This is a genomic window from Mesorhizobium sp. f-mel (assembly GCF_053850215.1).
The window spans coordinates 1-56,353 of sequence record NZ_JBSPTO010000032.1 but is presented as its reverse complement, the minus strand read 5'-3'; the positions used below and the strand labels follow the sequence as shown (position 1 = coordinate 56,353).

At 62.9% G+C, this 56,353-nt stretch carries 52 protein-coding genes and 1 pseudogene (1 of these 53 cut by a window edge); 27 read left to right on the top strand and 26 right to left on the bottom strand.

Annotation, left to right across the window (positions count from 1 at the left end):
* Positions 1–565 carry the 3' portion of a methylated-DNA--[protein]-cysteine S-methyltransferase gene (locus tag ACWUKX_RS26990; protein ID WP_128345800.1) on the top strand. 5 nt of this gene lie to the left of the window's left edge, so 565 of the gene's 570 nt are visible here — the last part of the coding sequence; its start codon lies beyond the left edge, outside the window; the stop codon is at positions 563–565.
* Between the two features lie 12 nt (positions 566–577).
* Here the strand turns inward: ACWUKX_RS26990 and ACWUKX_RS26985 are convergent, their stop codons facing one another.
* On the bottom strand, positions 578–904 hold the full coding sequence (locus tag ACWUKX_RS26985; protein WP_455837881.1) for a hypothetical protein: 327 nt from the start codon (positions 902–904) through the stop codon (positions 578–580).
* Positions 905–1,234: 330 nt separating this feature from the next.
* On the opposite strand from ACWUKX_RS26985, the gene ACWUKX_RS26980 reads away from it, so the two are divergent.
* On the top strand, positions 1,235–1,447 hold the full coding sequence (locus ACWUKX_RS26980; RefSeq protein WP_023678332.1) for a cold-shock protein: 213 nt from the start codon (positions 1,235–1,237) through the stop codon (positions 1,445–1,447).
* Between the two features lie 319 nt (positions 1,448–1,766).
* Here the strand turns inward: ACWUKX_RS26980 and ACWUKX_RS26975 are convergent, their stop codons facing one another.
* From ACWUKX_RS26975 to ACWUKX_RS26965, 3 genes are all read right to left on the bottom strand, one after another.
* Positions 1,767–2,378, bottom strand: coding sequence for a glutathione S-transferase family protein (locus tag ACWUKX_RS26975; protein WP_456009769.1), 612 nt, complete (start codon positions 2,376–2,378; stop codon positions 1,767–1,769).
* Positions 2,379–2,490: 112 nt separating this feature from the next.
* Positions 2,491–3,345 (bottom strand): EAL domain-containing protein, encoded by an 855-nt coding sequence (locus tag ACWUKX_RS26970; protein ID WP_029350093.1) that lies wholly within the window; start codon positions 3,343–3,345, stop codon positions 2,491–2,493.
* Positions 3,342–4,235 (bottom strand): EAL domain-containing protein, encoded by an 894-nt coding sequence (locus ACWUKX_RS26965; protein ID WP_455837884.1) that lies wholly within the window; start codon positions 4,233–4,235, stop codon positions 3,342–3,344. Before ACWUKX_RS26965 ends, ACWUKX_RS26970 begins: the two co-directional genes overlap by 4 nt.
* A gap of 206 nt (positions 4,236–4,441) precedes the next feature.
* On the opposite strand from ACWUKX_RS26965, the gene ACWUKX_RS26960 reads away from it, so the two are divergent.
* Complete coding sequence (locus tag ACWUKX_RS26960; protein ID WP_456009768.1) at positions 4,442–5,644, top strand: pyridoxal phosphate-dependent aminotransferase; 1,203 nt, start codon at positions 4,442–4,444, stop codon at positions 5,642–5,644.
* Between the two features lie 51 nt (positions 5,645–5,695).
* Here the strand turns inward: ACWUKX_RS26960 and ACWUKX_RS26955 are convergent, their stop codons facing one another.
* On the bottom strand, positions 5,696–6,091 hold the full coding sequence (locus ACWUKX_RS26955) for a (R)-mandelonitrile lyase (RefSeq protein ID WP_456009767.1): 396 nt from the start codon (positions 6,089–6,091) through the stop codon (positions 5,696–5,698).
* 344 nt (positions 6,092–6,435) lie between these two features.
* Here ACWUKX_RS26955 and ACWUKX_RS26950 point away from each other — a divergent pair, with 344 nt between their 5' ends.
* The gene (locus ACWUKX_RS26950) at positions 6,436–8,487 is read left to right on the top strand and encodes an elongation factor G (protein WP_456009766.1); all 2,052 of its coding nucleotides are present in this window, start codon (positions 6,436–6,438) and stop codon (positions 8,485–8,487) included.
* A gap of 824 nt (positions 8,488–9,311) precedes the next feature.
* Positions 9,312–9,812 (top strand): methyltransferase family protein, encoded by a 501-nt coding sequence (locus tag ACWUKX_RS26945; protein ID WP_065012014.1) that lies wholly within the window; start codon positions 9,312–9,314, stop codon positions 9,810–9,812.
* Between the two features lie 44 nt (positions 9,813–9,856).
* Here ACWUKX_RS26945 and ACWUKX_RS26940 read toward each other — a convergent pair whose 3' ends face one another.
* Positions 9,857–10,753 (bottom strand): LysR family transcriptional regulator, encoded by an 897-nt coding sequence (locus ACWUKX_RS26940; protein WP_456009765.1) that lies wholly within the window; start codon positions 10,751–10,753, stop codon positions 9,857–9,859.
* A gap of 74 nt (positions 10,754–10,827) precedes the next feature.
* The gene (gene trxB, locus ACWUKX_RS26935; RefSeq protein ID WP_065012013.1) at positions 10,828–11,802 is read right to left on the bottom strand and encodes a thioredoxin-disulfide reductase; all 975 of its coding nucleotides are present in this window, start codon (positions 11,800–11,802) and stop codon (positions 10,828–10,830) included.
* A 260-nt stretch (positions 11,803–12,062) separates the two neighbouring features.
* On the opposite strand from trxB, the gene ACWUKX_RS26930 reads away from it, so the two are divergent.
* Positions 12,063–12,548 (top strand): Lrp/AsnC family transcriptional regulator, encoded by a 486-nt coding sequence (locus ACWUKX_RS26930; RefSeq protein WP_029350080.1) that lies wholly within the window; start codon positions 12,063–12,065, stop codon positions 12,546–12,548.
* On the opposite strand, the gene ACWUKX_RS26925 is transcribed toward ACWUKX_RS26930, so the two are convergent.
* The 4 genes from ACWUKX_RS26925 to ACWUKX_RS26910 all read right to left on the bottom strand — a co-directional run bounded on the left by ACWUKX_RS26925 (position 12,545) and on the right by ACWUKX_RS26910 (position 16,056).
* Positions 12,545–13,210 (bottom strand): D-glycero-alpha-D-manno-heptose-1,7-bisphosphate 7-phosphatase, encoded by a 666-nt coding sequence (locus tag ACWUKX_RS26925; RefSeq protein ID WP_456009764.1) that lies wholly within the window; start codon positions 13,208–13,210, stop codon positions 12,545–12,547. The genes ACWUKX_RS26930 and ACWUKX_RS26925 overlap by 4 nt on opposite strands.
* Positions 13,203–13,775, bottom strand: coding sequence for a D-sedoheptulose-7-phosphate isomerase (locus ACWUKX_RS26920; protein WP_456009763.1), 573 nt, complete (start codon positions 13,773–13,775; stop codon positions 13,203–13,205). The genes ACWUKX_RS26925 and ACWUKX_RS26920 overlap by 8 nt, the downstream gene beginning before the upstream one ends.
* Before the next feature lie 7 nt (positions 13,776–13,782).
* Complete coding sequence (gene rfaE1 / locus ACWUKX_RS26915; protein ID WP_456009762.1) at positions 13,783–15,273, bottom strand: D-glycero-beta-D-manno-heptose-7-phosphate kinase; 1,491 nt, start codon at positions 15,271–15,273, stop codon at positions 13,783–13,785.
* Positions 15,274–15,423: 150 nt separating this feature from the next.
* Positions 15,424–16,056 carry a LysE family translocator gene (locus ACWUKX_RS26910; protein WP_287336864.1) on the bottom strand — a complete coding sequence of 211 codons (633 nt, stop codon included), beginning with the start codon at positions 16,054–16,056 and terminating at the stop codon, positions 15,424–15,426.
* A gap of 166 nt (positions 16,057–16,222) precedes the next feature.
* Between ACWUKX_RS26910 and rfaD the strand changes: the two genes are divergently transcribed.
* The 3 genes from rfaD to waaC are packed head-to-tail and all read left to right on the top strand — an operon-like array spanning position 16,223 to position 19,136.
* Complete coding sequence (gene rfaD / locus ACWUKX_RS26905; protein ID WP_455846747.1) at positions 16,223–17,173, top strand: ADP-glyceromanno-heptose 6-epimerase; 951 nt, start codon at positions 16,223–16,225, stop codon at positions 17,171–17,173.
* Positions 17,146–18,153 carry a lipopolysaccharide heptosyltransferase II gene (gene waaF, locus ACWUKX_RS26900; RefSeq protein WP_456009761.1) on the top strand — a complete coding sequence of 336 codons (1,008 nt, stop codon included), beginning with the start codon at positions 17,146–17,148 and terminating at the stop codon, positions 18,151–18,153. Before rfaD ends, waaF begins: the two co-directional genes overlap by 28 nt.
* Positions 18,150–19,136 (top strand): lipopolysaccharide heptosyltransferase I, encoded by a 987-nt coding sequence (waaC, locus tag ACWUKX_RS26895; protein ID WP_456009760.1) that lies wholly within the window; start codon positions 18,150–18,152, stop codon positions 19,134–19,136. The genes waaF and waaC overlap by 4 nt, the downstream gene beginning before the upstream one ends.
* A gap of 264 nt (positions 19,137–19,400) precedes the next feature.
* Here waaC and greA read toward each other — a convergent pair whose 3' ends face one another.
* Together greA and ACWUKX_RS26885 are read right to left on the bottom strand one after the other, a co-directional pair.
* Positions 19,401–19,874, bottom strand: a complete 474-nt coding sequence (gene greA / locus ACWUKX_RS26890; RefSeq protein ID WP_023799806.1) for a transcription elongation factor GreA — start codon at positions 19,872–19,874, stop codon at positions 19,401–19,403.
* Between the two features lie 286 nt (positions 19,875–20,160).
* Entirely contained in the window at positions 20,161–20,700 is a 540-nt protein-coding gene (locus ACWUKX_RS26885; RefSeq protein WP_065012063.1) for a tetratricopeptide repeat protein, read from the bottom strand.
* Between the two features lie 197 nt (positions 20,701–20,897).
* On the opposite strand from ACWUKX_RS26885, the gene ACWUKX_RS26880 reads away from it, so the two are divergent.
* Positions 20,898–21,323: a DUF3775 domain-containing protein gene (locus tag ACWUKX_RS26880; RefSeq protein WP_029350061.1), complete on the top strand. Its 426-nt coding sequence runs from the start codon at positions 20,898–20,900 to the stop codon at positions 21,321–21,323.
* Positions 21,324–21,388: 65 nt separating this feature from the next.
* Here ACWUKX_RS26880 and ACWUKX_RS26875 read toward each other — a convergent pair whose 3' ends face one another.
* A complete protein-coding gene (locus ACWUKX_RS26875; protein ID WP_456009774.1) occupies positions 21,389–21,580 on the bottom strand; it encodes a hypothetical protein in 192 nt (63 codons plus the stop codon).
* On the opposite strand from ACWUKX_RS26875, the gene ACWUKX_RS26870 reads away from it, so the two are divergent.
* The 4 genes from ACWUKX_RS26870 to ACWUKX_RS26855 all read left to right on the top strand — a co-directional run bounded on the left by ACWUKX_RS26870 (position 21,510) and on the right by ACWUKX_RS26855 (position 25,676).
* Positions 21,510–22,418, top strand: a complete 909-nt coding sequence (locus ACWUKX_RS26870; RefSeq protein WP_456009773.1) for an extensin family protein — start codon at positions 21,510–21,512, stop codon at positions 22,416–22,418. The genes ACWUKX_RS26875 and ACWUKX_RS26870 overlap by 71 nt on opposite strands.
* A gap of 194 nt (positions 22,419–22,612) precedes the next feature.
* Positions 22,613–23,413, top strand: a complete 801-nt coding sequence (locus ACWUKX_RS26865) for an extensin-like domain-containing protein (protein ID WP_065012005.1) — start codon at positions 22,613–22,615, stop codon at positions 23,411–23,413.
* Between the two features lie 88 nt (positions 23,414–23,501).
* Positions 23,502–24,209, top strand: a complete 708-nt coding sequence (locus ACWUKX_RS26860; RefSeq protein ID WP_287114815.1) for an LssY C-terminal domain-containing protein — start codon at positions 23,502–23,504, stop codon at positions 24,207–24,209.
* A 156-nt stretch (positions 24,210–24,365) separates the two neighbouring features.
* Complete coding sequence (locus tag ACWUKX_RS26855) at positions 24,366–25,676, top strand: hemolysin family protein (RefSeq protein WP_456009759.1); 1,311 nt, start codon at positions 24,366–24,368, stop codon at positions 25,674–25,676.
* Between the two features lie 62 nt (positions 25,677–25,738).
* Here the strand turns inward: ACWUKX_RS26855 and otnC are convergent, their stop codons facing one another.
* Both otnC and ACWUKX_RS26845 read right to left on the bottom strand, forming a co-directional pair.
* Complete coding sequence (gene otnC, locus ACWUKX_RS26850) at positions 25,739–26,404, bottom strand: 3-oxo-tetronate 4-phosphate decarboxylase (protein ID WP_127317522.1); 666 nt, start codon at positions 26,402–26,404, stop codon at positions 25,739–25,741.
* Positions 26,401–27,417, bottom strand: coding sequence for a LacI family DNA-binding transcriptional regulator (locus ACWUKX_RS26845; protein WP_095519157.1), 1,017 nt, complete (start codon positions 27,415–27,417; stop codon positions 26,401–26,403). The genes otnC and ACWUKX_RS26845 overlap by 4 nt, the downstream gene beginning before the upstream one ends.
* 204 nt (positions 27,418–27,621) lie before the next feature.
* On the opposite strand from ACWUKX_RS26845, the gene ACWUKX_RS26840 reads away from it, so the two are divergent.
* From ACWUKX_RS26840 to otnK, 4 genes are read left to right on the top strand one after another with little or no spacing between them, the layout of a single operon-like run.
* Positions 27,622–28,935, top strand: coding sequence for an MFS transporter (locus ACWUKX_RS26840; protein ID WP_456009772.1), 1,314 nt, complete (start codon positions 27,622–27,624; stop codon positions 28,933–28,935).
* Between the two features lie 30 nt (positions 28,936–28,965).
* A complete protein-coding gene (gene ltnD / locus ACWUKX_RS26835) occupies positions 28,966–29,910 on the top strand; it encodes an L-threonate dehydrogenase (protein ID WP_456009758.1) in 945 nt (314 codons plus the stop codon).
* Between the two features lie 18 nt (positions 29,911–29,928).
* On the top strand, positions 29,929–30,747 hold the full coding sequence (otnI, locus tag ACWUKX_RS26830) for a 2-oxo-tetronate isomerase (protein ID WP_456009757.1): 819 nt from the start codon (positions 29,929–29,931) through the stop codon (positions 30,745–30,747).
* The gene (gene otnK, locus ACWUKX_RS26825; RefSeq protein WP_456009756.1) at positions 30,744–32,021 is read left to right on the top strand and encodes a 3-oxo-tetronate kinase; all 1,278 of its coding nucleotides are present in this window, start codon (positions 30,744–30,746) and stop codon (positions 32,019–32,021) included. The genes otnI and otnK overlap by 4 nt, the downstream gene beginning before the upstream one ends.
* 205 nt (positions 32,022–32,226) lie before the next feature.
* Here the strand turns inward: otnK and ACWUKX_RS26820 are convergent.
* The 4 genes and pseudogenes from ACWUKX_RS26820 to ACWUKX_RS26805 all read right to left on the bottom strand — a co-directional run.
* Positions 32,227–32,421: pseudogene (locus ACWUKX_RS26820) on the bottom strand (DUF1857 domain-containing protein); the annotation flags it as partial.
* 129 nt (positions 32,422–32,550) lie between these two features.
* A complete protein-coding gene (locus ACWUKX_RS26815) occupies positions 32,551–34,395 on the bottom strand; it encodes a CHASE2 domain-containing protein (RefSeq protein ID WP_456009755.1) in 1,845 nt (614 codons plus the stop codon).
* On the bottom strand, positions 34,395–38,045 hold the full coding sequence (locus ACWUKX_RS26810) for a tetratricopeptide repeat protein (RefSeq protein WP_456009754.1): 3,651 nt from the start codon (positions 38,043–38,045) through the stop codon (positions 34,395–34,397). Before ACWUKX_RS26810 ends, ACWUKX_RS26815 begins: the two co-directional genes overlap by 1 nt.
* A gap of 604 nt (positions 38,046–38,649) precedes the next feature.
* Positions 38,650–39,630: a quinone oxidoreductase family protein gene (locus tag ACWUKX_RS26805; RefSeq protein ID WP_456009753.1), complete on the bottom strand. Its 981-nt coding sequence runs from the start codon at positions 39,628–39,630 to the stop codon at positions 38,650–38,652.
* 97 nt (positions 39,631–39,727) lie between these two features.
* Here ACWUKX_RS26805 and ACWUKX_RS26800 point away from each other — a divergent pair, with 97 nt between their 5' ends.
* Positions 39,728–40,135, top strand: coding sequence for a winged helix-turn-helix transcriptional regulator (locus tag ACWUKX_RS26800; protein WP_456009752.1), 408 nt, complete (start codon positions 39,728–39,730; stop codon positions 40,133–40,135).
* 61 nt (positions 40,136–40,196) lie between these two features.
* Here the strand turns inward: ACWUKX_RS26800 and ACWUKX_RS26795 are convergent, their stop codons facing one another.
* On the bottom strand, positions 40,197–40,802 hold the full coding sequence (locus tag ACWUKX_RS26795) for an NADPH-dependent FMN reductase (protein WP_456009751.1): 606 nt from the start codon (positions 40,800–40,802) through the stop codon (positions 40,197–40,199).
* Positions 40,803–40,894: 92 nt separating this feature from the next.
* Between ACWUKX_RS26795 and ACWUKX_RS26790 the strand changes: the two genes are divergently transcribed.
* Positions 40,895–41,263 carry a winged helix-turn-helix transcriptional regulator gene (locus ACWUKX_RS26790; RefSeq protein WP_029350030.1) on the top strand — a complete coding sequence of 123 codons (369 nt, stop codon included), beginning with the start codon at positions 40,895–40,897 and terminating at the stop codon, positions 41,261–41,263.
* Between the two features lie 38 nt (positions 41,264–41,301).
* On the opposite strand, the gene ACWUKX_RS26785 is transcribed toward ACWUKX_RS26790, so the two are convergent.
* Positions 41,302–41,625 (bottom strand): hypothetical protein, encoded by a 324-nt coding sequence (locus ACWUKX_RS26785; protein WP_456009750.1) that lies wholly within the window; start codon positions 41,623–41,625, stop codon positions 41,302–41,304.
* A gap of 147 nt (positions 41,626–41,772) precedes the next feature.
* Entirely contained in the window at positions 41,773–42,168 is a 396-nt protein-coding gene (locus tag ACWUKX_RS26780; protein ID WP_287336882.1) for an acyl-CoA thioesterase, read from the bottom strand.
* Positions 42,169–42,360: 192 nt separating this feature from the next.
* Between ACWUKX_RS26780 and ACWUKX_RS26775 the strand changes: the two genes are divergently transcribed.
* From ACWUKX_RS26775 to ACWUKX_RS26760, 4 genes are all read left to right on the top strand, one after another.
* On the top strand, positions 42,361–42,948 hold the full coding sequence (locus ACWUKX_RS26775; protein ID WP_456009749.1) for a YybH family protein: 588 nt from the start codon (positions 42,361–42,363) through the stop codon (positions 42,946–42,948).
* Between the two features lie 280 nt (positions 42,949–43,228).
* Positions 43,229–43,801 (top strand): GNAT family N-acetyltransferase, encoded by a 573-nt coding sequence (locus tag ACWUKX_RS26770; protein ID WP_456009748.1) that lies wholly within the window; start codon positions 43,229–43,231, stop codon positions 43,799–43,801.
* Between the two features lie 162 nt (positions 43,802–43,963).
* Positions 43,964–45,580 (top strand): GMC family oxidoreductase, encoded by a 1,617-nt coding sequence (locus ACWUKX_RS26765; RefSeq protein WP_456009771.1) that lies wholly within the window; start codon positions 43,964–43,966, stop codon positions 45,578–45,580.
* Entirely contained in the window at positions 45,577–46,788 is a 1,212-nt protein-coding gene (locus ACWUKX_RS26760; protein ID WP_456009747.1) for a mandelate racemase/muconate lactonizing enzyme family protein, read from the top strand. Before ACWUKX_RS26765 ends, ACWUKX_RS26760 begins: the two co-directional genes overlap by 4 nt.
* Before the next feature lie 188 nt (positions 46,789–46,976).
* Here the strand turns inward: ACWUKX_RS26760 and ACWUKX_RS26755 are convergent, their stop codons facing one another.
* Positions 46,977–47,915: a diacylglycerol/lipid kinase family protein gene (locus tag ACWUKX_RS26755; RefSeq protein WP_456009746.1), complete on the bottom strand. Its 939-nt coding sequence runs from the start codon at positions 47,913–47,915 to the stop codon at positions 46,977–46,979.
* 964 nt (positions 47,916–48,879) lie between these two features.
* Here ACWUKX_RS26755 and ACWUKX_RS26750 point away from each other — a divergent pair.
* The gene (locus tag ACWUKX_RS26750; RefSeq protein ID WP_456009745.1) at positions 48,880–49,389 is read left to right on the top strand and encodes a hypothetical protein; all 510 of its coding nucleotides are present in this window, start codon (positions 48,880–48,882) and stop codon (positions 49,387–49,389) included.
* A gap of 62 nt (positions 49,390–49,451) precedes the next feature.
* On the opposite strand, the gene ACWUKX_RS26745 is transcribed toward ACWUKX_RS26750, so the two are convergent.
* Together ACWUKX_RS26745 and ACWUKX_RS26740 are read right to left on the bottom strand one after the other, a co-directional pair.
* Positions 49,452–50,423, bottom strand: a complete 972-nt coding sequence (locus ACWUKX_RS26745) for a hypothetical protein (protein WP_456009744.1) — start codon at positions 50,421–50,423, stop codon at positions 49,452–49,454.
* Positions 50,424–50,554: 131 nt separating this feature from the next.
* Positions 50,555–51,595 carry a CapA family protein gene (locus ACWUKX_RS26740; RefSeq protein WP_456009743.1) on the bottom strand — a complete coding sequence of 347 codons (1,041 nt, stop codon included), beginning with the start codon at positions 51,593–51,595 and terminating at the stop codon, positions 50,555–50,557.
* Between the two features lie 155 nt (positions 51,596–51,750).
* Between ACWUKX_RS26740 and ACWUKX_RS26735 the strand changes: the two genes are divergently transcribed.
* Both ACWUKX_RS26735 and uvrB read left to right on the top strand, forming a co-directional pair.
* Entirely contained in the window at positions 51,751–53,001 is a 1,251-nt protein-coding gene (locus ACWUKX_RS26735) for a hypothetical protein (RefSeq protein WP_456009742.1), read from the top strand.
* 112 nt (positions 53,002–53,113) lie between these two features.
* Positions 53,114–56,263 (top strand): excinuclease ABC subunit UvrB, encoded by a 3,150-nt coding sequence (gene uvrB / locus ACWUKX_RS26730; protein WP_456009741.1) that lies wholly within the window; start codon positions 53,114–53,116, stop codon positions 56,261–56,263.
* Positions 56,264–56,353: the final 90 nt, after the last annotated feature.

The following is a 56,353-nucleotide window of genomic DNA, read 5'->3' as shown; positions in this document are numbered from 1 at the left end:
AAGCACCTCTCAGGCCACCGCCGGCCACGCGGTCTTCGAAACCGTGATCGGCTTCATGGGGATCGCCTGGAGCGAGGCCGGACTGACGAGGCTTTGCCTGCCCCAGCGCAACCGCGACGCGGTGGAACGCCGGCTGCTGCGCCATGCCGGCAGCGCCGGTTCGAGCGCCCAACCGCAATGGGTTACCGAGCTGATCGGGTCGATACAGGCCTATGCAGCCGGCGAAGATATCGATTTCTCCGGTGTGCCGGTCGATCTCACCGGCGTCGACGATTTCCGGCTCGCCATCTACGACGCGGCGCGCAAGCTCGCCTTCGGCGAGACCACCACCTATGGCGAACTGGCCAAGCGCGCCGGCCATGCTGGGCTGGCGCGTGAGACGGGTGCGGCGCTCGGCGCCAACCCGGTGCCGCTGGTCATCCCTTGCCACCGCATTCTTGCGGCCGGCGGCAAGATCGGCGGTTTTTCTGCGCCGGGCGGCTCGACCACCAAGGAAAAGATGCTGGCGATGGAAGGCGTGCGGGTCGGCCCGCCGCCGCCGGCGCAGGTATCATTCGGATTCTGAGACCGGACGTAGCTAGTCCGGAAAGATGCGCCGGCGGAAACGCCGGTCTGTGTCCACCCGCTTGCATTTGTAGACGATGCAGGACGTCGTATCGGCGCTTGGCACTGACGCCCGTGCCCTGACCTCCCCCATGTTGCAGAAACGCTGGCTCCGCACATAGCGGTCGTAGAGCGGCAGCCCCGGCGTGCGCGTCGACTGGTAACGCAGGATGACGGCGCCCTCTCGCGCGATCGTCGCCCGCACTCTGCCGCAGCTCATGCGGCTCGGATCGTAGCGCGAGATCGCCTGCGCCTCGGCGGCCACCAGCGTCAGGCAGGCGGCAAGCAGAACAGTTTTCATGGTCCTCTCCCAAAACAGGACCTGACGCCCGCAGGCAGCACGATCCTTCCCCGCAACGTGCACGACAGGCGATGCGAACCCTCCGCAACGCGCGACGTTGCAAGGCTTTCACGCGATTGGGGCGGCCGTTGGGCAGCGCCGCATCAGCGCCTTTTCGTGCCGTCTTGTTTTTTGCGGAGAAGCGGACTATATGAGGTCCATTGATATTTCGGCCGATCGATCCGGGCCTCGCGATATTCGCGTTTGCTGACGTCTATCTCCAAAATCTCGATACAAACCGGCTGGACTTCGGTTCGGTCAAGCTAAAGCAAACGTATAAGGACTATCGAAATGGCAACAGGTACGGTCAAGTGGTTTAATTCCACCAAGGGTTTCGGCTTCATCCAGCCTGACAGCGGCGGCGCGGACGTTTTCGTCCACATCTCCGCAGTCGAGCGCGCTGGGCTGTCGACCCTGGTCGAAGGCCAGAAGATCAACTTCGAGATCGAGCAGGACCGCCGCACTGGCAAGTCGTCCGCTGGATCTCTGAGCAAGGCAGCCTGATTTTGCGAATGGCGCGCGCCGGGCGATAGCTCGGGGCGCGCGGCAAGTCACGGATGTACTGACGGTCGCGCGAGAAGCGCACCGGAGCCAAAAACCCCGACAAGCCGAAGCAGCAGATTGCTGCCGGCCCGGAGCAAAGGCTCCCGATCAGGCTACCAAGCATGGAAGGCGGGATTTTGTCCCGCCTTTTTGCTGTTCGGATTCCATCTCTGTTCGGTTTTCGTGTCCCGGCCGAAGGCCGCAAGCCCCGCCGGGCGTTGCGCCTTTTGGTGCGTCCTGGCCGGAGCGAGCCGCGAAGCGGCGACGAGTGAGGACAGTACTACCCCAGCCACTCCATGGGCACATGCCCCGGATCGGCCTCCACTCGTTTCAGCCAGGCCGCCACCGCCGGATAGGCGTCGAGCTGAAAACCGCCCATCTCGGCCGTATGCGTATAGGCGTAGAGCGCGATGTCGGCGACGCTCAATGCCTCACCGGCAAAGAACGCACTGCCCGCCAGATGCTTGTTCATTACGCCGAGCGCCTTGTTGCCGCGCTCCAGCGTCACCGCCAGCCGTTCCGGCGTCGCATCCTTGGCCCGTTCGGGAAAGGTGAGCAGCGCCTTGCGCACCGCGATATAGGGTTCGTGGCTGTACTGCTCGAAGAACAGCCACTGATAGGCCAGAGCCCGCTCGTATCTGTCGGCCGGCAGGAACCGCGTGCCTTCGGCGAGGTAAAGCAGGATGGCGTTGGATTCGGCAAGCCGCCTGCCGTCGTCGAGCTCGAGCAGCGGCACCATGGCGTTCGGGTTCTTGGCGACATAGTCGGGCTTGCGCGTGTCGCCGGTGTGCGAGCTCACCTCGACATTGGTGAAAGGGATGCCGAGCTTGGCCATCAACAGCCGCGGCTTGTAGCAATTGCCGCTGTCGATCATTCCATAGAGTGTGGTCATTTTTGCTCCCATCGCCGCTCCCCTCGGGAGCCGCCTTTACCGGCAATTATCCTGGCAGCGAGGGCTTATTCCAGTGATTTGTTTTGGCGCAACCATCAGCGCCGCTGATAGATCACCCAAACAACGGCACGACGTTGTTGTCCCTGCCAAGCAGCCTGTCGATGGGCAGCGGCTCCTCGTCGAAGTTCGTACCGGCCAGCGCCGGCCGGGCAAGGTAAAAACCCTGCATCAGGTCGACGCCGCCGTCGAGTGCCACGCGCAGATGCGTGGATTGCTCGATGCCTTCTACCAGCACCTTGGTGCCGCGGTCGTGCAACGCGGAGACCAGCGGCCGGAAAAACCGTTCGGCGGCGGCATGGCGACAGAATTCCGCGAACCAGGTGCCGTCGATCTTGACGATGTCGGGCCGGACAAGCGCAACCCGCTCTTCCGTCGAATGCCCGGTACCGAAATCGTCGATGGCGATGCGGATGCCGTCACGCCGCATCTCGCGCGCCAGGCTGACAAGCACCTTGTCGTCGGCCGCCTGCTCGGTGATTTCGCAGACCAGCATGCCGGGGTACAGATCGAACTCGGCGAGATGCCTGGTCATCAGCCTGATCTCAGCCAGCGCTCGCCCGGGGTCATCGTTGATCAGCGGATTGTAGTTGAAGAATAGGTCGAGCCCGTCGACGCCGATGTTGCGGAAGTTCCGAAGATGCAGCACCCGGCACATCGTCTCGACGAACAGGCGATCCGCCACGGGTACGCCCTCGAAAAATACGCGTGGCGCGACCGACCTGCCGGCGCGGTGCGGCTCAATGAGGCCTTCGACTGCGACGGCCTTCAAAAACCTGCCGCGCGGCGCGAAGATCGGCTGGTAGGCGCTCCTCAGCCGGAACGCGCCATAGACGCCGTATTCGATACCGACCTCGTCGGCAAAGATTGCCTCGCCGACATTGCGCCGCCTGTCGGGCCGCCCGGTCATGGCACCACCTTGCGTCCGAAAGCCCGTTTCGGCCTCGGCGAAGGCGAGACAGTCGCAGGCGCCTCGTCGGCATCGGCCACTGCCACCGGCATCTGCCTGTCCTTGCCGAAGACGTGAAAGCTGGTCGGCGCAAGCTCCGGGCGCGCCAGCGCGAATCCCTGCACCATCGAGGCTCCCGATTTTTCAGCCAGTTCAAGCTGCCAGCTCTCCTCGATGCCCTCGAACACGGTGCGGATGCCTTGCTGTTCGAAACTTGCCACCATGGCGGTCAGCAGTGCGAAACCGGCGCCGGACTCCATCAGTTGCATGATCCAGTGGGCATCGAATTTGACGATGTCCGGCCTGAGCTCCTTGATGCGGTTGATGTCGGACTCGTCGGCGCCGTAGTCGTCGACCGCTATGCGAAATCCGTTGGCCCTGAGTGCTTCGACGAAATTGTAGAGCGTTTCCTGCGACGCCGATTTCTGCTCGGTCACCTCGCAGACGACCCGGTTCGCATCGATCTCAGCCTCATGCAGCACCAGCCGCATGTCGCGCAGCGCCTTGTCGGCGATGCTGCGATCGGTGAACACCGACGGATCGAAGTTAATGAAAATGAATGCCTCTTGCGGCAGGCAGGCGCCGGCGTTCAAAAGATGCAGCGTCCTTGTCAGCGCCTCGATATGCAGGCGGTCGACCGTTGGACAGGTGTTGAAAAAGCTCACCGGCGACTGCGGCTCGCCGTCGCGGAACGGCCGGATCAGCCCCTCGAATCCGGTGACGGACAATTTGCCGTTGCTGAAGGCGAAGATCGGCTGGAAAGCGCTCTGCAGCGTATAGATGCCCCAGACACCGCTGGCGGTGCCGTCGTCATGACGGACGATATGGACATGCCCGATGCTGCGCGACACGGTTCCTCGCTCTGCGAGACTGGCGGAATGGGTCGTGATCCAGCCACTCGGGGTTTTACCGCCTGTAGGTGAATTTATTGTTGCCGAATTTGCCGGGGATTTGAGATCTGGCTCATCCGTCAGTGCTTGCGCTTGGCGGAATGATGCGACATGAGAAGCGCCGCGGTTAGATGGACCGCCTGCATCCCCAAGGAGATAACATCGTCATGGCCTTTCTTGCTGACGTCCTTTCCCGCGTAAAGCCTTCCGCGACCATCGCGGTGACGCAGAAAGCACGCGAGCTGAAAAACGCCGGCCGAGACGTGATCGGGTTGGGTGCCGGCGAACCGGACTTCGACACGCCGGACAACATCAAGAACGCTGCGATCGAGGCTATCCGCCGCGGCGAAACGAAATATCCTCCGGTTTCCGGCATCGTGCCGCTGCGCGAGGCGATCGTCAAAAAATTCAAGCGCGAGAACAATCTCGACTACCGGCCGGAGCAGACCATCGTCGGCACCGGCGGCAAGCAGATCCTATTCAATGCCTTTATGGCGACGCTGAATCCCGGCGACGAGGTCATCATTCCGAGGCCGTACTGGGTCAGCTATCCCGAGATGGTAGCGATCTGCGGCGGCACCCCGGCATTTGCCGACACCTCCATCGACAACGGCTTCAAGCTGACGGCGGCGGCGTTGGAAAAGGCGATTACGCCGCGCACCAAATGGCTGTTGATGAACTCACCGTCGAACCCGTCGGGCGCTGCCTACACCGAGGCTGAATTGCGCGCTCTGGCCAACGTGCTGTTGAAGCATCCCGATGTCTGGGTGCTGACCGACGACATGTACGAGCACCTGATCTATGGTGACTTCGTCTTCAAGACCATCGCCGAGGTCGAGCCGAAGCTTTATGAGCGCACGCTGACGATGAACGGCGTCTCGAAGGCCTATGCCATGACTGGCTGGCGCATCGGCTATGCGGCCGGGCCCGTGGCGCTGATCAAGGCAATGGATATGATACAGGGCCAGCAGACCTCCGGCGCCTGCACCATCGCCCAGTGGGCATCGGTGGAGGCGCTGAACGGTCCGCAGGATTTCATTGCGAAAAACAAGGCGATCTTCCAGGCTCGGCGCGATCTCGTCGTGTCGATGCTCAATCAGGCGCGCGGCATCACATGTCCGTCACCCGAAGGTGCTTTCTACGTCTATCCGTCCTGCGCTCAGTTGATCGGCAAGAAGACCAAAGCCGGCAAGGTGATCGACAGCGACGAAGCCTTCTGCTCGGAGCTGCTCGAGGCCGAGGGCGTAGCGGTCGTGTTCGGTTCGGCCTTCGGCCTCGGCCCCAACTTCCGCATCTCCTATGCCACGTCGGAGGCGTTGCTCGAAGAGGCCTGCACGCGCATCCAGCGCTTCGCCGCCTCGCTGACCTGATCAGGCGCATCTCGAACACCAAACCCGGCTCGCGGTCGGGTTTGGAAAGCCTCAGCCGCCATACTGCTCGTCTGTCACCATTTCCAGCCAGTCGGCATGGACGTCGTCGAGCGCCTCCTGCATGGCGATATGCGCCATCGCCGATTTTGGACCGGCGCCGTGCCAATGCTTTTCATCAGGAGCGAACGAAATGACGTCGCCGGCCCTGATCGCCTGAACCGGCTCGCCCCAGCTTTGCGCGAGGCCGGCGCCTGACATGACATAGAGCGTCTGGCCCAGCGGATGCGTATGCCAGTGGGTACGGGCGCCGGGCTCGAAACTGACCATGATGGCGCGCAGCCGCGCTGGCGCTTCCTTCTCGATGATTGGCGTCTGCCACACGCGGCCGGTGAAATACTTTTCCGGCGCAATGGCGGTCGGCACGCTGCCGCAGGCAGTGATCTTCATCGTCGCGAGTCCTCAAGCTGATGGCGGATCGGTCGGCGACGGCCGTTCCTTTTTGTCGCAAGAAGCGGGCACTTTCGTCCGATAACCATCACGGCGCAACCGCTTTTGCGGCTGTTCGGCGACGGGCTTTGTCGCGGGATTTGATGGGAGGCTGGCCTCGCATCCAAGGGCTTCGCCGATCACGGCTCAACATCTACGACATCAGGCGATCCTCAAATCCCTTGCCCTCCCGGCTAACCCGTGGGACGATGCCTTTGGGTAGGTGGCAAACTGAAAAAGCCCCGCCCGCGACGGTCGACAGGCCGGCCGCCGCTCCCAGGGAAACGCCTGAGTGGAGGTCAGTCATGGGAACTCGCGCCGGAGGACGACGCACGGGACCGAAATGCATTGCCATAGTCGGTCCCTTTGCAAGCGGTAAGACGACACTTCTCGAAGCCATATTGGCCCGCACGGGCGCCATTCCCCGCCAGAATCCCGTTTCCTCGGGAAACACCGTTTCCGATCATTCGCCCGAGGCACGCGCCCACGCCATGAGCGTCGAGGCGACGTTTGCGACCACCGAATTCATGGGCGAGCAACTCACTTTCGTCGATTGTCCCGGCTCCATCGAATTCTCCTTCGAGGCAGAGCCGGTCCTCGCCGCCTGCGACATCGCCGTGGTCGTCGCCGAAGCCGACGAGAAGAAGATCCCTGCCCTGCAGCTGATCATGCGCAAGCTCGACGATCTGGGCGTGCCGCGCATCATGTTCCTCAACAAGGTCGATAAGGCGATATCAGGCGTGCGCGACACGCTGAAGTTGCTGCAGCCGGCAAGCTCGGTGCCGTTGCTGCTTCGCCAGATTCCGCTGCGCAAGAACGGCGTCGTCATCGGCTCGATCGATCTCGCTCTGGAGCGCGCCTACATCTATCGCGAATATGCCGAAAGCGAGGTCACCCAGATTCCCAGCGACGACAAGGCGCGCGAACTGGAGGCGCGCTTTTCCATGCTGGAGACGCTCGCCGATCATGACGACCAGTTGATGGAGCAGCTTCTCGAAGAGATTGAGCCGCCGAAGGACGCGATTTTCGACGACCTCGCCGCCGATCTGCGTGACGGCGCCGTGACGCCGGTGCTGATCGGCACCGCCGAGAAGGGCAATGGCGTGCTGCGCCTGTTGAAGACGATCCGCCACGACGCGCCCGACATCGAGGCGACCCGCAAGCGCCTTGGTGCACCTGATGGCAATGCGACCGTGGTCCAGGTGATGAAGACCATTCACACCGCCCATGGCGGCAAGCTGTCGGTCTCGCGCATCCTGTCCGGCCAGCTTGCCGACGCCTCCGAGCTCTTCCTTTCGAATGGCACCACGGCAAAAGTCTCCGGCATCTACAAAATGCTCGGCAAGGACCAGACCAAGCTCACCTCGGCCAGGGCCGGCGACACGGTCGCGCTCGGCAAGCTGGACGACGTCACGACCGGTCAGACCTTGAGCTCGGCAAAGGGCGGCATCAAGCCACTGGTCACGCTGATGCCGCCGCAGCCGGTCTTTGCGTTCGCGCTGCGCCCGAAGGAACGCAAAGACGAAGTGAAGATGTCGGCAGCCATCCAGCGACTTGCCGAAGAAGACCCCTCGCTCAGCCTGCGCCACAATCAAGATTCAGCCGAAACCGTGCTGTCGGGCCATGGCGAGATGCATCTGCGTGTCGTGCGCGAGCGGCTGGAGGGCAAGAACCAGATCCCGGTCGAAGGCCATGCGCCGGCCGTGCCTTATCGCGAGACGATCCGCAAAACGGCGCAGCAGCGCGGCCGCCACAAGAAGCAGTCGGGCGGCCATGGCCAGTTCGGCGACGTGGTAATCGAGATCAAGCCGCTGCCGCGCGGCTCCGGCTTCCAGTTCACCGACACCATCACCGGCGGCGCCGTGCCGAAGACCTACATCCAGTCGGTCGAGACCGGCGTGCGCGACTATTTGAAATCCGGCCCGCTCGGCTTTCCGGTGGTCGATGTCGCAGTCAACCTGTCCGACGGCTCCTATCACGCTGTCGATTCGTCGGATATGGCCTTCCAGATGGCGGCGAAGCTGGCGATGAAGGAAGGCATGGCGGCCTGCTCGCCGGTGCTGCTCGAACCGATCATGAAGGTCGAGATCGTCACGCCGTCCGATGCGACGTCGAAGATCATCGCCCTGATCCCGCAACGGCGGGGCCAGATCCTCCGTTATGACGCGCGGCCCGGCTGGCCGGGATGGGATATCGTCGAGGCGACCATGCCGCAGGCCGAGATCGGCGATCTGATCATCGAGCTGCGTTCGGCTACCGCCGGCGTGGCCAGCTATCGCGCGACCTTCGACCATATGGCCGAACTCACCGGCCGCTTGGCCGACGAGGCGATGAACGCCAACGGCAAGGCCGCCTGACACTGGATTTTGGCGCCAGTATCGCAGGCTGCAGAACACAAGGAAACGGCGTCCGGAATGATCCGGACGCCGCTCTCTTGCGGACCGTCTTCGTGGGAGGCGAAACGGCAGGTCCGCCGCACATGCCGCCAGCGCCTGACGGCCTCAGCGGAAGAATGGTTCGGACGCGGTAGCCGCCTGAGCCCGGATCGCCCGAGTGATGCCCCCATCTCCCGCACGAACCACACCGCGTCCTATGATCTGCTTAGTCGATGCTGGGCGCCTGTGACAGGTTACCTGAGGTTACATGTCACTGTTACGTGACAATTGCGGTCGACTTTCCCGCAGCGTCAGCAGGTTTCGGGCAACAAAAAAGCCGGATCAATGAAGATCCGGCTGAGTTTGATTGGAAGTGCCTGTTAGGGCTAACCTCCAGAGGGGAACACTCGAGGGCGCTAATGGGAGGAGAACGCGCCCAGGAGATGATCTATATATGTGCTCATCATGCTCAAGAAACAAGCATCTATTTTGCAACACACGCATGCAAAATGACACAGGCTGTGGTCTAACCCATTCCTTGGCCTCATAGGACCAGCAGAATCGTCGAAATGCGGTGCACGGCCAGGCAAAGATCATTGGGAAATAGCGAATCAGAGCCAATTTCTCGGCCGGAAACGCAAAAACAACGAATGACGTCGAATCAGGCAATACGCGTTTATTTTTGCAGCAGCCGCATCGGCCCGAGATAGGAATCGCTTTTCGGAAAGCACGATGCGTAGATTTCAAGTGCTAGACCGTATTTTGTGCGTCCAAGTGGACGCACGTCGCTCTAGAAGGAAGCCTCGATGAGGACACGTCAGGCGATCGCCGGCAGCGCGCTATTCTTCATCGCAGCGCCCGGCATGGTCGCGGGATTGCTGCCCTGGCTGTTGACCGATCGCTATCGTCTGCCATGGTCGACCCAGCCCGGCTTGGTCCCGGTCGGCTGGGTCCTGATTGTGGTCGCAGCGGCCTTGCTGCTTCATGCCTTCGCCCGTTTTGCTTTCGAAGGCCTTGGCACGCCCGCCCCGGTTGCGCCGACCGAGCAACTGGTTGTCGGTGGTATCTACCGCCATGTCCGCAACCCGATGTATGTGGCGGTGCTGTCGATCATCCTTGGCCAGGCACTGCTGTTTTCGAGCTGGGCTCTCGTCGCCTATGCCACTATCGCCGCCATTGCCATGGTCTCGTTCGTGAAGTTCTACGAGGAACCGACGCTCGCCCGCCGCTATGGCGCCGGCTACGAGGCCTACCGCCGCGCCGTCCCAGGCTGGCTGCCCCGCCTGACCCCATGGCGCTGCCAGTAAGAGTTGATCGTCGGCGGTGCAAGGCGGAAGCGATTTTCTGAAGGTTAGAACGACCAGCTTCGGGCCTTGGCGATAATGAAATCGCGGAAGACGTGCAGTTTCGCCTGGTTCTTCATCGCATCGGGATAAGCGAAATAGGTGTCGAAGGACGGCACTTCGGTCTCCGGCAGCAATTGCACCAGCCCTGAGTCCTTGCTGACAACATAGTCGGGCAGCATGGCGATGCCGGCGCCACCCTGTACCGCGCGCTTTATCGACAATATGTCGTTGATCTGCAGCGTCGGCACCCTTTGCCCGCCTTCGAAATCGCCGATCGTTTCCAGCCAATTCAATTCCGACAAATGCGCCGGCACCGGCACGCCGAAGGTGACGATGCGATGGCTCTTCAACTCGGCGATCGACGCCGGCTTGCCATACTTGTTGACATAAGAAGGAGCGGCGTAGAGATGGAAATGCACGGTGAACAGGCGGCGCTGGATGAGATCAGGCTGCTGCGGCTGGCGCAGCCGGATCGCGCAGTCCGCCCGGCGCATGGTGAGGTCGAGTTCCTCGTTCGCCAGGATCAACTGCAGGCTGATCTCGGGATAGAGCTCGATGAATTCCTGCACGCGCTCGGTCAGCCAGCCGGCACCGAGCCCGACCGTGGTCGTCACCCTGAGCACGCCGGAGGGCCGATCCTTGGCCTCGGTCAGCCGCGACTTGATCGTCTCCAGCTTCATCAGCACGTCATGCGCCGTGCGGAACAGCATCTCACCCTGCTCGGTCAGCACCAGGCCGCGGGCATGGCGATTGAACAGCGGCACGCCGACGTCATGTTCGAGCGCGCTGACCTGCCGCGAGATCGCCGATTGCGACAGATGCAGTGTCTCGGCGGCATGGGTGAACGACCCAGCTTCCGCCGCAGCGTGAAACACGCGTAGCTTGTCCCAGTCCAACGCCATGATGCCCCTCGCTCTGTTTTTTTGGCGTTTGAATGAAAAATCAGGCTTTTGCGCGGCTTTTCTCGGCCGCTTCCTTACTCCGCCGCTTCGCGGTGAACTTCGATCCCGGCGAGGTACTTTTCCGCCTCGAGCGCGGCCATGCAGCCGAGCCCCGCCGCCGTCACTGCCTGGCGGTAGATGTCGTCGGTCACGTCGCCGGCGGCGAACACGCCCGGCACGTCGGTGCAGGTCGAATCCGGCGCCGTCCACAGATAGCCGTTCGGCTTCTGCTTTAGCTTGCCAGCGAACAGCTCAACCGCCGGCGCATGGCCGATCGCCACGAATACGCCGTCGACCGTCAGATGCATCTCCTGGCCGCTCACCAGATTGCGCAGCTTCAGTCCCTCCACCGACGGCGGCAGCGGCATCTTGCCGGACTGACCGGTGATCTCGTCAACGACGGTGTCCCAGATGACGCGGACATTGTCCTTCTTGAACAGCCGCTCGCTCAGGATGCGCTCAGCGCGGAAGTCGCTGCGCCGGTGGATGACCGTCACGCTCTTTGCCAGATTGGAAAGATAGAGCGCCTCCTCCACCGCCGAATTGCCGCCGCCGATCACGGCGACATCCTTGCCGCGATAGAAGAAGCCGTCGCAGGTGGCGCAGGCCGATACGCCGAAGCCCATGAAGGTCTGTTCGCTCGGGATACCCAGCCATTTCGCCTGCGCGCCGGTGGCGATGATCAGCGCGTCAGCCGTATAGGTGGTGCCGGAATCGCCCTTGGCGCGGAACGGCCGCACATTGAGGTCGACCTCAGTGATGATGTCGTTGATGACGTCGGTGCCGACATGCTCGGCCTGCTTCAGCATTTGTTCCATCAGCCACGGACCCTGGATCGGATCGGCGAAGCCCGGATAGTTTTCGACATCGGTGGTGATCATCAACTGACCGCCCTGCTGCAGGCCGGCGACGAGCATCGGCTTCAGCATGGCGCGGGCGGCGTAGATTGCCGCCGTATAGCCAGCGGGACCGGAGCCGATGATGAGAACAGGCGCGTGCTTGGTGGTCATGGACGGGCTTTCACAACAACCGGACGCGAATGAAGCGTCCGGCACAAGGATCGATATCGGCCCCTAATCTAGGTGTTGCAGGCGACGCCAGCAAGACGACCGCGCCGTCGTCCCCGGAAAGCTTCCGCACAAACAGACGATCCATGAACATCTTGCGCGGTGACTGTCCGAAAATCACCGACTGAAGGGATGGAATGGACACCGAAGTCGTTTAATTACAAGATCACGAAAGATTCTTGCGTGAAGCGCCGAAGGTGTCCATGCCGCTCAAAGCCGATCTCGACGCCATCGACTGGAAGATCCTGCGCGAGCTTCAGCACGACGGGCGCATGACCAATGTCGAGCTGTCCGGCCGCGTCGGCATTTCGGCGCCGCCATGCCTGCGCCGTGTCAGGCGGCTGGAAGAGACCGGCATCATCCGCGGCTATCGCGCCCTGCTCAATGCGCCGGCGCTCGGCCTGGATGTCGTCGCCTTCTGCCTCATCGGCCTGCATCACCAGGCCGATGCGGAGCTGAAAACCTTCGCCGAACGCACCCGCGGTTGGCCGATCGTGCGCGACGCCTGGATGGTTTCGGGCGAATCCGACTTTTTGCTGCATTGCGTGGCGAGCGACCTCGGCGCCTTTCAGACCTTCGTCATCGAGGAACTGGCCTCGGCGCCGAATGTCGACACGGTGCGCACTGCACTGACCATCCGGCGCGTCAAGGACGAAGGCCTGGTGGCTTTCAGCGAAATGAGAACCTAATCCCTGCCGAGTTCGGCGATGGTCTCGCAGAGTTTGCTGTGGTCGTTGCTGGTCGTCAGTTTGCGCGTCGCGAACATACCATCGCCAGAAGTCCGATTGGATCTGCCGTGCACCAGCCAGCCTTCGCATAGCCCGGCTCGCCGTCCGGCTTCCATATCATCAGCCTTGTCGCCGACGATGATCGATCGGCTGATATCCACGCCCAGCAGATCGCGGGCGCGCAGAAGCATGCCCGGATTGGGCTTGCGCATCGGATGGTCACCTACTGCGAGTTCACCCGTCCCGCTCGAATGGTATGCGCAGGCGAGTACCAGGTCGATCCGGCAATTCTGCGCTTCGAGAAGCGCTAGCAGCCAGGCATTGACTGCGCCGAAAACCGGCCAGCCGAAATAGCCGCGGGCAATGCCTGACTGGTTGGAGACTACGATCGCAGGAAGGCCGACGATGTTGGCCCTTCGGATCACCGGCAGCATCTCCGGCCGCAGCACTATGTCAGCCGGATCGCTGGGATAGCCGCTATCGACGTTGATGGTGCCGTCGCGGTCGAGGAACAGCGCCGGCGTGCCAGTTGGAAAGGCCGCAGTACCGATCCGTTCGACCCAGAGCCCCGGCTCTTCGAGCGGATACGGCTGCGAGGTCGTGACAGCGTCCCTGTCAGCCATCACAGAGGCGCGCTTCGACCATTTCGCACAGATGATGATAGAGACAAAGATGCCCCTGCTGGATGATCGGTGTCGAGGTCGAAGGCACGTTGAGCAGGATGTCGGAGAGCGGCTTGAGCTTGCCGCCGGTGTCGCCGGTCAGGCTGATCACCGTCATGTCCATCATGCGCGCCTGTTCGGCGGCGGCAAGGATGCTGGCCGAGTTGCCGCTGGTCGAGATGGCGAGCAGCACAGCACCCGCCGCGCCATGAGCCTCGACCTGGCGTGAAAACACCGTGTCGAAGCCGTAATCATTGCCCCAGGCGGTCAGTACCGCCGCATTGGCCGGCAGTGCGATGACGTTGTAGGCCTTGCGCTCCTTCAGGAAGCGGCCGACCAGTTCGCCGGCGATGTGGATGGCGTCGCTGGCCGAACCGCCATTGCCGCAGATCAGCAGCGCCTTGCCTTGCGAAAGCGCCGCGACGACGGCGGTCACCGCCCGCTCCATCTCGCTGGTGAGGTCGCGCTCGACCATCGCGGTGATCGCGGCCGCCGAGCGGACCAGGTATTCGTTCAGTTCGGACATGAAAACCTCAGTTTGTATTGCCGGCGCGCAACTTGCCGATGGTGCCGGTCGTGCTCTTGCCGACGACGAGATCGACCAGCACGACGCGGCCGCCCGCCTTCCGCACGATTTCGGCACCGACCACCTGATCGATCGTATAGTCGGCGCCCTTGACCAGTATGTCGGGCTTGAGCGCCTCGATCAGCGCGAGCGGCGTGTCCTCCTCGAAGACGACGACCGCGTCGACCGAGGCAAGCGCCGCAAGCACGCAGGCGCGGTCATGCTCGTCGTTGACCGGGCGTCCCGGCCCTTTCAGCCGGCGCACCGAGGCATCGCTGTTGAGGCCCAGAACCAGCCGGTCGCATTGGCTGCGTGCCGCGTGCAAAAGGCTGACATGGCCGGCGTGAAGGATATCGAAGCAGCCATTGGTGAAACCGACACTCAGGCCTTCGTCCTTCCACGTCGCCACCAGCCTTGCAGCGGCAGCGGCATCGAGGATTGCGTCCTTATGGGCAATCGGGCCGTGCGAGCGAAACAGCGCGCCGGTAAGCTCTTCGACCGTCAGCCGCGCGGTGCCGCGCTTTCCAACCACCACGCCACCCGCCGCGTTGGCAATGGCGGCGGCAATGACGCGGTCGGCGCCCGCAGCCAGAGCCAGCGCAAACGTCGCAATGACAGTATCACCGGCGCCTGAAACGTCGAACACTTCCCGCGCCTGCGTGGCGATGTGGCGGGCATCGTCCGAGCCGACGACGCTCATGCCCTTTTCGCTGCGCGTCGCGACCACGAAATCGAAGCCGTGTGCCGAGATCAGCTCACGTGCCGCGGCCACGATCTCGTCATCGCCAAACACCGCGCGTCCGACCGCTTCGCCGAGTTCCTTGCGATTGGGCGTGATCGCCGTCGCCCCGGCATAGCACGCATAATCGCGGCCCTTTGGGTCGACGAGCACCGGTTTTCCCGCCTGGCGGCAGATCGAGATCAGCTCGCCGGCGACGCCGTCGAGCAACATGCCCTTGCCGTAGTCGGACAGGATAACGATGTCGGCTTGCGCGAGCGCGGCGCGGAAATGCCGGACCAGCGTTGCTCGCTCGGCGTCGCCCAGCGGCTTGATTTCCTCTTCGTCGAAGCGCAGCACCTGCTGGTTGAGCGCGCTGAAGCGGCTTTTCGACGAGGTCATCCGGTTCGCGTCCTGCGCGAGGCCGCCAGTGTCGACGCCAAACTCGGCGAGAATGCGCATCAGATTGACGCCGGCCTGATCGGCGCCGATCACCGAGACCGGTATCGCGGCGGCCCCAAGCGAGACGATGTTGGCGACGACATTGCCGGCGCCGCCCATCGCCGACGTTTCGCCACGCCCGCGCAGCACCGGAATGGGCGCTTCAGGCGAAATCCGCTCGATGACGCCGTTGACGAAACGGTCGAGAATGAAGTCGCCGACCACCAGCACGGTGACGTTGCCGAATCGCGAGATGGCGCGGTGAAGGGGTTCGGGAGAAGGCAGGTATTGCTCGCTCATGTCATCCGCGACGTGCAATGAGAGCCGGTCCCCAAGCTGTGAAAGCGCTGGACTGGCGGGCTGGTCGTTCATGGCGAAGCCGATATACCGCAATTCGGTCCAGCGCAACGGCAGGCATCGAACGGACCACAGCCAACGCCGGTTGACGGATCAGCTTTTCTGCAAAGCCACATGAACGCCCAATCCGACGAGCACCGCACCGCCCGCACGCCGCATGAGGCGCTGCGCGTGGCTCGAGCGCCGCAGCCTGGTGACCAGCGCACCTGCCAGCACCACGCACATGACATCCGCCGAAGAGAACATCAGATTGACGATCGTCCCGAGGACGAGGAATTGGAGCCAGACGGGAAACGTCGCGGACGCGTCGATGAATTGTGGCAGGAACGCCATGAAGAAGATTGCAGTCTTGGGATTGAGCACCTCGACGGTGATACTCTCGAAAAAGGCGCGGCGGGCGGATTTCGGCTCAATACCTGAGATAACAGCATCGTCTTGCGCCCTGGCGCGAAACAGCGACACACCCAGCCAGATCAGATAGAGTGCGCCGGCCAGCTTGACCGCGATGTAGAGCGTCGGCACGGCGTGGAAAAGCACGGACAACCCGGCAGCGGCGGCGACGACGTGCACATAGCCGCCAAGATGGATACCCAACGCCGCCGTCAGGCCGGACCAGCGGCCCCGCGCCATGGTTTGCGCAGCAGCGTAAAGCATCGCCGGACCGGGGATGTAGGCAAAGATCGCCGTGGTGGCGAAAAAGGCGATAAGTAGTTCGGTCGACGGCATTATCCTTGCTCCTGTCGTGCCTCGCCGGTGGATCGCCGACTGAAGCGAAAGCTTTGCGGCGGCACTGTGGCGCTCACCCAACCGCCGGATTGCGACCTGCTTTATCGACAGCCCCGCAAGCCTCCCCTATAAGGGCCGGAATCGGCACGAGATACCAGAGGCTTTCATGATCATCGTCACGGGCGGCGCCGGCATGATCGGCTCCAACATTGTCGCCGCGCTCAATGCCGAAGGGATCAGCGACGTCGTCGTCGTCGACGACCTGACCGACGGCCACAAGATTGCCAATCTCGCCGACCTGCAGATCGCCGATTATCTCGACAAGGACGATTTCCTGCCGCGGATGGAGGCCGGGGACCTCGGCCGCATCGAGGCTGTCTTCCACCAGGGCGCCTGCTCGACGACCACCGAATGGAACGGCAAGTTCATGATGGAGGTGAACTACGCTTATTCGAAGCGGCTGCTGCATGCCTGCCTGGCACTGCGGGTACCTTTCCTCTACGCCTCCTCAGCCTCGGTCTATGGCGGCGGCGCCGAGTTTCGCGAGGAGCCGGAATGCGAACGCCCGCTCAATGTCTATGCCTATTCAAAGAAGCTGTTCGACGACTATGTTCGCCGCACCGTCTTCGATACCGATCATTCGCCGGTTGCGGGCCTGCGCTATTTCAACGTCTATGGACCGCGCGAGGCGCATAAGGGCGCCATGGCCTCGGTCGCCTTCCATCTGTTCAATCAGGTCGAGCAAGGCCAGAACCCGAAACTGTTCGGCGCCTATGACGGTTTCGGACCTGGCGAGCAGAGCCGCGATTTCATCCATGTCGGCGATGTCGCCGAGGTCAATCTGTGGCTATGGAAACGGGGCTCAAGCGGCATCTTCAACTGCGGCACCGGCCTTGCCCAGCCGTTCCGCGCCATAGCCGAAACGGTGATCGGCACGCTGGGCAAAGGCGAGATCGAGTTCATCGACTTCCCCGACCACCTGAAGGGAAGCTACCAGAGTTTTACGCAAGCTGATATGTCCCGGTTGCGCGCCGCCGGTTACAATGGTCAGTTTCGCACAGTGGAAACCGGCGTCAGAGACTATGTCGAATGGCTGAAAGCCCAACGATCCTCGTGATCGGCCCACGCTGGGTGGGCGACATGGTGATGGCGCAGTGCCTGTTCTCGGCGCTAAGAGAGCTTCACCCGAACGCCGCAATCGATGTGCTGGCCCCGGCATGGGCGGCGCCACTGGTCAAGCGCATGCCCGAAATACGCCAGCAGATCGATCTGCCGCTGAAATCCGGCGCGCTGGAATTCCGCATGCGAAGGCGCTTCGGCCGCCTGCTGCGCGGCCACTACGGCGTCGCCTATGTCATGCCTGGGAGCTGGAAGTCGGCGCTCGTCCCGTTCTTTGCCCGCATTCCGCGCCGCGTCGGCCATCTCAAGGAAATGCGCTACGGGCTGCTGACCGATATCGTTCCCTTGCCCGACCATTTGAAACGGCGCACGGCGCAGGCCTATTTCGGCCTCGCGCGGGGGGGCACGTTCCGCGCTCCCAAGCTCGCTGTCGATACAAAAAACCAGGCGGAATTGCTGGGCCGCTTCGGGCTGGAGGCGAAAAAATTCGTCGCGCTGATGCCCGGCGCCGAATTCGGCCCGGCCAAGCGCTGGCCGAGCGAACGCTATGCCGGCCTTGCCCGCGACATGATGGCCAAAGGTTTTGAGGTCGCGCTGTTCGGATCGAAGAACGACGCCGACGTAACGGCGGAAATCGCCACGCTTGCACCTGGCGTCGTCGATCTCGCCGGCCAGACGCGGCTGGAGGACGCCATCGACCTGATCGCCGCGGCCAGGCTTGCGGTGTCGAACGACAGTGGGCTGATGCATGTTGCCGCCGCAGTCGGCACGCCGATCGTTGCCGTCTACGGCTCGACCTCGCCGCAGAATACGCCGCCCCTCGCCGAGCAGCGCGAACTGGTCTGGCTCGGCCTGTCCTGTTCGCCCTGCCACCGGAAAATCTGCCCGCTCAACCATCTCAATTGCCTGAACACGCTCGAGGTGGCACAGGTCGCGGCAGCGGCGGAACGGCTGCTGGAAATGCCGGCCGCCGCATGAGGGTGCTTATCGTCAAGACATCCTCGATGGGTGACGTCATCCACACCTTTCCGGCCGTCGAGGATGCGCGCCGCAACCGGCCGGATGTGTCGCTCGACTGGTGTGTGGAAGAGGCTTTTGCCGGCATCGTGGCGCTGCATCCGGCGATCGCAACCATCCACACAGTGGCAATCCGGCGCTGGCGCACAAGCCCACTCGGCCGCGGCACATGGCGCGAGGCAGCGGGATTGCGCCGCGCCTTGCGGGATTGCCGCTACGATCTCGTCGTCGACGCGCAAGGATTGCTGAAGTCGGCCCTGGTGGCGAAACAGGCCGCGGCGCCGATCGTCGGCTTCGACCGGTCGAGCGCTCGCGAGCCTTCGGCGACTTTGTTCTACGACCGCCGCTACGCTGTGCCGCGCGATCTGCACGCCATAGAACGCACAAGGCGGCTGTTCGGGCTGGCGCTCGGCTATGAACCGGATTTTTCCGGGCTCGAGTCCGGCATCATGCCGCCGGCCGGCGGTTCGAACTTTGTCGGGGGAAAAACCGCCTTCCTGCTGCATGGCACCAGCCGCGAGGACAAGAAATGGCCGGTCGGCGACTGGATCGAAACTGCCCGGCTTCTCGTGGGAAGAGGAATGACGCCGGTCACCACCTGGTCTAACGACAGGGAAAAGGCGATTGCCGAGGCGATCGCCCAAGCCGTTCCGCAGACCGTGCTGGTGCCGAAATCACCGCTTGCCGAGATCGCCGCGATCATCGGCCGATCGGTGCTGGTCATCGGCGCGGACACCGGTCTCACCCACCTCGCCAGTGCCTTCGGCCTGCCGACGGTCGCGGTGTTTCTGGCGACAGAACCCGGCCTGACCGGCCCGCGCGGGCCGTTCTCGTCAACGCTGCTGGCCGCGCCCGGCGGCCGTGTCGTGCCTGCGGAAGTGGTGGCGGAGGCGGAGAGGCTTATGGAGCGCCAAGCGCACGATCTGGCAACCGGAAGGCATTGATTTATTGAATCAATCCAAATGGAAAGGTCGGCGCCGCCCCTCATCCGCCTGCCGGCACCTTCTCCCCGTATAGTGACGGGGAGAAGGGGGCTGGACGCGAACTCGGCGCCTGTCCTGCAACGCTGATAATTGGCGAAACCGTCGGTCACGGCGTCCTTCTCCCCGTCACTATACGGGGAGAAGTGCCCGGCAGGGCGATGAGCGGCAGCGCAAACCTCGGGCTAAAACAGTGCGATTCAGGAACAAATCCTGCCCGCTCTACCCCTAGATGAACTGCACCTGGACGATCTCATAGCCCCGCGCACCGCCTGGCGCGTTGACCTCGATCGCATCGCCGACTTCCTTGCCGATCAGCGCCCGCGCGATCGGCGAGGAGATCGAGATGCGGCCGGACTTCACATCCGCTTCCTGGTCGCCGACGATCTGGTAGGTCTTCTTCTCTTCCGTGTCCTCGTCGACCAGCACCACGGTCGCACCGAACTTGACCTTTTCGCCGCTGAGCTTGGTGATGTCGATCACCTCGGCACGGGCGATGAAGTCCTCGAGCTCGTTGACGCGACCCTCATTGAGGCTTTGCGCCTCTTTCGCCGCGTGGTACTCGGCATTTTCGGAAAGATCGCCATGCGAGCGTGCTTCGGAGATCGCTTCGATGATGCGCGGCCGCTCTTCCTGCTGGCGCCAGCGCAGTTCTTCCTTCAATGACGCGAACCCCTCGCCTGTCATCGGGACCTTGTTCATGATGCCTGACCTTTCCTGCCGCCGCCCCCGCATTCCGGGAGCGACCTTGTCGATGGGTACAAAAAGAAAAACGGTCCGGCAGCCTCGGGCTAACGGAACCGTCTCACCGCAATTTCCCCCAATATAGCAATCTTCGTGGGTTTTTCACGCCAAAAAATCGGTTTTGAAAAATTCACCCGCCATTTTTTTGAAATGCCGTCACGGCAGCACGGCTGGCCGGGCGAGCGGTAAAAAAAACCGGCTGCGATTGCTCACAGCCGGAGTGAGAAGCGTTTTGGGCTTCGAATCAGCTCTTCATGAAACGGTCTATCTGCTCAGACAGCATGCCGTATTCACGAGATCCCTTGCCGGTGCGCTTCTCGATCTCGCGGAGCTGTTCCTGGGCGCCGGCGAGATCGCCGATCTGCAGATGCGCCTCGCCGAGATATTCACGTACCAGCGTATAGTTCGGATCGATGCGCAGCGCTTCCTCGTAATAGCCGAGACCGACGGTGACGCGTCCGGAATGGCGGTGCGAATAGCCGAGGTAGTTGAGGATGCGAGGGTCTTTCTTGTCCGCAGCCAGGCTGAGCACGGCGATCGCCTCGTCATAACGTCCGGCCATCGCCAGCGCGCGGCCGGCTTCATAGATGTTGTCGTCGTCCAGCATGCCTTGCTTGGGCGCAACGCATTTCTTCAGCTTCTTGTCCCAGACCATGCCTTTCTTGCACTGTGTCGTCTGGCCGCCACCACCACCGCCTCCACCTTCACCGGCCGAAAACACCGGAACGGCAAATAGCGGCAGGGCGGCAACCGCCAGAACCTGGATCAGCAATCGTCTGCGCATCGAACCCTCCTTGAAGAATGACAATGCAAGACTAACGCCGGGCAAAAGCCGTTTCATCCCGGAAAAAAGTCATGGCCATTGAAAGCTTTTTGAACGGTCCGCGCCAGTCGGAAAATAGAAGTGCCGAACATGACGTGACGAGCGCTGCAAATTCGCTATCATCCAGCAAACGGCAACGGAGTATGCGGAGAAAGCCAGTGCAGCGGCGCCTTGAAAAGGAATGGGAGCTTTCGATCGGTCCCGACACCGTGCGCCTGTTCATCCTCAAGGCGAAGGCGCTGAGCGCCGCCGTCAACGAAGACTATGCCGATGGCGCCGAGCACGAGGTCGAACTCGACGGCGAGGCGCATGACAATCATCATCATGACGGTCTCGTCGAGGAAAGTTCCGAAAACCTCACCGAAGAAGAATTGCGCGAACTGATCAACGACCTCAATGTCGACGAGGCGGCCGAACTGGTCGCCCTGGCCTGGGTTGGACGCGGCGACTATGACGCTTCGGAATGGGCCGACGCGCTGGCGGCCGCGCGCGAGCGCGCCAACAAGCGCACGGCGAAATATCTGCTCGGCATGCCGCTCTTGGCCGACTGGCTGGAGGAAGGGCTGGAAGCGATCGGTGCGTAACACCGCGGTTACCGTTCGTGATCGGCCAAAACCCTCGTTCAGGCAACTTCCGCATTCGCTCACCGTTAACGGCGAATGGCGGCGCTGACCCCTCCCACATTGATCAGATTGGCCACATTGATCAGATTGGCCGGATTGAACAGATTGGCCGGATTGAACAGATTGGCGCTACCTTTGGCGGCGGCGATGCTGTCCGCAGGATCGGCCCTGGCCCAAGCTCCGGAATTGCCTGAAACCGTGCCTGTCCCGGAGCTCAATCGGTTGCAATCAGCACAAGAAGCCGCGCCTGCCGACGTGCCGATCCCCGAACCGCGCCCTGCGGATGGGCCAAAGCCTGATCAACCTGCGACCGACAAAATGGACCAGCAGACGTCGGACCAGCATAAGGAAGCCCGGCCGGAGCCGCCGGCAATCGCTCCAACGCCGAGCGAAAAGCCCGCCGAGGCCGAACGACCGGCCGCCACCACGAAACCACCGGAGAAGCCGGCGCAAGCGCAGGAGAAAGAAATCCCTCCCGACCCGCGCTCGGCCTCTGTGCCGCAGGAAAATATGCCGGACGAGGAACTTGCTTGCCGGAGGCGGCTGAAGTCGATGGGTGTCGACTTCGAGGAACGCAAGGCCGAGCACGATGCGGCGGTCGGCTGCTCTATCCCCTATCCGATCGCGCTGAAGACGCTGGGCAAGTCATTGGATATCCACCCCGAAACCGAGCTGAACTGCCAGATGGCCGAGGCCGCCGCGCGCTTCGCTGCCAATACCATCCAGCCGGCGGCCAAGGCCGAACTCGGCGCCAATCTCAAGTCGGTCGGCCAGGCATCCGCCTATGTCTGCCGGCCGCGCCACGGCGGAGGGAAACTGTCCGAGCACGCTTTCGGCAATGCGCTCGATATCGCGAGCTTCACCTTGTCGAACGGGAGAAGGATCGACGTCGGCCCAGTGCCACCGGAAAAGGACGCGAAATTCCTGAATGCGGTGCGCAAGGCAGCCTGCGGACCGTTTAAGACCGTGCTCGGCCCGGGCAGCGATACGGATCATTCGCAGCATCTCCATCTCGATCTTGCACCGCGCCGCAACGGCGGCACCTTCTGCCAGTGACGACCGACATGCGCGCCGCAATTTGGCCGCAGCCGTAAACGCGGCCGCTGATTTTTCCTTTACTCTTGGCGGTTAAGCTCTGTCTCATCTGATCATGAGCCCGAAAAGTGGGATCCGGTTTTCGGAGAAAGATCATGATCAAACAACGAGACAGAGCCTGATCGGGACCAGGCTCGGGGACAGGGATCTTGTCGATGGCCGGGATATTTCGCGCCGCGCTTGTCGCCGTGCGGCAAACCAGACGCGCGCGCATGATTCCCGGCGCGCTTGCCATCGCAGCGATCTCGGCATGCACCACCGGCAGCGTACTTTCGCTGGAACCGGCCGTCGATGTCGGAAGCCAGACATCAGCCGTTCCGAACTACGCGGGCATGCAGCGCCTCGTCCCCTCCAACCCATACATGACCGCCGCCTATCCGCGCATGGACGAGCCGATGGCGCCAACCGAACAGATGCCGGCCAGCGAGGTCGACTGCCGCAAGGAATTGAAGCGCCTGGGCGTCGTCTACACCGACCTTGCGCCGATCCGCGAAGGCCAGTGCGGCATCGACTATCCAGTCAAGGTCTCGGCTATCGGCAGCATCGGGATGAAGCCGGCCGCGACACTGACCTGCGACATGGCCGCCACCTTCGCCGGCTGGACCAGGAATGAACTCGTGCCCTCCGCCCGCTGGCGTTATTTCTCCGGCGTCAAGACCATTCGCCAGGGCTCGAGCTATTCCTGCCGCAGGATCGCCGGCGAAGGCGTGCTGTCGGAGCACGGCAAGGGCAACGCCCTCGACGTCATGAGCATCGAGCTCGGCAATGGCAAAGATATCGACGTGCGCAAGCCCGGCCTATTCGCCTTCCGCACGCGCGGCTTCCTCAACACTGTGCGCGCCGACGGCTGTGAGTATTTCACCACTGTGCTCGGCCCCGGCTACAATTACGATCACCGCAACCATTTCCATTTCGACATCAAGAACCGCAAGAACGGCTACCGCGCCTGCCGCTGAGCCCAAGCGATGCCCACTGCCCAAGTTCTGCGCCGCCGCGTAGAATGACGCCGCATAAGGTGATGCCGTATCGCCTGGGTGGTATCTCGTGAGCCGACGAAGCCTTCGACGACGCGCAACGATCTGGCTGGTGGCGTTCTGTGCCGGCTATCTCGTGCTCGCCTATTTCGCCGCACCGGAATTCTGGACCCTGCGGGACCGCAACTTCCGAACGCAGCGCTTCGAGATGGTGACGCACACGCCGCAGGGCATTGCGGGCGATCCGATCAATGTCGGCCTCGTCGGTACCAAAAAAGAGCTGGTCCACGCCTTCGCCGTCGCCGGATGGGACACGGCCGACGCCCTCACGCTGAAGACCGCGATCGAGATCGGCGAAAGCGTGCTGTTCGATCGGCCCTATCCCGACGCGCCGGTCAGCCGGTTGTTATTTGAAGGCCGTGCACAGGATCTCGCCTTCGAGAAGCCGGTCGGCGACAGTGCCGACCGGCGTCATCACGTCCGCTTCTGGCAGACAGATGCGACCGGAGACGATGGCCGGCCGCTCTGGCTGGGTGCGGCAAGTTTCGATCGCGGCGTCGGCCTCAGCCACGACACCGGCGCGATCACCCACCATATCGGTCCCGACATCGACGCCGAGCGCGACTTCCTGATCCGCGACCTTTCTGCCGCAGGCATGCTGATCTCGACCAGCGAGATATCAGGCATCGGTGCGACAAAGACCGGGCGCAATGGCGGCGGTGATCCCTATTTCACCGACGGCAAGGCGGTAGTGGGCGTGCTGCTGCAGTTGCCGTAGGCGCAAGACGAGCCGCTGGCCTCCGGCTCATCGTCGCCCTGATCGAACATTTTTCGTCGCCACCATGGGATGCCGTGTGAGATGGTTGCGCCCGCCGCCATGAAAAATGACGTCCATCTATTTTCGAAGACCTCACCGCAATGCTATTGACCCCTCATGCTCTACGCTGAAATCGCTATCGTGGTCGTCCTCATCTGCGTGAACGGCCTTCTGGCAATGTCCGAGCTTGCCATCGTCTCGTCACGGCCTGCCCGCCTCATGGCGATGATCGACCGCAACGTGACGGGTGCCGGACGCGCCTTGGCACTCGGCTCCAATCCAGGCAAATTCCTGTCGTCCGTGCAGATCGGCATCACCCTGGTCGGTGTTTTGTCAGGCGCCTTTTCCGGCGCCACGCTCGGTGAGCGGCTGTCCGTGTTCCTGGCATCGACCGGCGTCCGCGAAAGCCTTGCCGACCCGATCGGCGTCGGCATCGTCGTCGCCCTCATCACCTACTTCTCGCTCATCATCGGCGAACTGGTGCCCAAGCAGATCGCGTTGCGCGATCCCGAACGCGTCGCCGCCAGGGTTGCTCCGGCGATGACCATGCTTGCCACCGTCTCGGCGCCGCTGGTCTTCCTGCTCGACATTTCCGGCCGCGCTATGCTCTGGCTGCTTGGCCAACGCGGTGAAAGCGAGGAGAAGGTCACCGACGAGGAGATCAAGATGCTGGTCGCCGAGGCCGAGCATCACGGCACCATCGAATCCGACGAGCGGCGCATGATCGCCGGCGTTATGCGGCTCGGCGACCGCGCCGTCCGCGCGGTGATGACGCCGCGCACCGAGGTCGACTGGATCAACCTGCAGTCCGATGACGTGGCGACCCGCAAGCTCTTGATGGAGACCCAGCATTCGCGCCTGCCAGCCGGCGATGGCAGTGTCGACGCCATGATCGGCGTCGTCCAGACCCGCGACGTGCTGGCCGCGATGCTTGGCGGTCGCGCACTCGACCCGCGCCGGCACGTGCGCACCGCTCCCATCGTCCATGACCAGGCCGACGCGCTGGATGTCCTTTCGACACTCAAGGAATCCAACGTGCCGATGGCGCTGGTCCATGACGAATACGGCCATTTCGAAGGCATTGTCACCCCGGCGGACATACTGGAAGCCATCACCGGCGTCTTCCGGGCGGACCTCGACGCCGGCGACGAGGAAAACGCCGTCAAGCGCGAGGACGGCTCATGGCTGCTCGCCGGCTACATGCAGGCCGACGAGATGGCGGACGTTCTCGGCATCGACCTGCCCGAGAACCGCGACTACGAGACTGTCGCCGGTTACGTGCTGTCGCACCTGCACCATCTGCCGACGACCGGCGAATGCGTGGATGCGCAGGGCTGGCGCTTCGAGGTCGTCGACCTCGACGGCCGCCGCATCGACAAGCTCATCGCCACGCGCCTGCCCGGCGGCCATCGCGAAATCGTGCGCTAACAATCAACACGATGTATGGGCCTGTTCGCAAGCAGGAATGAGCCTGTTCCGGTTAGGGTGTCCTAATGGTGGTGCCCGTCTTGCTCCGGCAAGGATATCCCGAAAACCCGCACCAAATCGGCGACCTGTTCCGGCGACAGGTAGCGGGGATTGAGGCCGCGCAACAGCAGATAGAGCTTTGCGGTTTCTTCCAGCTCCTCGGTAGCGAATACGGCGGCCTCGAGCGTTTCGCCCGCGACCACGGGACCGTGGTTTGCCAGCAGCACTGAGGAGTAGCGCCCGGCGAGGCCCTTGATCGCAGCGACAACCGCCGGGTCGCCTGGGCGATGATAGGACACCAGCGCGGTTTGTCCGGCGCGCATCAGGTAGTAGGGCGTCATCGGCGGCAGCACCGCCTTGGGATCTATTTCCGGCAGCATGGAAAGGGCGACTGCGTGGGTCGAGTGCAGGTGCACGATGGCGCGCGCCTCTGCCCTCGTCTGATAGAGCGCAGTATGCAATGGAATTTCCTTGGTCGGCGCATCGCCAGAGGTCAGCCGGCCTTGCGCATCGAGGCGGGAAATTCGGGCAGGATCCAGGAATCCTAGCGAGGCATTCGTGGGTGTGACCAGCCAGCCGCCATCATCGAGCCGCAGGCTGATATTGCCTGACGATCCCGGCGTCAGCCCGCGCTCGAACAACGAACGTCCGAAGCGGCAGATATCGTCCCTCAGCTTGGTTTCAGTCACGTCGTCGCCCCTTCAATCAGCTCGAACCCGATATCGACCACTGCGGATGGCCCATCGGAGCAGACGAGCCGTGCTCCGATCTCACCGACGGTCACTCGCGGCGTCAGGATGGTCGAAAGTGGCTGCGGCGCACTTCTGGCTACATCGAGACCGTTGTAGCCGAAGATCGCCAGCCGGTCCGGTATCGTGATGCCGTGGGCGAGACAGTGGAAATAGCCGCCGATCGCCATGTCGTCGTTGGAGAAGTAAACCGCATCCAGATCGGGACAACGCTCCAGCAATCGAGCCAGCCCGTCGCGCCCGGCTTCGATCGAAGATGCGGCACGAATGATTTCTTCTCCGATGATGCTCAGCCCGGCTTCGCCCAGGGCCGCGCGAAACGCTGCGAAACGCTTGGCCGCGCGGAGGTCCAGGCTGAGGTCGTGGCCGACGTAGCCGATGCAGCGATAGCCGCGCGACATCAAATGCTGAGCGCTCACCCGGCCTGCCTTGCGGTTGGAAAAGCCCACGACGATGTCGATGCCCTCGCCATCGGTATCGAGCAATTCGGCCACTCTGATGCGGGCGTTCCGCAGCATCGCTCCGGTGCGCTCGGTGTGCTCGAGCCCCGCTACCATCATCCCGGCTGGGCGCCAGCTGAGGAGTGACTCGATGACGCTCTCCTCTCGCTCCGGATCGTAGTCGGTCACCGCGACGACAGGTTGGAAGCCGGCGCCGACCAGTACCGTATTGGCGCCGCGCAGCACATCCGGAAAGACGATGTTGCTTAGCGAGGGAATGACGACACCGACGAGCTTGGACCCCATGGAGGCCAGGGTTCCCGCGATCCGGTTTGGCACATAGCCGAGGCTCCGCGCGGCAGTGAGTACGCTCTCGCGTGTCTTGGTCGAGAAGGAACCATGCCCTCGCAACACGCGCGAGGCGGTGCTTTCGCCGACGCCAGCCGCGCGCGCGACGTCAGTGAGGGTTATCATCGCGCCGGTTTGCGTACCGTCTTCTGCTTCGCTCTGCATTCCGGTTTCTCGGCTCGATGCGTCGGTACGACTCCAATTCCTGACGCTTCTTTTGTCACATTCCAGCGCCGCACTCAACAGAATTTGGCAGCGCTGCCACTTTTCGTTTGGCAGCGCTGCCATTCTGGGCTATGCAAGCGCTGCCAAAATTCAGCCAGGGGCGTGAGACCTGAGGGACCACCGCTACGTTATGGGAGGAAACAGATGACGATACTGACCCCGACGCTTCCGGCTGAGGCCGGAGCAGAAGACGGCATCAAAAGGATTGCCTACAGCAAAGTTTTCTGGCGCATCGTGCCGTTTCTGATGCTGTGTTATGTCGTTGCGTATCTCGATCGCGTCAACGTGGGCTTTGCCAAGCTGCAGATGTCGGCCGATCTTGCCTTCAGTGAAACCGTCTACGGCCTTGGCGCCGGCATCTTCTTCATCGGCTATTTCCTGTTCGAGATCCCGAGCAACGTCATCCTGCACAAAGTAGGGGCACGCGTCTGGATCGCCCGCATAATGATCACCTGGGGCCTGATTTCGGCCGGTTTCATGTTCACTGCATCTGCCCCGATGTTCTACCTGCTGCGCTTCCTGCTCGGTGTCGCCGAGGCTGGTTTCTACCCCGGTATCATCCTCTTCCTCACCTACTGGTATCCCTCGCATCGGCGCGCCAAGATCATCGCGATATTCATGTCCGCGATCCCCATCTCGGGGATTTTCGGTAATCCGCTTTCTGGCTGGATCATGGATTCGTTCCATGGCAGCAACGGCCTTGCTGGCTGGCAGTGGATGTTCCTGATCGAAGCGGGTCCAGCAATCCTGCTCGGCATCGCAGTCTTTTTCTTCCTTGACAACGGCATCCGTCACGCCAAGTGGCTGAGTGAAGCGGAGAAGCAGGCAATCGAGCGAGAGATCGCCCAGGAAGAGCACGGCAAGGAACGCTCACACTCCGTCGCCGGCATTTTCCGCGATCCCCGGATCTGGCTGATGTGTCTGATCTATTTCTGCTTCGTAATGGGCCAGTACGGATTGACGTTCTGGATGCCCACGCTGGTCAAGGCGACGGGCGTCGCCGGCAACCTCAACATCGGACTGATCAGCGCAATCCCGTTTATCTGCGCTGTGATCGCCATGAACTTTTTTGGGCGCAGCGCCGACAGATATCGCGAGCGCCGCTGGCACCTGGTGGTTCCCGCTCTCTTTGGAGCAGTCGGCTTTGTGGTTGCAGCTACCTCGCCCGATCCCACCATCGCGATTGCCTTTCTGTCGCTGGCCGCAGCGGGTGCGATCACTTGTGCGCCGCTGTTCTGGTCACTGCCCACAGCGTTCCTCGGCGGAACTGGTGCTGCGGCTGGTATTGCGCTCATCAATTCGGTCGGAAATCTCGCCGGCTTCGTCAGCCCCTATCTCGTTGGCTATCTCAAGGATCTGACAGGAACGACCCAGGTCGGCATGTACGCGCTGGCCGCAATTCTAGTGGTCGGCGCGATCCTGGTTCTGACGGTCCCACCCAAACTGGTCAACCGCTAGCAGAACCGCCTCATGCAGGGAGTTTCCATTATGACCACCACCGACAAGCAGAAGGATATCCCAGCTGCAGCCGCACTACGGGTCGCGGTTATTGGCCTCGGTTCGATGGGATTTGGGATGGCGGCATCGCTTCGCCGCGCCGGGTTCGAGGTGACGGGCTTCGACGTCAACGAGCAGATGGTGGCGCGCCTTGTCGCTAACGGCGGGCGGGGGGCACAAACCCCCGCCCAGGCCGCCCAGGCCGCGGACGTCGTGGTTTCTGTCGTCGTCAACGCGGCGCAGACCGAAGCGATCCTCTTTGGTGCGGATGGAGTGGCCGAAACCCTGCCAGATGGCGCGGTGTTCGTCTCCTCAGCCACCATGGATCCTGACGTTGCACGCAATCTGGCCGCCCGGCTGGAAACCACCGGACGGCTCTATCTCGACGCGCCAATCAGTGGCGGGTCGGTCCGCGCGGCGGAAGGCGCCCTCACCATTCTGGCCTCCGGCAGCGCCGCCGCCTTTGCCAGGGCGCGGCCCGCACTCGACGCGATGGCAACCAAGCTTTATGAACTTGGGGATGAACCGGGCGTCGGCGCGGCATTCAAGATGATAAACCAGTTGCTCGCCGGTGTGCATATCGCGGCAGCGAGCGAAGCCATCGCCTTGGCCGCACGGCAAGGGCTCGATATTCGCAAGGTCTACGAGGTCATCACCGCCTCGGCCGGCAATTCATGGATGTTCGAGAACCGGATTCCGCACGTGCTCGACGGCGACTATGCCCCACGCAGCGCCGTCGACATTTTCGTCAAGGATCTCGGTATCATCCAGGATATGGCGCGCAGCGCCAAGTTCCCCGTGCCGGTCGCGGCCGCAGCGCTGCAGATGTTCCTGATGACCTCGGCGGCCGGGATGGGGCGCGATGACGATGCCTCGGTCGCCCGACTCTACGCAAAGATCACGGGCACCGACTTGCCCGGCGAACCGCAAACCTGACCAGGACCGGACCCAGCCATGCCCCGCTTCGCCGCCAATCTCACCATGATGTTCAACGAATGGCCGTTCCTCGACCGGTTCGCTGCCGCCGCCGCTGCCGGCTTTGAAGCGGTCGAGTTCCTTTTCCCTTACGAGCATAGACCCGATGCGATCGCGGGACGCCTCGCAAAGAACGGTCTTAGCCAGGTCCTGTTCAACCTGCCGCCCGGTAACTGGGCTGCCGGTGAGCGTGGACTGGCCTCCCTGGCAGAACGGTTCGACGAGCTTCAGGTCGGCGTTGAAACAGCGCTCTCCTACGCAGAGGCGACCGGCGTCAAGCGCCTCCATCTCATGTCGGGGATTGCCTCTCGCGACGACAAGGAAGCCGTCGAGGCCTACCGGAAGGCCATCGTCTGGACGGCCGGGAAACTTGCCGACCGAGGCATCGATCTCTTGATCGAGCCGATCAACGGCCGTGACATGCCGGGTTACTTCCTCAACGACTTCGGCTTCGCCGAAGCTCTCGTCCGCGACCTGGCGCTACCCAATCTCAAGCTGCAATTCGACATCTACCATCGTCAGATCATGCATGGTGACGTCACCATGGCGCTTCGCCGGCTGATGCCGCTCATTGGTCACATCCAGATCGCCAGCGTGCCTTCGCGGCATGAACCGGCGACCGGGGAACTCGATGATCACTTCATTTTCGACGAGCTGGACCGGCTAGGATATGCCGGCTTTGTCGGCTGCGAATACCGGCCGAGGAGCAAGACGCTCGACGGGCTCAGCTGGCTCGCTCCCTATACCGGCGAGCGCCAGCGCCCAATTTCCGGTGCCAAACGCGGAGTTCTACCATGACGCTCTCGCTCGGCTGCATCGCGGACGATTACACCGGTGCCTCGGACCTGGCGAACACGCTGGCCAAAGAGGGTCTGCGTACGATCCAGACCATCGGAATTCCCACGGACGACCTGGCTTTGCCCGAAGTCGATGCGATCGTCGTTTCGCTGAAAATCCGGTCGATCGCCGCATCTGAGGCGGTCGAACGTGCCCGTGCCTCTGATCGCTGGCTGCGCGAGCGCGGCGCCAATCATGTCATGTACAAAATCTGTTCCACCTTCGATTCCACCGACTCGGGCAATATCGGCCAGGTGCTCGATTCCCTGCGCGCCGATGCCGGTGAAGCAACGGTGCTGGTGACGCCGGCCTTTCCGCAGACCGGTCGCACCGTCTATCAGGGCAATCTGTTCGTCGGTGCGGCGCCGCTCAATGAAAGCCCGCTGAGGGATCATCCGCTCAACCCCATGCACGATGCCAACCTGGTCCGCGTTCTAGCTCGGCAGAGTGCTGCGTCGGTTGGACTCGTCAATCTCGCAATCGTTGCGCGCGGCGCCGAGGCGATCGTCGAGCGGCTGGCACAGCTGGCATCCGATGGGAACGGAGCGGCCATCACCGATGCCGTGTTCGAGAGCGACCTCGAAGCAATTGGTGCGGCTGCGCTTCGTCAGCGGTTGTCGATCGGAGCCTCGGGCTTGGGATTGGGTCTTGCCCGCGGCCTGATCGCGGCGGGCACCGTACGTCGCCACGAGCGGACTGCTGTTTACGGCAAGCCGGTCGCGGGACCAGCAGCTGTTCTTGCCGGAAGCTGTTCACAGGCGACTTTGGAACAGATCGCCAAAGCCGAGCAGACAATGCCCGTCCTGCGGCTCGATCCGGAAAAGCTTATGAATGGGCGGGAGGAGGCACAGCTTGCCCTCGATTGGGCGGCCGAGCGGATGGCCCGAACTCCCGTCATCATCGCCAGCAGCTCGAATCCGGATGATGTATCTAGGCTGCAAACCCGCTACGGACGCGATGCGGTCGGCCAAGTCATTGAGCAGTCCCTTGCGGCGATTGCCGAAGGCCTGGTGGAACGGGGCGTGCGCCGCCTTATCGTCGCGGGCGGAGAGACATCCGGCGCGGTGGTCGACCGGCTTGCCATTCCCGCATTTGGCCTCGGGCAGGAAATCGTTGCGGGCGTGCCCGTCTTGCACAGTATCGGAGGTCGTCACGGCGACATGGTGTTGGCTCTTAAATCGGGAAATTTCGGCGGCGAAAGCTTCTTCGCGGACGCTTTGGCCATCATGGCATAAGCGCCGTGGCGGCTCTGGGGCCGTTTCCAGACAGTCAGGTTTCGGATGCGGCTCAGGGATAGCTGCCGTTCATCCAGGAGGCGCTGGCGCAAATATCCTGACGCGTCGTCGGAATGTCGTCACGATCGCGATAGGCGCTCTTAAATGTAAGGAGGGCGGGCCTGCCTGCTGGAAATGAGACAGGCCACCGGTCGCTCAACCCGTTTTAGAGCGAACCATCCGCCAGCAACTCGGGGGTGAGTTTCAGCGTCGAGAGGAGGGCGGCCTTGTAGCCCTGGTCGCTGTCGAACTGCGCCTGCTCGGTCTGCTCCTCGGGGCCGTTCGGCTCTTTGCCGCGCAGGCCGATGTAGCAGTAGAACCGAAGTTGCAGTTCGTCGGCATCATCCTCGAACAGTTCGTTGCGTGGCATCTTCGATCCGGACAATACCGGCTCCGTAAACTTCGCCCTGAAATGCCGTTATCGCGAGATAACCAGAACGAGCTACAAGGGGTCGCCGACAATCCTGTTCGAACGCGAACGGACAACCGCCTAACTTGCGGCTGTCGAAACCGGTGCGCTTACCGCCGCGGGGGCATAGACCATGGTAGACTCGCCGCGCCCCTTTACGGTGATCTCGCGCAGCGGGCTCAGCGGAATCCTGTCTGACACCAGTTCGGCGGTCGCCCGGCCGATCACCAGCGGAACGCCGAGATCCTTCGAGGCGCCCTCCAGCCGCGATGCCAGATTGACCGCGTCGCCGAGCGCCGAATAGTCGAAGCGCTGCTCCGATCCGACATTGCCGACGACGCATTGCCCGGTGTTGACGCCGATGCCGATGCGCAGCGCAATCGGCGTTTCGCCGCGCGTTTCGGCCTCCGCCTGCAATTGCGCGTTCAGCCGATCTAGCGCGGCGAGCATTTCGAGGCTGGCCTCCACCGCATGGATGGCGTGGTCTGGATCGTCCAGCGGCGCGTTCCAGAATGCCATCAGGCAGTCGCCGATATATTTGTCGATGGTGCCGCCATGCGCCATCACGACGTCGGAAAGCGGCGTCAGCAGCCGGTTGATCAGCGTTGTCAGCCGCTCGGGATCGCCCTTCATCGCCTCCGCGATGGTGGTGAAGCCGCGAATGTCGCAAAAGAGAATGGTCAGCGTGCGGATTTCGCCGCCAAGGCGAAGCTGCGTCGGGTCGCGCGCCAGGCGTTCCACCAGGGCCGGCGACAGATATTGCGAGAAGGCGCGCGTTATGCCGCGCCTAAGCTTCCGCTCCGCCGCGAAATCGCGCGCCGCCTGCGCGCTTGCGACAAGAGTAAAGGCAAGCGCTGGCGCCAGCGGCGCGACGAAGACACGGCCGTAGCGCAGCGCCATATAGCTGCCGGCGAGGAGCGCCAGCACGGCAACCACAGCGCCGGCCAGGGTCTTCCATCCGGTCGACTTCCAGACGGCAAGAACGCCAATGCCCGCGCCAAGCAGGATCGAGAGAATTGCCGCCCATGCCGGGGGGCGCGCGATGAACAGCTGATGCGCCAGATTGTCGAAGACCGTCGCCTGGATCTCGACGCCGGAAACGAGCCTGCCGGTGCGGATGGTGAACGGCGAGGCGTGGACGTCGGCGCCGCCTTGCGACAGCGTCGGCGCGTTCTGCAGGCTGAGCCCGACCATGACGATGCGGCCGCGGAAAAAATTCTCCGGCAGGAAACTGTCGGGATCGAGCGCCTGATAGTAGGAGACGGTCGGATATGTGCGAGACGGGCCGAAGGCCTGCAGCAGCGCGTTTCGCGGTACAGTGGCCGGCCGGCCGGCGGCGTTCAGAAGCTCTGCCGCAAAGCCGTCGCCATAGCCCGGCACGCGCCGCAGGATGCCGTCGCCGTCGGGCGCGATTGAGGCGATGCCGGTTGCGGCGCCCGTCGCGGTGAAAATGGCCAGCGGCTCGACCCGGACATGCTGGGCGGCCTGCTCGGTCTCGATGAATGTCTCGTCACCGGCCAGAACCACGTCCGGGCCAAGGCTCTTGACCAACGCTTCGTCCGCGGCCGGCGTCGACGGCTCGGCAAAGATGATGTCGAGCCCGACGGCTTTCGCTCCAGCGCGGCGCAGAGCCTCGACGAGCCGCCCGTGAAGATCGCGCGGCCATGGCCATTGCGGGCCGATCTCGGCAAGCGAGGGCTCGTCGATGGCGACAATGACCGGCCCGTCATCGGGCGGGGGCGGCGGCGAAATGGTAGAGAGATAATCGAAAGCGCGCGCCTCGACGAGCTTCCATGGCGTGAGCAGGGACAGACCAGCAACTAGCAGCACGGCGAGGACCGCAATCGCAAGAATGCCGTTGCGGCAGGAGGGGGTTCCGGGCGCGGAAGCGCCAAGGCCCTTCCACCACGGCCCGCCTGCAAACATCAGAACCGGACCTTCAGCGAACCGACGATGCTGCGGCCCCAGCCGGGGGTGAACGATGCGACCTGAAAATCCTCGTCGAACAGATTGTACGCGGCAATTTCGAGTTCAAATCGTTTGTCGAAAGGTTCCCAGGTCAGGAAGGCATCCGTCGACCAGTAGGATTCGAGCTCAGTCCCCGCCGCATCGCCGGTGCGTGAGCCGACATAGGTTTCGGCCAGCGTGACCTTGATGTTGGACGGGTGAACCCAGGTCAGGCCAAACCGCGCGGACGTTTCGGGGACAAAGGGCAGCGGGCCGCCGAAGCCTGGACTTGTCGGATCTTCGTTCTCTGAATCGGCGTAGGCAAAGGTCGCGAACGCGCCGAAGCCGTTGCCGATCCAGACGTTGGCCGTGGCGCTGATCCGGTCGAGCCGGCCCTCGCTGAGATCGATTGTGGTGGCGGAAGCCGGAACGCCGATCGAAAGTTTCTCGAATTCCTGATGCTGGTAATCGACGGCCGTAAAAAGGCGGCTGTTCCACTCGGCGTCCCAGCGCGCGGCAAACGTGTCCGAAAAGCCGTCGACAGCTAGAGAATTCTGATTGGATTGCAGGCCGAGTATTCCGACCGGCGCCAAGGTCGCCGACGTTATGAACGAGCCTTCGCGCAGGAACCCGGCGCGTAGGTAATGGCCTTCGAAAGGCGTCCAGGCGACACCGAGGCGAGGCTCCAGGCGTTGTTCATCAATCGTGCCACCGTCGAAATAAGTGCCGAATAAGGCTCCCTCCACTTTGAGATTGGGGTTGAACTCGTAGACGGCGTCGAAATAGACGCGCCCAATGGCGACATCGACTGCCGTAGTGGATTCGGATATGATTGTGTCCGGGATAAAAGGAAACACGAAAGAAAGCGTTTCGTCTTTTGAGACTTCCAAGAGTCCGCCCTCACCTCCGTATCGGAGAGTCAAGTCACCGGTTCCGTAGATGTGATTGAATGCGGCGAGATAGGATTGCTGGCTGGTCTCACTCTCCAGAATGAATCCTGTTTCCCCGAAGCCGATTTCCTCCAAGCGGGTTCTGTTGCTTCGATCCGTAATGTCGGTCGCAAACAGCGCCGCGCTGGCAACGTTCTGGTAACCAAATGTATGGCTCCAGGCGACCCCGGCGTTGCCGGTTCGGGTGTCGCCGGAATCGGCATACGTTCCTCCTAGCGGCAGAACGGTAGGGTCCAGCACTGTGCTTAGGTCGAACTCGAAGTCCTTGACATCGATATACGCCACCATCCGGTCATTCGGCGTCGGCTTCATGGCCATGTAGCCTGTGCCGGTGATCGAACGGTCATCGAGATCGAACTGGCCGGTCGCTGGATCATCGCCGCGACGCGTGTCGGTCTCCAAACCGTTGATCCTGCCGTAGAAGCTCCAGGGAAAGGGAGCTGCTTGATACCCTTGGGTTTCGATTTCGCTGTTCCAACCCAGATCGCCGTCATCGGCGACAAAACCCCCGCCGACGGTGGTTTCGATGAAAGGTCGCCGGAGGATGTTGGCGCTCCTCTGGCGGCCGGCCAGCATTTGCGGGTCGAGCATCAAGCCTTGGAAAAACGATGAGAAGCTGGTTGCATTAGGGCCCGGTTCCGTCGGCACGTCGCCGAAACGCAGATTGTTGACGAAGGGATTTAAGCTACCGGCAAGCGCCTGGTCGACATAACCGGAGCCGGTGAAGGGATCGAAAACCGCGTCGCCGTAGTAGCGGCCCCAGGCGTTGAGATTGAGTAGCCGGAACGCGTCGTTCAACGTCGAGCCGGTGTCGCGATTGGCGCTGAGGGCGGCATAGTCGCCGCCGCGCGCTCTGGTGCGCTTCAGCGCTTCCTGTGCGCTGGCGATCGCCTTGTCGGCTTCGTACTCGTCGATTGCAACCGCCGTGCGGAAGGATGAAATCACCGGATCGTTCGGATCAAGGCGGTCGGCGTTTTCGATAGCCTGTTCGGCGGGTTCCAGCTCGCCGGCTTCGTAATAGGCGACGGCAAGCAGCAGCAATCCATTGGAATAGGCCGGATTGGCGGTCGTGCCGGCGAGTAGGTCGTCACGCGCTTTGTCCAGTTCGCCGGTCTGCAGATAGTAGCGGCCGCGCGCAACCAGCCCGATGTCGAACGCCGGATCGACTGCGAGCGCCGTGTCGATTTCGGCCTTCGCTTCGGCCGTGCGGTCCTGCTCGAGATAGATGATGGCGAGGTTGGCGTGGGGGACAGGATCTTTCGGGTCGAGTTCGATAGCGCGCTTCAGCGCCGCCTCCGCCTCGCGAGTGGCGCCGCGCGCGCTCTGAACGAGGCCGAGAGCGTTCCAGCTCGCCGAGCCGGGCGCCAGCTCCACCGCGCGCTCGAGGTCGGCAAGCGCGCCTTCAAGATCGCCCTTGATTCCGGCCCGATAACCGGCGCGTGCTTGGAGCGCGATCATATTATCCGGGTCGAGCGACAAAGCGCGATCGATTGCCGCTTCCACCTGTTCGCGGTCGTCGAGCAGGAACGCAATTTGTGCCCTGAGGGCGGGCAGCGTCGGATCACCGGGATAGCGCCGTTCGGCTCTTTCGAGAACGGCAATTGCAGCTTTGAGGTCGACCAGAAATCCGGCCGTCAGAGCCTCGGCGATGGCCGCGGCGACGCCGGCATCCGCATTAACCGGCGGAGCTTCGATATGGCTGGGGTCAGCCAGCGAGCGCGCATAGTAGCCGCCATAGCGCGCCATGACACGCCGGCTGGGATCGAGATGCGGCGCCGCGCGTTCGAACAGATGCGCCGCCTCGGCATAGCGCTGTTCGGCGCCGGCGATCAACGCGTCGATCAGATCGAGCCGGGCTTCCTGCGCGCGCGTCAGCGGGAATTGTCGCGCCTGCCTGGCCGCGTCGCGCGCCGCTTCCCGCCCTTCAAAGTCAAGATTAACCTCGGCCAATGTCACCCAGTCCTCGGCGGATCGGGACGACGGCTCCATCGCCTTTATCCTGGCGCGCGCCTTGCGCATGTCCAGGCTCGACAATGCCGATGCTGGCAGGACGGTGAAAGCGTCGCGCAAGGAGTAGTAGAACAGCATCTGCTCGCGGTCGTCCGAATCGACGATGACGACCTTCGTCGGCGCCGAGCCGATGGTGGCCGCCGCGGCTTCGCCTTCGGCGACGCTGACCGAGCCGAATTCGTTGGCGAGTTCTACCGTGCCTTCCAGCACGATCAGCGAGGTGCGGCCGTTGCCGTCGACGGTCATCGTCCAGTCGGTGCCGCGGATGGCGGCGGCGGCGGCGGGCGTGTCGATGGTCAGCCCTTCGCCGCCGCGCTCTGCTCGCGCCCAGATGGTGCCGCTCTCCAGCTTGAACTCGGTGTCGGACGCCGCGCCGATCTTTTTGACCAGGAGCGTCGTATTGCGGCCAAGCCGCATCTGGGTGCGGTCGGCAAACAGCACTGCTAGGCTGCCGGTGGCGTTGGTGCGCAGATAGTCGCCGGGGACGACGTCCTGCCTGAGATCGACCACCTGCCAAGAGGCGAATTCTAGGAAGCGCACTTCCTCGCCCGATTTGCGGGCAATGACCGACCCGGCCGCCGGCTGGTTGCGCGGCACGATATCGGCCGCCGCCGGCTGGATGCCGACGAGCGCCGTCAACAACAGCGAAAAACTTACCGGCCCCCGCATCGCAGTTCTGAAGCGCGCCCCCTCTTCGTACGGCTTTATGACGGTTCATTCATCGAACTGTCAAATACTCCGTTGCAGCAGATCGCCGAACACGGCAAACGTTGCTGCCCGGACACACAGCATCGGAAAACAGGCGCTATGTCCGGGCGGCTGTGACCTATAAGCAGTTGAGTGAAGGGACTTCAAAGTGGGACCATCTTCGTCGCTTGAAAACCCGTGGCTGACCGAAGCCAGCTGCTTCTGGACAGCGTCGTCCAGACTGTGAAAAGACTGAGGGCGTAGCCCTCCGCAACTCCGCTTTGGGTGACTCCGACCAATGCGCGAAGGGCAGCTTTGAAGGAGCGCCCTGAAGGTCGCGTTATGGCGCAACAACGATGTCCAAGGTGGTCACCGGCAACGTCCGCTATCGGGCAACAGCTAAAATCACCTCAACGGCCGACATCAGGCGCAAAGCGGACAGGTTCCACGATTGGCCTGTGCGCAGTTAATCGTCGACCACGATACTAGAGCGGTTCATCGTTTCACGGAAACGCCGAACCGCTCTATCTCTTTGTTTTTGCGCAATTCCGGACGGAAAACCGTTCACACTTTTCCTAGAATTGCTCTAAGGTATCAGCACGACCTTGCCGGTCGAGCGACGCTCCTCCAGCGAGCGATGTGCTTCGGCTGCCTGGTCGAGCGGATAGCGGCCGCCCTGCGTCACGGCAAGCTGGCCGCTGGCGGCCAGGTGGAAAAGCTCCGACAGGCCGGCGCTGAGGCCATCGGCAGAGAGCAGCGGAAGCAGGGCAAAACCTCGCAAGGACTGGTTTCGGGTGATCATCGCTTCCAGTTCCGCAGCGCCGATCGCGTATCTGCCCAGCGCGGCAAAGACCAACTCTCCGCCAGGCGCGAGAGCTTGCAGCGACGCCGCCGTCATCGGGCCGCCGACAATGTCGTAGACGACATCGACGCCGGCGCCGCCTGCCGCTTCCCGGACACGCGCGGGCCAATCCGACGTGCTGTAGTCTACCGCGGCATCGGCTCCAAGCGACAGGGCAAGATCGAGCTTGGCCCTGCTGCCGGCGACCGCGATCACGGTGCTGGCGCCCTGGCGTTTGGCGAGCTGGACAAGCAACGAGCCGACACCGCCCGCGGCTGCAGTGACCAGCACCGATTTGCCGGCTGGCGGGCTTTGCCGCAGCAGATGAAAAGCCGTCAGCCCCTGCACCATCAAGGCCGTCGCGTCTTCGAACGAGAGCGCGTCGGGCAAAGGCACGGCCAGCTTTGCGTCGATCGTGACATAGTCGGCATAGCCGCCAAACGGGCGCTTCGAAGCGAACAGCGGCGCCGCGACGCGTGTTCCGGTCAGCGATATGTCCACCCCTTGACCAAGCGCCTCCACGGTCCCGGCAGCCTCGACGCCGAGAATGACAGGCAAGTCCGGCGTCACCGCGTAGCGATCCCCGCGCATCAGCACTTCGAAGAAATTCACGCCGGCCGCGCGAACACGGATCAGCACCTCGCCCGCCTCCGGCAGCGGCTTCGGCATTTCGACGACGTCGAAGACGTCGGGACCGCCGAAACGGTTCAGTTGAATGGCTCTCATGGTATGCACCCATCGCTATGGCATCGGCTGCTGTTTGCCACTATCTGCCTGATCGCGACTACACACTCATTTGTCCCCTGCTGACCAGGAGGTGACCATGGCCAAGCTGGCCAAAAGGCTGCAAACCAAGAGACTGCCTCTGCTGCCGGCGGAACGCGCCCTGAAAGTGATCTCGGGCCGATGGAAGGCTGTTATTCTCTACCATCTCTTCGACGGCCCCCGAAGGCTTTCGGTGCTGAAGATGCTGGTGCCCGATATCACCCAGAAAGTGCTGATCCAGCAGCTTCGCGAAATGGAGGAACACGGTCTTGTCAGACGCGAGATCTTTGCCGAAATTCCCTCGCGCGTCGAATATTCGGCGACGCGACTCGGCCTAAGCCTCGAGCCTATCCTTTTGGCGCTCTGCGAGTGGGGCCAGCACCATGCGGGTGAGCTGAACGAAATGGACCGCCTTGCCGATTGTATCATCAGGCCTCGGCAGCCGCGGCAGCCAGCCTTAGCCTAATCAAAAAGGGGCGACGCAAGCGCCGCCCCGGATCCTTGGAAGGATTGTTCTGGTCTGCGGTTCAGGCCGCCTTGACTTCCTCGGCCACCGCGTCAGCCTGACGCGCCGCCTTCAGCACTTTGGCCCACCATGCAACGTCGTTGACCAGCGCGGTCGCCGCCTGGTTCAGGTGCTCAAGCTCGTCGAGCTTCTTTTCACCTTGCCTGACGGCGAGGAAATCGGCCCAGGCAATATGGACGGCGGACTTGACCGGCGCCATCTGCAGCTCAACCGCATGCAGCCTCAGCTGCTCGACGGCCCGCGCGCCGCCGACGCTGCCATAGCCGACGAAGCCGGCCGGCTTCTTATTCCATTCATTGGCGGCGTAGTCGATCGCGTTCTTCAGCACGGCGGTCGGGCCATGGTGGTATTCGGCGGCGGTGAAGATGAAGCCATCGAACTCGGCGACCTTCTTCTGCCAGCGCTTTGCCACTTCATTCTGCGACGGCGCCCAGGCGGACGATGCGACCTCGTCAAAAAACGGCAGCGGGAAGTCGCGCAGGTCGACCACCTCCACGTCGATGTCGGCATGCGACTTGGCGATCTTGGCGATCCACTGGCTCGGAACGTCGGCAAATCGTGCGGCGCGGGTCGAACCGACGACAATGGCGATTTTGGGTTTGGACATAGAGGGGCTCTCCTTCAGGCAAATTTCTGGTATCGTTTAGATACCTGAACTATATGAGTGACTGCACTCACGAGGCGCAAGGAGGCACCTTTTTGTTACCAAGGCACCCGCACCGCACCGAGGACTGCCGCGCCATCTCGGAAATCCTGCAGCGCGTCGGCGACAAATGGACCGTACTCGTCGTCGGCAAGCTCGGTGACGGGCCGCTGCGCTTCAACGAATTGCGCAGCGCCGTCGGCGGCATTTCGCAGAAGATGCTGACCACCACATTGCGTGGGCTTGAGCGCGACGGTTTCGTCACCCGCACCGTGTTTCCGACCATTCCGCCGCGCGTCGACTATGAGCTGACCGATCTTGGCTACGAGCTTCTTGTGCCGGTCGGTGCGCTCGGCGAATGGGCGCGCAAGAACACCGAGCGGGTCAAGGCCGCGCGGGCGAGGTTCGATGGGATTCACGCCTGAAACTCTTGCGCTGCAACGGTTTGTGCGCGGCGTGTAGCTTAGACGATTTCTACGGCTGCATGTGCATTCCGGCCCGCAGACGGCTTTCGATCCGCTTCGATTTCGGGGCCGATTGACCACCTTGCTTCGATGGCGCAGGCCGCCCCTTTGCAGCAATTGCTCACGCTCATCGCGCCGGTGTGGCACGTCGTTGCAACGCAGATTTCGCACCTGGTCGCTTGCCGATTGAGGGTGTGGTTTTCGGAGGCGCAGCTGGCTTCGGCTCGTCCTTGCTTGACCTCGGTATAGGCGGTTGCGGCCAGCAGGCAGAACAAGGCTGCAAGCGCGCCCACCAATACGTCGTTCAGCAATCGTTGACGCATTGTCTTTTCCTCATGCCCTGCCGGACATGGTCACGAATGTGCGAACGCGAATATGAAAAGCATCACACAGCATCGCTGTTCCCATCTCCTTGCGAGAGGCTGGAAGCGGCGTTGCCGTTCGACTTTAAGCCGACGACATCCAGCCGGTCAGCTTTCGGCCGGAACGGCCTTCGGCTTGCCTTCGCCGTCCAGCGCCACCATGACGAAATCGGCATGGGTGACCTTCTCCATAAGGTCGGAGAGATAGCGCTGCGCCCAGGCCTCGACCTTGAGCATCATCGAGGTGCGACCGACGCGCTCGACATGCGTATAGATGCACAGCGTATCGCCGATTTTCATCGGCTTGGCGAACGACATCTCCTTCACCGCCGCCGTCACCACGCGGCCCTTGGCGCGCTCGGCGGCGCGGATGCCGCAGGCCAGGTCCATCTGTGCCATCACCCAGCCGCCAAAGATATCGCCCGCCGCATTGGCGTCCGAGGGCATGGCAAGCGTCCTGAGCGTCAGATCGCCGATCGGCCGTCCATCCGCATAATGCACCATGCGCCAAATCCCTTCGAGATCGATTGTCCCGATCCCGTATCGGGATGGCGATGATGCGTCAACGCGCCGCCAGCCGGCAATGTCGCAGTTTGAAATTCGGCTGTGGTCTCAATTGAGCCGTTCCGTTGCCGATGACCGGGTAGCGGGTGAAGCCGAGTGCGGGAGGTCTCGGCGCTTGTGGCGTCGCCATGCATGTTTCTCGCGTCGCCGCGCGCCATGATGATTTCCGTGGTTGTTCAAGTGGTGAACGCTGGTTGTCGGGAAGCACCAACGGTGGTTACCTTGATGACAACGTGGGAGGAACAGCCTGATGCCCGGCAAGCGGGCGAAATGCAGAGATTGGAGGAGACGATGCCAGGCGTGGAAGCCGCGATTAGGGAACTGCTGGAGAGTCGATCGGCTGCCATGGGCGCCAAAGACATCGAGTGGCTTATGTCCCTTTACTCCAACGACATAGTCTATTTCGACCTCGTACCGCCGCTTCGGTACGTGGGATCCAACGCCCTTCGCGAGCGGTTCCTGGATTGGTTTCCCCGCTGGTCTGGTCCGATTGGCCAGGAGCTTGGCCAACTGGATGTTGCGGCCGGCGATGCGGTTGCCGCCGCCTGGATGCTTATCCGAGCGCGTGGCATCCTGAAAACCGGCGCGAAAGTCGACTACTGGGTGCGCGTGAGCAATGCATTTCGTCGATCTGGAGACAGATGGACGATCACGCACGAGCACGTTTCCCTCCCCGTCGACATGCGGAGCAGGACAGCAGTCTTGGACTTGACCCCATAGCGTCGCCGGAACGACGTTGGACAGGGGATCTTGATGTCGTTTCTTCACGCCTAAAATCTACACGCCTAATAGCAACAGGAGTTGAGGACCTTTCCACCCGTGCGCCCCCTGATCCGAAGGGGAGGCATGCTTTTCCGCGATCGGCCGACCATCCGCGTAGTGCACCATGCGCCAAATCCCCTCGATGTCGATCTTCTCCCGACCCCGTATCGTCGTGGCGCTGATGCGTCACCGCGCCAGCAGGTACTAGACTGAGCAGAGTGAGTTGAGGAAGGCTGACATGAAACTTACCTCTCGCTGTCTGACGCCCGATCTATGGTCCGCGCTCGAGGACCTGTTCGATGAGAGCGCCGTCTGCAGTCGATGTTGGTGTATGTACGGGCGTATCGGCAGTTCTTATCGAAAACGACCAGGTGAGGAAAACAAGGCCGCGTTCCGGCAAGCCGTCGAGCTTGGTCCGCCTCCAGGCGTGCTTGCTCTCGACGGCAGTACTGCTGTCGGATGGTGCCAGGTGACACCGCGAGATGCCGTGCCCTGGCTCGATCGGCTGTGGCAGTTCAGGCGCGTGGATGATGCGCCGGTCTGGTCCTTGTCCTGCCTCTACGTGCGAAAAAGATACCGCCGGCAGGGCGTCACGTCCCACCTGATCGCAGCGGCCCTGCAAGCTGCAAGGCGCGCAAATGCCCCTGCGCTTGAGGCCTATCCTTTTGATGCCGATGTATCGCCGAGTGCTTCCGGCAGTGGATACGCCTCCACCTTCGCTCGCGCCGGGTTCAGGGTCGTCGCTCGCAGGGTGCCAGCCCGCCCGATCATGCGTTATGATTTCAAGCAAAATGCTGATGATGGCGTATGATGCGCCGACCGCTTGTCCACGAGGCAAGGGCCGCTTCGGGCAAGACACCGAATGCAACGAAGTACCGGTCGCTTTTTTCACAGAGGGTGCCGGAAGCTCCGGTGATCGCGGCGGCTTGCGGCGTCTAGGTTGAGCGAAAATTCGGAGCCGGCCGCAGCCACCATGCAGACCTATCATTTCATCATCGTCGGCTCCGGCTCGGCCGGCTCGGTCCTCGCCGAACGGCTTTCCGCCTCCGGCCGCTTCTCGGTTCTGGTGCTCGAGGCCGGCGGCACCGATCGGCGCTTCTACGTGCAGATGCCGCTTGGCTACGGCAAGACCTTCTTCGACCCAGCGGTCAACTGGAACTACAAGACCGACCCGGATCCCGGGCTCGACAACAACGCCGATCACTGGCCGCGCGGCAAGCTGCTCGGCGGCTCGAGCTCGATCAACGCGATGGTCTGGATCAGAGGCGCGCGCGAGGATTTCGATGCCTGGCGAGATGCCGGCAATCCCGGCTGGAGCTACGACGATCTGCTGCCGGCCTTCAAGGCGCTGGAGGACAATGAGGCCGGCGCCGACCAATGGCGCGGCACCGGCGGCCCACTGCACATCACCGACTGCTCGACCGCCGTCCATCCGCTGACCAAGCGCTACCTGGCGGCCGGTCAACAAGCCGGCCTGCCGTTCAACCCGGATTTCAACGGAGCCTCCCAGGAAGGCGTCGGCATCTATCAGATCACCACCAGGAACGGCCGCCGCATGTCGGCGGCCCGCGCCTTCCTGCGCCCGGCGACGAAGCGCAAAAACGTCCGCGTCGAGATCAACGCGCTGGCGACCAGAATCCTTTTTGAGGGCAAGCGTGCCGTTGGCATTGAGTACCTGCAGAACGGTCAGACGAAGACTGCCCGCGCCGGTCGCGAAGTCATTCTGTCGGGCGGCTCGATCAACTCGCCTCAATTGCTGCAGCTTTCCGGCATCGGTCCCTCGGCGCTCCTTGGAGCGCTCGGCATTCCCGTCATTCACGCCAATGAGAATGTCGGCGCGAACCTGCAGGACCATGTCGGCATCAACTACACGTATCGGGGCAGGCTGCCGACACTCAACCAGATCCTGCGGCCGTGGTGGGGCAAGCTCATGGTCGGCATGCAATATGTCCTCTTGCGCTCGGGCCCGCTGTCGCTGTCAATGAACAATGCCGGCGGCTTCTTCCGCACCGACCCGGCGCTTTCACGGCCCAACATGCAGCTCTACTTCCAGGCGTTCTCGACCGTCATCCCGAAGAGCGGCGAGCGTCCGATCCTGACGCCCGACCCGTGGCCGGGCTTTTCCATCGGCCTGTCCAACTGCCGTCCATCGAGCCGTGGCGAGATCATGATCCGCTCCAGCAATCCGCGTGACTATCCGAAGATCGTCGCCAATGCCTTCTCGACCGAAGCGGACGTCGCCGAAATGCTGGCGGCGGTGAAGTTCGTCCGGAAGATCGCCGCCATGCCGGCGATGGCCGACATCATCGAGGAAGAGGTTTTGCCGGGCCCATCAATCAAGTCCGACGGGGATCTCATTCAGGATTTCAGGAAACGCTCCGGCACTGTCTACCACCCGGTCTCGACATGTCGCATGGGACCGGACGCTGCGCGCGCCGTAGTCGACCCGCGCCTGCGGGTTCACGGCCTCGCCGGCTTGCGCGTCATCGATGCCTCGATCTTTCCCGATAACATCACCGGCAACACCAACGCCGCCTCGATCGTGACCGGATGGAAGGGTGCCGAACTGGTTCTGGAGGATCAAAAATGAAAATCACCGACGTAAAGACCTGGGTTGTCGGCAATCCGCCGCCCGGCATCGGCGGCAAGTATTTCATCTTCGTCAAGCTCACCACCGACGGCGGCGTCGTCGGCTATGGCGAGGCCTACAACTCCACCTTCTCCGCCCACGTCACCGCAAGAATGATCGAGGACATGGCCGAGCGCTATCTCATCGGCCGCGATCCGCACGACATCGAAAACTTCTTCCGCCGTGCCTATTCGTCCGGCTTCACCCAGCGCCCCGACGTGTCCGGGATGGGCTGTTTTTCGGCGCTCGAAATCGCCTGCTGGGACATTATCGGCAAGGAGGCCGGCAAGCCGGTTCACAAGCTGCTCGGCGGGCAGGTGCACGAAACGCTGCGTTCCTATACTTACCTCTACCCACACAGCGGCAGCGTCCACTCGGAGGATGCGCGCGGCAAGAACGTCTACAACGATCCCGATATGGCGGCCGAATGCGCGCTCGAATATGTCGAGCAGGGCTTCAATGCGGTCAAGCTCGACCCGGCCGGCCCCTACACCGCCTATGATGGCCATCAGCCGCGCCTCGTCGATATCGACCTCTCCGCCCGCATGATCAAGGCGATCCGCGAGGCGGTCGGCACCAGGGCCGACATCCTGTTCGGCACGCACGGCCAGTTCACCGCGTCGGGCGCGCTGCGCATGGCCCGCGCCATGGAGCCCTATGATCCGCTGTGGTTCGAGGAGCCGGTGCCGCCCGATATGCCCGAGGTGATGGCGCAGGTGGCGCGTGGCACGTCTATCCCGATCGCCACCGGCGAGCGGCTGACGACCAAGTTCGAATTCGCCCGCGTCATCGAGAACCGCGCCGCCACCATCCTACAGCCCGACCTCGGCCGTTCCGGCGGCATTCTCGAGACCAAGAAGATCGCCGCCATGGCCGAGGCCTACCACATCCAAATCGCACCGCACTGCTATTGCGGACCGATCGTCGGTGCGGCCAACATCCAGCTTGCCGTGACCTTGCCCAACTTCCTCATTCTGGAATCGCTGAAGCAGTGGGACGGCTTTCACGAAAAGCTGCTGAAGAAAAAGATCGAATGGCAGGACGGCAACGTCATTCCGTCGATGGAACCAGGCCTTGGCGTCGAACTCGACGAAGCCGTCTGCGAGGCGCATCCCTGGACCGGCAAGGACCTGCATCTGCAGATGGTGCAGACGCCGTTGATGCCGTGAGCTGTCTTTAAAAACGTCGTCACCAGTTTGCCGCGCAAACGGGTGAAGAGTATTTGCACGCAAGAACGCCGGGCTTTTCCTGCCGAGAGCGAGACCTGACAGGCGGATTGTGAAGCGATTCCAGCATATTGGCCGGATCGCCAGAATCACGATCGAAACGAGCTGAATCAAAGTCTCAACACCTTGATTCAATATCTGAGCGTCAGCGCGCCGGGTAGGATCTCGAAGGTCGCCGGTATGCGCCCGGGGGATTCGCCGTCTACGTCGACCAGCGCGGCGTTCTTTTGCGCATCACCGAGCGGTTCGACAACCACTTTCTTGCCACGCAAAATGGTGATTGCCGGATGGTTGCGGTGCCGTCCGCCATAGAGCAGACGGATGTCCCAGATCAGTTTCAGCTTGCCGGCCGCACGCAGGATGACGATGTCGAATTGACCGTCGTCCAGTTCGGCATCCGGCGCGATCATCATGCCGCCGCCGAAGAATTTTCCGTTGGCCACCGCCACCAGCGCCACGCGCGCCTCGACCGGGACGCCGTCATCGACGGTGATCACAACGTCCTGGAACCGGTAGCGCATGAATTCCCACACGGTGCGCCAGTAGAACAGCGCCTTGGCCGACACCTTGCCCTTGCGCTTGTCGGCGTTGACCGCGCGGTCGGTGGCGCCTGAAAGCCCGAGGCTGGCGATGTTGATGAAATGGCGGCTGGCCAGCGCGCCATGGTCGTCGACATAGGAGATGCGGCCGGCATCGACGTTGTGGGTCTTGGCATCGGCGATGCGCTTCAACGTCAGGTCGACCTCGCCAGACAGGCCGAGCCCGCGGGCGAAATCGATGCCGGCGCCGCAAGGCAGCAGGCCGAGTTCGGCCGTCCGGCCGCTTTCCGCAAACGCCTGCAGCAGCCCGTCGGCCACTTCGCTGGCGGTGCCGTCGCCGCCCGCCGCGATCACCAGGTCGAAGCCGCTGGCGGCAAGGACGAGCGCCAGCCGTTCGGCGTCGCCGGTCGCCTGCGTTTCGCGCAGCTCGAAATCGCCGAAATGTTTCCTGAGCGAAGCACTGACCTCCGGCCAATGCCGTTTGAGTCGGCTGCCACCGGCAATCGGATTGAGAACCACCCCGACCTTCAAGAACGCCCTCCCCAAAGGATCGCAGCGACACTGGTGTCCTAAAATCCTTTGCCGGCATTGAAGCCCGCGCGGCGATGTGGGGCAAGAGCCGAATGTTTGATAATGCTGCTCGCCGAAGATTGGGCGTGTCCCGACCCCCCTCGAAAAAACGCTCGGCCGCCGAGCTCAGTCCCCGATAATCCCGCTATCCACAGGTTCGCGGCTGTTTCGCCAAACGCTCACTCGGCGTACATTAAACCCATCTCAGGCGGCTACCGATTGCCAAGTCGAAAGACAAAGCGAAACGGCGGATTTCCTGAGGCCCGTACGGCCCCTGAATGAAAGCAGGCTTGCCTGTTTTGACGAGGGATGCCGAGACCTACGGGGCCGCGGAAAGCGTGCGAACGCCTACGGCGGACCGATGCTGCCATGAAGGACGGCAAAAACCTTCGATGGCGCGCTGGACGAAGCCCGCAAGGGTGGAGACTGGCGAGGTCCCGAACGGACGCTGCCCTCGGGCGGTGGCTGGCAGGACCGTCAACATCAAGGCCGGCATGGCGCGACGTCTTTACGGAAGTTGCTGCCGCGACCGTGTCCTGATCTGACAGGGAGGCGCTGGGAGAAATCCCGGCGCCGACTGCCTTTCATGGCCATCCCCGCGATGTTGTTGGCGCGGCTTCAGCGTACGCCGGACACCTTGGCCGAGCGCGATCTGCGGTGCCGAGGGCACGATCTTCATCACCGGGCGCAATCGAGCTGCACTCCGTTCTGCCGGCACTGATGAAGGCAGGCGCCACGCTTGAGCACGTCTGCGACTACTGATGAAGTTCGGCCACAGGCGGAACGCCTGAAACCATCCCTTGTACTTCGCCACGCACATTCCACAATCGCGGCCAAATCCCGCCTTGATCTACGGCAATTGGTGAACGCACCAGCGCCGCACGTCCTTGTAGCACTCGCCAAGGCAATTCGAAGGGACAAGACCGTGATTAAGACCACCCTTGTCGCCATGACCATCGTCGGCTGCGACTGCGATGCCAGGCTTTGCGAGTATATCGGCGAGACGCCGGCCAAGTGGTCGACCATCGCCGATTGCGAAGCAGCGATGAAAAGCCAGATGTCGCACGCGCGCAATTTCAACTACCCGCTCGTGTCCGGCATCTGCCGCACGACGCAGACCTCGTCGCGGCTTGCCGCGACCGGCTCGACGCTTGAGTTGGCGGCGGCAGCGCAGACCGCCACCGACCCACTCCCGTCCGAATTGAGCCGTCGGCCCAGCGTTGCTGTCGGGTCGCAGGCAACAGCCACGGAAACAGAGGCTGCCAGGCCGGTCGCCTTTGAAGCCGCGGTCGATGGCGGACCCTCGGTGCTGTATCGCACGAAGAACGGTTACGCCTTGGTCAAAGCCGACCTTGGCCGCGCCGCATCCGCGACCCTTGGAATGGCCAAGCGGTCGGCGAACTGGCTGGCGGCGAAAATGCCGAACGGTTTGTAAGCGCCCTCAGGCAATGCCGCTCGGCGCCCTGATCGCTGCCGACCATGGCTGAACGTCAGCGGCTAACCCGCCGCCTCGTCCTTTGCGCCGATCTTGCGCACCAGCGCCGCCGTTGCCAGCATCGCGCCCATGTCTGATATCATCGGCGCGACATGCTTGGCGTAGTCTAGCGGCACCGATTTATCAGGCAGGTCGAAGAAGTCCTTCGTCTGCGGCAACAGTAGAAAACCGTCGCCGCCATTGAGCGCAACCTGCGCCGGATCATCAGGCCAGGTCTGGCTGAGCCATGTCAGCGCCTGCGCCAGGCGGCCACTCACCAGCGGCTGCGCCGCCTCGACATTGTCGGTGCGGAAGTCGTAGGCGGCATCGAGCTCGGGCACGCCGCATGATAATTCCTGCATCTTGCTGGCGAACATGCCGCGGAAGAACCCGACAGCCACGTCAGTCCGGCGGGCGGCCACCAATATGCCGGGGAACGGCACGATGGTCTCGAAGGCGACGACGATCCCCTTGAATGCTATCGTGCCGCTCTTGCCCGTGCCTTGCCGGAGATCGGCTTCGTAAAGCTCGAAGGGAAATCCCTCGTAGCGGCCGGATACGAAGTCGTCGAAGCGCTTGCTGTTAAAAGTGCCGATCGTCTCGCGCGGCAGCCGGTCGAACGAATTCGGCGTTACCTCATGCTGGTACCGCATATCCTCAATGAAACCGAAGATGATCGGCAGCAGCGTTTTGCGGAACGACTGCTGCAAGGTGCTCGCCGGCTTGATCGCCTGGAAATAGAGCAGGATCGCCGCCACGAATCCGACGACATAGAGCAGCACATGCGGCGTCGAGAACCATCGCTCGTATGGATCGGCGACCGTGTTGAATAGCCAGGCCACCAGCGCCACGAATACCAGCAGCAGGGAGATGAACAGCGGCACCCGCCAGCGGACTTGCCGGTAGGCCGCAGCCCTTCCGACCTCATAGGCCTCGAGATTCCTTTTGATGCCGGCGATGTCAGTTTCATCAGGCATGAAATCCGCTGCTTCCATCGCCATCCACCGTCGAAAGACCGAACACCCAGCTCGGACAATAGCCGATTTTGCCGAAAGTCGCGCGGACTACAGCGTTGGGATGGTGGTGAGGCCACACGATTCATCCGAGCACCAGTCAACTATGGCTATCAATTCCCGTTACCAAAAACCGCAACGAAACGGGCCGTAACCTTTCGCCTTAATGCGCCCTCCAGCGCCTCAACGGGAACCAGCCGCTCATGGTCGCCGGCGCGCAGCCGCATGAAGGGATGCAGCCGGTAGGCGGCAATGGCGCCACGCGTGCCGGCGTCAGCGCTGATATCGGCGGTCAGGATGCCCCCGATGCGGCCGGGCCACGGCTGGCGCGCAAAGGCGGTGCCTAGAAAATCGCCGAGCCCATAGGCGACGAGCGCCTTGCCGATCCGCTCCACCGGCTGCACGACATGGGCATGATGGCCAGCGATCAACCCGACGCCTTGCGCGGCCAAATGCCGTGCCAATGCCCGCGTTGCGGCCTGTGGAAAATGCCGGAATTCCCAATCCCAATGTGGCACGGCACAGGTGAGGTCGACGGCGGCGCCGCGCGGCCATCGTGCCGGCTCGGCTTGCATCGACACACGGCCCGCGAACGCAGCCGCGCCGGCATTGCGCCACAGCGTGAAGGCGGCAAAGCCAATTGTCAGCGGTCCGACCGCAAGGCGCTCGACCGGACCGCCGGCGGCGGTACCGATGCTGCGGATGCCGAGACGGGTCAGCGCCGCCACGGTCTCGTCGAAACCCTCGACGCCTTGGTCGAGCACATGGTTGTTGGCGAGCGACAAAACCAGCTTCTCGCGCGAGATGCCGGCGGCCGCCAGCGCCTCGGCGAGAAACCGCTCGGTCATGGCATGATGGGTGCCAAGCTTCGTTCCCGTCGTCGCGCTCGGCCGCTCCACCACCGGGCTTTCGCAATTGCCGATCACCAGATCGGCGGAGCCGAGCAACATGGCGATCGCCGGGTCGCATTGCGGCGCTCTGCGATTGGCCACCGCCGAGATATCGCCGACGAAAGCGAGCCGCACCGTCCGCGCCGGCGGCGGCACCATCGTCGCTGCGGCTGCCGGCGCAAAGCCTTGTTGATCGCCGCTGAGCGAGGGCCTCAAGAAGCGTGGCAGCCAAGACAATTTGTAGGAAAACGGATAGTTCGACACGCGCAGCCTGCACCGGGATGAACGGCCACGGTAGACGATGCGCACAATATAGCGAAGCGCCTCCGTTCGGAATCGTGCTGCCAGATGCCCCGCAGTAGGCGTAACACACAAGATGCGTATATGGTTGCCGCCGAACGGCATACCGGAGGACCAAGATGACGCGATTTTCGAGCCTGCTGGCATCCGCCCTTATTCTGCTGCTGCCGGTTTCTTCCGCCGGGGCCGCAGCCCCCGAACCGGCCGCCCTGTTCGAGGCAAAAACCGTAGCGGACCGCGACAGCACGCTTACTGCGCTGGAAGCCGCCGCGCCCACTGATCCCGCGTCGGCTTACGCCGCCGGAGCCGGCCAATTCTTCACCGGGCTGGAGATCCTGGCCGGCGGCCTGCACCGCCACGGTTTCGAAAGCCCGCAATCATTCATACTGCCGCTGATGCGGCTGCCGGTCCCAGACAATCCCAATCCCGAGCCGCTGACCTACGACGGCTTCCGCGCCATCCTGGTCGCCTTCCGCGATCGGCTGGAAAAGTCCGCCGCCACCCTTGGCTCCGTGCCTGCCGATGCCGGCATCAGCATGGAGGTCGACCTCACCCGTCTTGGCATCGATCTCAACGAGGATGGCCAGATCGCGCCGGACGAAAGTGCCGCCGCGATCATGGCATCCCTGTCACGCGGCGGTGCGCCAGACCCGGCCGCACCCGCCCTCACCTTTCGCTTCGACCGAGCCGACGGTTATTGGCTGCAGGGCTATGCCGAATTCTTGATGGCGCAGGCGGATTTCTGGCTGGCGCATGATTTCAGGAACGCCTTCGACGGTTCGTTCCACATGCTGTTTCCGCGCGCCAAACTGCCGCTGCAGGACACTCTTGTTCCGCCGGACGGCGGCATGAGCGGCGGCATGTTGTCGTCCGAATGGCGCATCGCCGACTTCATCTCTCTGGTTCATCTGGTCAACTGGCCGGTCGTCGAACCGGAGCGCCGGCAGGCGGCACGCCGCCATCTCATTGAGATGATCCGGCTGTCGCGCGAGGACTGGAAGGCGATCCGCGCCGAGACCGACAACGACCGTGAATGGCTGCCCGGCCCGCAACAGAAAGGCGCCAGCCCGCTCACCGGCCTGGAGGTCGGCGAGGAGCAGGTCCAGGCCTGGCACGCCGCGCTTGATTTGGCTGAGGACCTGCTCGACGGCCGCACCTTGCTGCCGCATTTCCGCTTCGCCGACAAAGGCATCAATATGAAGCGCTTCTTCGACGAACCAAAGCCCTTCGACCTGGTGCTGTCGATCACCGGCCCGGCCGTCGCGCCCTATCTCGAGAGCGGAAAGATCCTCACCAGCGAGGAGTTCGACCAGATCCAGCGCCAGTTTGGCGGCGCCGGGTTTTTGACCTTTGCGCTGTGGTTCAATTGAGGGCGTGTTTCGACATAGCTCCTGACACCCTTGTGTCAGCAGCTTGGTTTCGTCTCGCGCCCCTCGCTACTCCGCTCTTTCCATTTTGGCCGATACCTCCCATATTTGGGGCATGGCCAAACTTCCTGATAAAAACACGCCGTCGCCGGCGCGTGACGATCGCGCTTCGCCGCCCAAGCGGCGCAGTCCGCTGACCGATTTTCTCGATGCGTCGGAGCCGCTGCACAAGGGCGGTTTTGCCGAGGCGCCGCAGGCCGAGCTTTCCGGCGCGCCGTTGACCGGCTCGATCGCCGATTGGGCCGAGCAGATCGAGCAGGAGGCCGAGAAGGAAGGGCGCCAAGTCTCCCCCCTTGAGGGGGAGATGTCGCCGAAGGCGACAGAGGGGGTCGGCAAAGGAAGCGCTCAACATGAGGGGTCGCCGAGCGCTGCCGCACCGACCCCACCCGGCGGCTCCGCCGCCACCCTCCCCTCAAGGGGGAGGGAAGGCGCCAAGCAAAAAAAGATCCCCGAACGCTCCTCCTCCCCCGGCCGCACGGCACGCGGCACCTCGATGGGCGGCGCGGCTTCGGCCAGAGAACGCGCCGCGGCCGGCCTCAATCCTGTCGCCGGCCTCGATGTTTCGCTCGAGGAGGCCGAGACCATGGCCTCCGGCGGCGTCACCGCCACCGTTGCGGCGCTCTCGGCGCTAATCGAATCCGGCAACCCCTTGCACAAGGATGGCGTGCTGTGGACGCCACACCGCCCGGCCCGACCCGAAAAATCCGAAGGCGGCATCGCCATCAAGATGGTGTCGGATTTCGAGCCGGCGGGCGACCAGCCGACGGCGATCAAGGATCTGGTCGAGGGCGTCAATGACAACGACCGCACCCAGGTGCTGCTCGGCGTCACCGGCTCGGGAAAAACTTTCACCATGGCCAAGGTGATCGAGGAGACGCAGCGCCCTGCTTTGATCCTTGCCCCCAACAAGACGCTGGCTGCGCAGCTCTATTCCGAGTTCAAGAAATTCTTCCCGGAAAACGCCGTCGAGTACTTCGTCTCCTACTACGACTACTACCAGCCGGAAGCTTACGTCCCGCGCACGGATACCTTCATCGAGAAGGAATCCTCGATCAACGAGCAGATCGACCGCATGCGCCACTCGGCGACGCGCTCGCTGCTGGAGCGCGACGATGTCATCATCGTCGCCTCGGTCTCCTGCATCTACGGTATCGGCTCGGTCGAGACCTACACGGCGATGACCTTCCAGATGCAGATCGGCGACCGGCTCGACCAGCGCGCACTGCTCGCCGACCTCGTCGCCCAGCAGTACAAGCGCCAGGATATCAATTTCGTGCGCGGCTCGTTCCGCGTGCGCGGCGACACGATCGAGATCTTTCCGGCCCACCTTGAGGACCGCGCCTGGCGCATCTCGCTGTTCGGCGACGAGATCGAGGCGATCACCGAGTTCGACCCGCTGACCGGCCAGAGGACCGGCGAGCTGAAGAGCGTCAAGATCTACGCCAATTCGCACTATGTCACGCCGCGCCCGACGTTGAACCAGGCCATCAAGTCGATCAAGGAAGAGCTCAAGCACCGGTTGGTCGAACTCGAACGGGCCGGTCGGTTGCTGGAAGCGCAGCGGCTGGAGCAGCGCACCCGCTTCGACCTCGAGATGCTGGAAGCGACCGGCTCCTGTGCCGGCATCGAGAACTATTCGCGCTATCTCACCGGCCGCCAGCCGGGCGATCCGCCGCCGACCCTGTTCGAATACATTCCCGACAACGCGCTGGTTTTCATCGACGAAAGCCATGTCACCGTGCCGCAGATCGGCGGCATGTATCGCGGCGACTTCCGCCGCAAGGCGACGCTGGCCGAATACGGCTTCCGTCTGCCGTCCTGCATGGACAACCGGCCGCTGCGCTTCGAGGAATGGGACGCCATGCGCCCGCTTTCCGTCGCGGTTTCGGCGACGCCCGGCGGCTGGGAGATGGAGCAGTCCGGCGGCGTCTTTGCCGAACAGGTCATCCGCCCGACCGGCCTGATCGACCCGCCGGTCGAGGTGCGCCCGGCCAAGACCCAGGTCGACGATGTCGTCGGCGAAATCCGCGAAACCACCAAGGCCGGCTACCGCACCCTGGTCACCGTGCTGACCAAGCGCATGGCCGAGGACCTGACCGAATATTTGCACGAGCAGGGCATTCGCGTCCGCTACATGCACTCCGACATCGACACGCTGGAGCGCATCGAGATCCTGCGCGATCTGCGTCTCGGCGCCTTCGACGTGCTGGTCGGCATCAACCTTTTGCGCGAAGGCCTCGACATCCCGGAATGCGGCTTCGTTGCCATTCTCGATGCAGACAAGGAGGGCTTCCTGCGCTCCGAAACGTCGCTGATCCAGACCATCGGCCGCGCCGCGCGCAATGTCGACGGCAAGGTCATCCTCTACGCCGACCAGGTCACCGGCTCGATGGAACGGGCGATGGCCGAGACCAACCGCCGTCGCGAGAAGCAGATGGAGTGGAACGCGGCCAACGGGATCACCCCGGAATCGGTCAAGTCGCGCATCTCCGACATCCTGGACTCGGTCTACGAAAAGGACCACGTCCGCGCCGACATCTCGCAGTTCACCGATAGCGCCGGCGCGATGATGGGCAACAATCTGAAAGCCCATCTCGACGCAATGGACAAGCAGATGCGTGACGCCGCCGCCAACCTCGACTTCGAGAAGGCGGCCCGCATCCGCGACGAGATCAAGCGGCTGCGCGAGATGGAGCTGTCCATCTCCGACGATCCGCTGGCCAAATATGCCGACATGGAAAGCCCGGTCTCGGGCCGCGAAAAGGGCAAGCACAACAAGGGCCGCGCCATCCACCGCACGGTCGACAATGACGGCAAGAGTCTCTTCCGCAAGCCGCATCTCGACGAGATGGGCGCCGACGGTGCGGTGCCGGTCAAGAAGCCGCTATTCGTAAAGCCTTCGCTCGACGCCATGGGCCCGGGCACCGACATGCCGACCCCCGCCGGCGCGGTATCGCGCTCGCTGTTCAAGAAACAGTCGGCCGAAGAGGCGCACGGCTCCGATTTCGGTATCCCAGGCGACTCGACCAAGCCGCTGTTCAAGAAGAACTCGCTGGACGAGATGACGGTGCGGCGGACTGAAAAGCCCGTTGAGGGCGACAAGCCAGTCAAGCGCGAACGTGCCGGCATCGGCTCCTACGAAAACCCCGCCGATGCCCGCCGTGAGAAGCGCCGACCCGGCAAGACCGGGCGGCCGGGACGGTAGGTAGCTTCCCTTCTCCCCTTGTGGGACTGTTGCACAATTCTTGGTTTGTGATTCTCTGAGATGGAAGTTCGGAGGGAATCACGATGGCGG

Bases quoted from the DNA above. Each gene is read 5' to 3' on its own strand.
- ACWUKX_RS26985 (WP_455837881.1), bottom strand. From the start codon at position 904: ATGAAAACTGTTCTGCTTGCCGCCTGCCTGACGCTGGTGGCCGCCGAG.
- ACWUKX_RS26980 (WP_023678332.1), top strand. From the start codon at position 1,235: ATGGCAACAGGTACGGTCAAGTGGTTTAATTCCACCAAGGGTTTCGGC.
- ACWUKX_RS26975 (WP_456009769.1), bottom strand. From the start codon at position 2,378: ATGACCACACTCTATGGAATGATCGACAGCGGCAATTGCTACAAGCCG.
- ACWUKX_RS26970 (WP_029350093.1), bottom strand. From the start codon at position 3,345: ATGACCGGGCGGCCCGACAGGCGGCGCAATGTCGGCGAGGCAATCTTT.
- ACWUKX_RS26960 (WP_456009768.1), top strand. From the start codon at position 4,442: ATGGCCTTTCTTGCTGACGTCCTTTCCCGCGTAAAGCCTTCCGCGACC.
- ACWUKX_RS26955 (WP_456009767.1), bottom strand. From the start codon at position 6,091: ATGAAGATCACTGCCTGCGGCAGCGTGCCGACCGCCATTGCGCCGGAA.
- ACWUKX_RS26950 (WP_456009766.1), top strand. From the start codon at position 6,436: ATGGGAACTCGCGCCGGAGGACGACGCACGGGACCGAAATGCATTGCC.
- ACWUKX_RS26945 (WP_065012014.1), top strand. From the start codon at position 9,312: ATGAGGACACGTCAGGCGATCGCCGGCAGCGCGCTATTCTTCATCGCA.
- ACWUKX_RS26940 (WP_456009765.1), bottom strand. From the start codon at position 10,753: ATGGCGTTGGACTGGGACAAGCTACGCGTGTTTCACGCTGCGGCGGAA.
- trxB (WP_065012013.1), bottom strand. From the start codon at position 11,802: ATGACCACCAAGCACGCGCCTGTTCTCATCATCGGCTCCGGTCCCGCT.
- ACWUKX_RS26930 (WP_029350080.1), top strand. From the start codon at position 12,063: ATGCCGCTCAAAGCCGATCTCGACGCCATCGACTGGAAGATCCTGCGC.
- ACWUKX_RS26925 (WP_456009764.1), bottom strand. From the start codon at position 13,210: ATGGCTGACAGGGACGCTGTCACGACCTCGCAGCCGTATCCGCTCGAA.
- ACWUKX_RS26920 (WP_456009763.1), bottom strand. From the start codon at position 13,775: ATGTCCGAACTGAACGAATACCTGGTCCGCTCGGCGGCCGCGATCACC.
- rfaE1 (WP_456009762.1), bottom strand. From the start codon at position 15,273: ATGAGCGAGCAATACCTGCCTTCTCCCGAACCCCTTCACCGCGCCATC.
- ACWUKX_RS26910 (WP_287336864.1), bottom strand. From the start codon at position 16,056: ATGCCGTCGACCGAACTACTTATCGCCTTTTTCGCCACCACGGCGATC.
- rfaD (WP_455846747.1), top strand. From the start codon at position 16,223: ATGATCATCGTCACGGGCGGCGCCGGCATGATCGGCTCCAACATTGTC.
- waaF (WP_456009761.1), top strand. From the start codon at position 17,146: ATGGCTGAAAGCCCAACGATCCTCGTGATCGGCCCACGCTGGGTGGGC.
- waaC (WP_456009760.1), top strand. From the start codon at position 18,150: ATGAGGGTGCTTATCGTCAAGACATCCTCGATGGGTGACGTCATCCAC.
- greA (WP_023799806.1), bottom strand. From the start codon at position 19,874: ATGAACAAGGTCCCGATGACAGGCGAGGGGTTCGCGTCATTGAAGGAA.
- ACWUKX_RS26885 (WP_065012063.1), bottom strand. From the start codon at position 20,700: ATGCGCAGACGATTGCTGATCCAGGTTCTGGCGGTTGCCGCCCTGCCG.
- ACWUKX_RS26870 (WP_456009773.1), top strand. From the start codon at position 21,510: ATGCTGTCCGCAGGATCGGCCCTGGCCCAAGCTCCGGAATTGCCTGAA.
- ACWUKX_RS26865 (WP_065012005.1), top strand. From the start codon at position 22,613: ATGGCCGGGATATTTCGCGCCGCGCTTGTCGCCGTGCGGCAAACCAGA.
- ACWUKX_RS26855 (WP_456009759.1), top strand. From the start codon at position 24,366: ATGCTCTACGCTGAAATCGCTATCGTGGTCGTCCTCATCTGCGTGAAC.
- ACWUKX_RS26845 (WP_095519157.1), bottom strand. From the start codon at position 27,417: ATGCAGAGCGAAGCAGAAGACGGTACGCAAACCGGCGCGATGATAACC.
- ACWUKX_RS26840 (WP_456009772.1), top strand. From the start codon at position 27,622: ATGACGATACTGACCCCGACGCTTCCGGCTGAGGCCGGAGCAGAAGAC.
- ltnD (WP_456009758.1), top strand. From the start codon at position 28,966: ATGACCACCACCGACAAGCAGAAGGATATCCCAGCTGCAGCCGCACTA.
- otnI (WP_456009757.1), top strand. From the start codon at position 29,929: ATGCCCCGCTTCGCCGCCAATCTCACCATGATGTTCAACGAATGGCCG.
- otnK (WP_456009756.1), top strand. From the start codon at position 30,744: ATGACGCTCTCGCTCGGCTGCATCGCGGACGATTACACCGGTGCCTCG.
- ACWUKX_RS26815 (WP_456009755.1), bottom strand. From the start codon at position 34,395: ATGTTTGCAGGCGGGCCGTGGTGGAAGGGCCTTGGCGCTTCCGCGCCC.
- ACWUKX_RS26810 (WP_456009754.1), bottom strand. From the start codon at position 38,045: ATGCGGGGGCCGGTAAGTTTTTCGCTGTTGTTGACGGCGCTCGTCGGC.
- ACWUKX_RS26805 (WP_456009753.1), bottom strand. From the start codon at position 39,630: ATGAGAGCCATTCAACTGAACCGTTTCGGCGGTCCCGACGTCTTCGAC.
- ACWUKX_RS26800 (WP_456009752.1), top strand. From the start codon at position 39,728: ATGGCCAAGCTGGCCAAAAGGCTGCAAACCAAGAGACTGCCTCTGCTG.
- ACWUKX_RS26795 (WP_456009751.1), bottom strand. From the start codon at position 40,802: ATGTCCAAACCCAAAATCGCCATTGTCGTCGGTTCGACCCGCGCCGCA.
- ACWUKX_RS26785 (WP_456009750.1), bottom strand. From the start codon at position 41,625: ATGCGTCAACGATTGCTGAACGACGTATTGGTGGGCGCGCTTGCAGCC.
- ACWUKX_RS26780 (WP_287336882.1), bottom strand. From the start codon at position 42,168: ATGGTGCATTATGCGGATGGACGGCCGATCGGCGATCTGACGCTCAGG.
- ACWUKX_RS26775 (WP_456009749.1), top strand. From the start codon at position 42,361: ATGTTTCTCGCGTCGCCGCGCGCCATGATGATTTCCGTGGTTGTTCAA.
- ACWUKX_RS26770 (WP_456009748.1), top strand. From the start codon at position 43,229: ATGAAACTTACCTCTCGCTGTCTGACGCCCGATCTATGGTCCGCGCTC.
- ACWUKX_RS26765 (WP_456009771.1), top strand. From the start codon at position 43,964: ATGCAGACCTATCATTTCATCATCGTCGGCTCCGGCTCGGCCGGCTCG.
- ACWUKX_RS26760 (WP_456009747.1), top strand. From the start codon at position 45,577: ATGAAAATCACCGACGTAAAGACCTGGGTTGTCGGCAATCCGCCGCCC.
- ACWUKX_RS26745 (WP_456009744.1), bottom strand. From the start codon at position 50,423: ATGGAAGCAGCGGATTTCATGCCTGATGAAACTGACATCGCCGGCATC.
- ACWUKX_RS26735 (WP_456009742.1), top strand. From the start codon at position 51,751: ATGACGCGATTTTCGAGCCTGCTGGCATCCGCCCTTATTCTGCTGCTG.
- uvrB (WP_456009741.1), top strand. From the start codon at position 53,114: ATGGCCAAACTTCCTGATAAAAACACGCCGTCGCCGGCGCGTGACGAT.